This is a genomic window from Lentzea sp. NPDC060358, assembly GCF_042725365.1.
GTDB lineage: Bacteria > Actinomycetota > Actinomycetes > Mycobacteriales > Pseudonocardiaceae > Lentzea.
Genome location: NZ_JBHXCW010000019.1, coordinates 1 through 54805, shown reverse-complemented (window position 1 = coordinate 54805; position 54805 = coordinate 1). Strand labels below are relative to the sequence as shown.

At 72.2% G+C, this 54805-nt stretch carries 57 protein-coding genes (1 of these 57 cut by a window edge); 24 read left to right on the top strand and 33 right to left on the bottom strand.

The genetic code is table 11. The annotated features are described in order from the left end of the window. Nucleotides 1-15: the 3' end of a Na+/H+ antiporter gene (locus ACFWGZ_RS06650; protein ID WP_382450474.1), read on the top strand. Its footprint begins 1569 nt before the window's first position; the window shows 15 of its 1584 coding nt (coding positions 1570-1584); the start codon falls outside the window, past its left edge; the stop codon is at nt 13-15. Nucleotide 16: 1 nt separating this feature from the next. On the opposite strand, the gene ACFWGZ_RS06645 is transcribed toward ACFWGZ_RS06650, so the two are convergent. Continuing rightward, nucleotides 17-529 carry a hypothetical protein gene (locus ACFWGZ_RS06645; RefSeq protein WP_382450473.1) on the bottom strand — a complete coding sequence of 171 codons (513 nt, stop codon included), beginning with the start codon at nt 527-529 and terminating at the stop codon, nt 17-19. Between the two features lie 146 nt (nt 530-675). On the opposite strand from ACFWGZ_RS06645, the gene ACFWGZ_RS06640 reads away from it, so the two are divergent. The 3 genes from ACFWGZ_RS06640 to ACFWGZ_RS06630 all read left to right on the top strand — a co-directional run bounded on the left by ACFWGZ_RS06640 (nt 676) and on the right by ACFWGZ_RS06630 (nt 2801). Then, nucleotides 676-1359 (top strand): uridine kinase, encoded by a 684-nt coding sequence (locus ACFWGZ_RS06640; protein WP_382450472.1) that lies wholly within the window; start codon nt 676-678, stop codon nt 1357-1359. 16 nt (nt 1360-1375) lie between these two features. Next, nucleotides 1376-1966, top strand: coding sequence for a TetR/AcrR family transcriptional regulator (locus tag ACFWGZ_RS06635; protein ID WP_382450471.1), 591 nt, complete (start codon nt 1376-1378; stop codon nt 1964-1966). A gap of 100 nt (nt 1967-2066) precedes the next feature. Continuing rightward, a complete protein-coding gene (locus ACFWGZ_RS06630) occupies nt 2067-2801 on the top strand; it encodes an SDR family NAD(P)-dependent oxidoreductase (RefSeq protein WP_382450470.1) in 735 nt (244 codons plus the stop codon). 12 nt (nt 2802-2813) lie between these two features. Here the strand turns inward: ACFWGZ_RS06630 and ACFWGZ_RS06625 are convergent, their stop codons facing one another. Genes ACFWGZ_RS06625 through ACFWGZ_RS06615 form a run of 3 tightly spaced genes read right to left on the bottom strand, consistent with a single transcriptional unit; the run spans nt 2814 to nt 5441 of the window. Continuing rightward, nucleotides 2814-4385, bottom strand: a complete 1572-nt coding sequence (locus tag ACFWGZ_RS06625; protein WP_382450469.1) for a hypothetical protein — start codon at nt 4383-4385, stop codon at nt 2814-2816. A gap of 59 nt (nt 4386-4444) precedes the next feature. Then, a complete protein-coding gene (locus tag ACFWGZ_RS06620) occupies nt 4445-4618 on the bottom strand; it encodes a DUF397 domain-containing protein (protein WP_382450468.1) in 174 nt (57 codons plus the stop codon). Next, nucleotides 4593-5441 (bottom strand): helix-turn-helix domain-containing protein, encoded by an 849-nt coding sequence (locus tag ACFWGZ_RS06615; protein WP_382450467.1) that lies wholly within the window; start codon nt 5439-5441, stop codon nt 4593-4595. Before ACFWGZ_RS06615 ends, ACFWGZ_RS06620 begins: the two co-directional genes overlap by 26 nt. Nucleotides 5442-5571: 130 nt before the next feature. On the opposite strand from ACFWGZ_RS06615, the gene ACFWGZ_RS06610 reads away from it, so the two are divergent. Genes ACFWGZ_RS06610 through ACFWGZ_RS06585 form a run of 6 tightly spaced genes read left to right on the top strand, consistent with a single transcriptional unit; the run spans nt 5572 to nt 10983 of the window. Beyond that, nucleotides 5572-6696 carry an efflux RND transporter periplasmic adaptor subunit gene (locus ACFWGZ_RS06610; RefSeq protein ID WP_382450466.1) on the top strand — a complete coding sequence of 375 codons (1125 nt, stop codon included), beginning with the start codon at nt 5572-5574 and terminating at the stop codon, nt 6694-6696. Then, entirely contained in the window at nt 6693-7373 is a 681-nt protein-coding gene (locus ACFWGZ_RS06605; RefSeq protein WP_382450465.1) for an ABC transporter ATP-binding protein, read from the top strand. Before ACFWGZ_RS06610 ends, ACFWGZ_RS06605 begins: the two co-directional genes overlap by 4 nt. Beyond that, nucleotides 7370-8560, top strand: a complete 1191-nt coding sequence (locus ACFWGZ_RS06600) for an ABC transporter permease (protein WP_382450464.1) — start codon at nt 7370-7372, stop codon at nt 8558-8560. Before ACFWGZ_RS06605 ends, ACFWGZ_RS06600 begins: the two co-directional genes overlap by 4 nt. A 10-nt stretch (nt 8561-8570) precedes the next feature. Continuing rightward, nucleotides 8571-9062, top strand: coding sequence for a hypothetical protein (locus ACFWGZ_RS06595; RefSeq protein ID WP_382450463.1), 492 nt, complete (start codon nt 8571-8573; stop codon nt 9060-9062). Continuing rightward, complete coding sequence (locus ACFWGZ_RS06590) at nt 9059-9736, top strand: response regulator transcription factor (protein ID WP_382450462.1); 678 nt, start codon at nt 9059-9061, stop codon at nt 9734-9736. The genes ACFWGZ_RS06595 and ACFWGZ_RS06590 overlap by 4 nt, the downstream gene beginning before the upstream one ends. After that, a complete protein-coding gene (locus ACFWGZ_RS06585; RefSeq protein WP_382450461.1) occupies nt 9733-10983 on the top strand; it encodes a sensor histidine kinase in 1251 nt (416 codons plus the stop codon). Before ACFWGZ_RS06590 ends, ACFWGZ_RS06585 begins: the two co-directional genes overlap by 4 nt. Before the next feature lie 151 nt (nt 10984-11134). Here ACFWGZ_RS06585 and ACFWGZ_RS06580 read toward each other — a convergent pair whose 3' ends face one another. Both ACFWGZ_RS06580 and ACFWGZ_RS06575 read right to left on the bottom strand, forming a co-directional pair. After that, nucleotides 11135-11881 carry a class I SAM-dependent methyltransferase gene (locus ACFWGZ_RS06580; protein ID WP_382450460.1) on the bottom strand — a complete coding sequence of 249 codons (747 nt, stop codon included), beginning with the start codon at nt 11879-11881 and terminating at the stop codon, nt 11135-11137. Between the two features lie 90 nt (nt 11882-11971). Beyond that, a complete protein-coding gene (locus tag ACFWGZ_RS06575) occupies nt 11972-12550 on the bottom strand; it encodes a helix-turn-helix domain-containing protein (RefSeq protein ID WP_382450459.1) in 579 nt (192 codons plus the stop codon). A 48-nt stretch (nt 12551-12598) separates the two neighbouring features. On the opposite strand from ACFWGZ_RS06575, the gene ACFWGZ_RS06570 reads away from it, so the two are divergent. Further along, nucleotides 12599-13483, top strand: coding sequence for an NAD(P)/FAD-dependent oxidoreductase (locus tag ACFWGZ_RS06570; RefSeq protein ID WP_382450458.1), 885 nt, complete (start codon nt 12599-12601; stop codon nt 13481-13483). Between the two features lie 36 nt (nt 13484-13519). Here the strand turns inward: ACFWGZ_RS06570 and ACFWGZ_RS06565 are convergent, their stop codons facing one another. Then, the gene (locus tag ACFWGZ_RS06565) at nt 13520-14608 is read right to left on the bottom strand and encodes an FAD-dependent oxidoreductase (RefSeq protein ID WP_382450457.1); all 1089 of its coding nucleotides are present in this window, start codon (nt 14606-14608) and stop codon (nt 13520-13522) included. Nucleotides 14609-14742: 134 nt separating this feature from the next. On the opposite strand from ACFWGZ_RS06565, the gene ACFWGZ_RS06560 reads away from it, so the two are divergent. Beyond that, entirely contained in the window at nt 14743-15333 is a 591-nt protein-coding gene (locus tag ACFWGZ_RS06560) for a bifunctional 4-hydroxy-2-oxoglutarate aldolase/2-dehydro-3-deoxy-phosphogluconate aldolase (protein ID WP_382450456.1), read from the top strand. Here ACFWGZ_RS06560 and ACFWGZ_RS06555 read toward each other — a convergent pair. Together ACFWGZ_RS06555 and ACFWGZ_RS06550 are read right to left on the bottom strand one after the other, a co-directional pair. Then, complete coding sequence (locus tag ACFWGZ_RS06555) at nt 15311-17830, bottom strand: DUF6493 family protein (RefSeq protein ID WP_382450455.1); 2520 nt, start codon at nt 17828-17830, stop codon at nt 15311-15313. The two genes, ACFWGZ_RS06560 and ACFWGZ_RS06555, sit on opposite strands and share 23 nt — an antisense overlap. After that, complete coding sequence (locus ACFWGZ_RS06550; RefSeq protein WP_382450454.1) at nt 17827-19107, bottom strand: SWIM zinc finger family protein; 1281 nt, start codon at nt 19105-19107, stop codon at nt 17827-17829. Before ACFWGZ_RS06550 ends, ACFWGZ_RS06555 begins: the two co-directional genes overlap by 4 nt. A gap of 118 nt (nt 19108-19225) precedes the next feature. On the opposite strand from ACFWGZ_RS06550, the gene ACFWGZ_RS06545 reads away from it, so the two are divergent. Next, entirely contained in the window at nt 19226-20647 is a 1422-nt protein-coding gene (locus tag ACFWGZ_RS06545) for an FAD-dependent monooxygenase (RefSeq protein WP_382450453.1), read from the top strand. Here ACFWGZ_RS06545 and lysA read toward each other — a convergent pair. The 7 genes from lysA to kdpF all read right to left on the bottom strand — a co-directional run bounded on the left by lysA (nt 20638) and on the right by kdpF (nt 29420). Continuing rightward, on the bottom strand, nt 20638-21948 hold the full coding sequence (lysA, locus tag ACFWGZ_RS06540; RefSeq protein ID WP_382450452.1) for a diaminopimelate decarboxylase: 1311 nt from the start codon (nt 21946-21948) through the stop codon (nt 20638-20640). The two genes, ACFWGZ_RS06545 and lysA, sit on opposite strands and share 10 nt — an antisense overlap. A 115-nt stretch (nt 21949-22063) precedes the next feature. Next, a complete protein-coding gene (locus ACFWGZ_RS06535) occupies nt 22064-22741 on the bottom strand; it encodes a response regulator (RefSeq protein WP_382450451.1) in 678 nt (225 codons plus the stop codon). Then, complete coding sequence (locus ACFWGZ_RS06530; RefSeq protein WP_382450450.1) at nt 22738-25245, bottom strand: DUF4118 domain-containing protein; 2508 nt, start codon at nt 25243-25245, stop codon at nt 22738-22740. Before ACFWGZ_RS06530 ends, ACFWGZ_RS06535 begins: the two co-directional genes overlap by 4 nt. Continuing rightward, nucleotides 25220-25750, bottom strand: coding sequence for a potassium-transporting ATPase subunit C (locus ACFWGZ_RS06525; RefSeq protein WP_382450449.1), 531 nt, complete (start codon nt 25748-25750; stop codon nt 25220-25222). The genes ACFWGZ_RS06530 and ACFWGZ_RS06525 overlap by 26 nt, the downstream gene beginning before the upstream one ends. A 3-nt stretch (nt 25751-25753) precedes the next feature. Further along, the gene (gene kdpB, locus ACFWGZ_RS06520) at nt 25754-27703 is read right to left on the bottom strand and encodes a potassium-transporting ATPase subunit KdpB (protein WP_382450448.1); all 1950 of its coding nucleotides are present in this window, start codon (nt 27701-27703) and stop codon (nt 25754-25756) included. Beyond that, the gene (gene kdpA / locus ACFWGZ_RS06515; protein WP_382450447.1) at nt 27700-29322 is read right to left on the bottom strand and encodes a potassium-transporting ATPase subunit KdpA; all 1623 of its coding nucleotides are present in this window, start codon (nt 29320-29322) and stop codon (nt 27700-27702) included. Before kdpA ends, kdpB begins: the two co-directional genes overlap by 4 nt. Further along, nucleotides 29322-29420, bottom strand: a complete 99-nt coding sequence (gene kdpF / locus ACFWGZ_RS06510) for a K(+)-transporting ATPase subunit F (protein ID WP_330854977.1) — start codon at nt 29418-29420, stop codon at nt 29322-29324. The genes kdpA and kdpF overlap by 1 nt, the downstream gene beginning before the upstream one ends. A gap of 320 nt (nt 29421-29740) precedes the next feature. On the opposite strand from kdpF, the gene ACFWGZ_RS06505 reads away from it, so the two are divergent. Continuing rightward, entirely contained in the window at nt 29741-31234 is a 1494-nt protein-coding gene (locus ACFWGZ_RS06505) for a hypothetical protein (protein ID WP_382450446.1), read from the top strand. Here ACFWGZ_RS06505 and ACFWGZ_RS06500 read toward each other — a convergent pair. Then, nucleotides 31231-32331 (bottom strand): winged helix DNA-binding domain-containing protein, encoded by a 1101-nt coding sequence (locus ACFWGZ_RS06500; RefSeq protein ID WP_382450445.1) that lies wholly within the window; start codon nt 32329-32331, stop codon nt 31231-31233. The genes ACFWGZ_RS06505 and ACFWGZ_RS06500 overlap by 4 nt on opposite strands. 15 nt (nt 32332-32346) lie before the next feature. After that, nucleotides 32347-34323, bottom strand: coding sequence for an MMPL family transporter (locus ACFWGZ_RS06495; protein WP_382450444.1), 1977 nt, complete (start codon nt 34321-34323; stop codon nt 32347-32349). A 54-nt stretch (nt 34324-34377) separates the two neighbouring features. Here ACFWGZ_RS06495 and ACFWGZ_RS06490 point away from each other — a divergent pair, with 54 nt between their 5' ends. Further along, nucleotides 34378-34821, top strand: coding sequence for a MarR family winged helix-turn-helix transcriptional regulator (locus tag ACFWGZ_RS06490; RefSeq protein WP_382450443.1), 444 nt, complete (start codon nt 34378-34380; stop codon nt 34819-34821). Here the strand turns inward: ACFWGZ_RS06490 and ACFWGZ_RS06485 are convergent. After that, nucleotides 34814-35404, bottom strand: coding sequence for a maleylpyruvate isomerase family mycothiol-dependent enzyme (locus ACFWGZ_RS06485; protein WP_382450442.1), 591 nt, complete (start codon nt 35402-35404; stop codon nt 34814-34816). The genes ACFWGZ_RS06490 and ACFWGZ_RS06485 overlap by 8 nt on opposite strands. A 54-nt stretch (nt 35405-35458) precedes the next feature. Between ACFWGZ_RS06485 and ACFWGZ_RS06480 the strand changes: the two genes are divergently transcribed. The 4 genes from ACFWGZ_RS06480 (at nt 35459) to ACFWGZ_RS06465 (ending at nt 38872) form a co-directional block, all read left to right on the top strand. Further along, a complete protein-coding gene (locus ACFWGZ_RS06480; protein WP_382450441.1) occupies nt 35459-36394 on the top strand; it encodes an RNA polymerase subunit sigma-70 in 936 nt (311 codons plus the stop codon). A gap of 25 nt (nt 36395-36419) precedes the next feature. Then, a complete protein-coding gene (locus tag ACFWGZ_RS06475; protein WP_382450440.1) occupies nt 36420-36773 on the top strand; it encodes a VOC family protein in 354 nt (117 codons plus the stop codon). 632 nt (nt 36774-37405) lie between these two features. Then, on the top strand, nt 37406-37972 hold the full coding sequence (locus tag ACFWGZ_RS06470; RefSeq protein WP_382450439.1) for a GNAT family N-acetyltransferase: 567 nt from the start codon (nt 37406-37408) through the stop codon (nt 37970-37972). 51 nt (nt 37973-38023) lie between these two features. Further along, nucleotides 38024-38872 carry an alpha/beta fold hydrolase gene (locus ACFWGZ_RS06465; RefSeq protein ID WP_382450438.1) on the top strand — a complete coding sequence of 283 codons (849 nt, stop codon included), beginning with the start codon at nt 38024-38026 and terminating at the stop codon, nt 38870-38872. Here the strand turns inward: ACFWGZ_RS06465 and ACFWGZ_RS06460 are convergent. The 6 genes from ACFWGZ_RS06460 to ACFWGZ_RS06435 form a co-directional block, all read right to left on the bottom strand. Then, the gene (locus ACFWGZ_RS06460; protein WP_382450437.1) at nt 38822-39367 is read right to left on the bottom strand and encodes a hypothetical protein; all 546 of its coding nucleotides are present in this window, start codon (nt 39365-39367) and stop codon (nt 38822-38824) included. The two genes, ACFWGZ_RS06465 and ACFWGZ_RS06460, sit on opposite strands and share 51 nt — an antisense overlap. 119 nt (nt 39368-39486) lie before the next feature. Beyond that, nucleotides 39487-40137 carry a response regulator gene (locus ACFWGZ_RS06455; RefSeq protein WP_382450436.1) on the bottom strand — a complete coding sequence of 217 codons (651 nt, stop codon included), beginning with the start codon at nt 40135-40137 and terminating at the stop codon, nt 39487-39489. Beyond that, nucleotides 40134-41390, bottom strand: a complete 1257-nt coding sequence (locus tag ACFWGZ_RS06450; protein WP_382450435.1) for a sensor histidine kinase — start codon at nt 41388-41390, stop codon at nt 40134-40136. The genes ACFWGZ_RS06455 and ACFWGZ_RS06450 overlap by 4 nt, the downstream gene beginning before the upstream one ends. Before the next feature lie 624 nt (nt 41391-42014). Next, entirely contained in the window at nt 42015-42437 is a 423-nt protein-coding gene (locus ACFWGZ_RS06445) for a VOC family protein (RefSeq protein ID WP_382450434.1), read from the bottom strand. 9 nt (nt 42438-42446) lie between these two features. Continuing rightward, a complete protein-coding gene (locus ACFWGZ_RS06440; RefSeq protein ID WP_382450433.1) occupies nt 42447-42881 on the bottom strand; it encodes a helix-turn-helix transcriptional regulator in 435 nt (144 codons plus the stop codon). Between the two features lie 42 nt (nt 42882-42923). Next, nucleotides 42924-45173: a glycosyl hydrolase family 18 protein gene (locus tag ACFWGZ_RS06435; protein WP_382450432.1), complete on the bottom strand. Its 2250-nt coding sequence runs from the start codon at nt 45171-45173 to the stop codon at nt 42924-42926. 181 nt (nt 45174-45354) lie between these two features. On the opposite strand from ACFWGZ_RS06435, the gene ACFWGZ_RS06430 reads away from it, so the two are divergent. After that, entirely contained in the window at nt 45355-45801 is a 447-nt protein-coding gene (locus tag ACFWGZ_RS06430; RefSeq protein ID WP_382450431.1) for a hypothetical protein, read from the top strand. 4 nt (nt 45802-45805) lie between these two features. Here ACFWGZ_RS06430 and ACFWGZ_RS06425 read toward each other — a convergent pair whose 3' ends face one another. Further along, a complete protein-coding gene (locus ACFWGZ_RS06425; RefSeq protein ID WP_382450430.1) occupies nt 45806-46258 on the bottom strand; it encodes a DUF4396 domain-containing protein in 453 nt (150 codons plus the stop codon). Nucleotides 46259-46335: 77 nt separating this feature from the next. Here ACFWGZ_RS06425 and ACFWGZ_RS06420 point away from each other — a divergent pair, with 77 nt between their 5' ends. Beyond that, a complete protein-coding gene (locus ACFWGZ_RS06420; RefSeq protein ID WP_382450429.1) occupies nt 46336-47064 on the top strand; it encodes a glycosyltransferase family 2 protein in 729 nt (242 codons plus the stop codon). Between the two features lie 4 nt (nt 47065-47068). Continuing rightward, nucleotides 47069-47632 carry a dihydrofolate reductase family protein gene (locus ACFWGZ_RS06415; RefSeq protein WP_382450428.1) on the top strand — a complete coding sequence of 188 codons (564 nt, stop codon included), beginning with the start codon at nt 47069-47071 and terminating at the stop codon, nt 47630-47632. Here the strand turns inward: ACFWGZ_RS06415 and ACFWGZ_RS06410 are convergent. From ACFWGZ_RS06410 to ACFWGZ_RS06395, 4 genes are read right to left on the bottom strand one after another with little or no spacing between them, the layout of a single operon-like run. Further along, nucleotides 47629-48624: a YdcF family protein gene (locus tag ACFWGZ_RS06410; protein WP_382450427.1), complete on the bottom strand. Its 996-nt coding sequence runs from the start codon at nt 48622-48624 to the stop codon at nt 47629-47631. The two genes, ACFWGZ_RS06415 and ACFWGZ_RS06410, sit on opposite strands and share 4 nt — an antisense overlap. Nucleotides 48625-48646: 22 nt before the next feature. After that, nucleotides 48647-48853, bottom strand: coding sequence for a hypothetical protein (locus ACFWGZ_RS06405; RefSeq protein WP_382450426.1), 207 nt, complete (start codon nt 48851-48853; stop codon nt 48647-48649). Nucleotides 48854-48869: 16 nt separating this feature from the next. After that, the gene (locus ACFWGZ_RS06400) at nt 48870-49022 is read right to left on the bottom strand and encodes a hypothetical protein (RefSeq protein WP_382450425.1); all 153 of its coding nucleotides are present in this window, start codon (nt 49020-49022) and stop codon (nt 48870-48872) included. A gap of 24 nt (nt 49023-49046) precedes the next feature. Further along, the gene (locus ACFWGZ_RS06395; protein ID WP_382450424.1) at nt 49047-49781 is read right to left on the bottom strand and encodes a phosphotransferase; all 735 of its coding nucleotides are present in this window, start codon (nt 49779-49781) and stop codon (nt 49047-49049) included. A gap of 65 nt (nt 49782-49846) precedes the next feature. On the opposite strand from ACFWGZ_RS06395, the gene ACFWGZ_RS06390 reads away from it, so the two are divergent. Both ACFWGZ_RS06390 and ACFWGZ_RS06385 read left to right on the top strand, forming a co-directional pair. After that, nucleotides 49847-50608: an IclR family transcriptional regulator gene (locus tag ACFWGZ_RS06390; protein ID WP_382450423.1), complete on the top strand. Its 762-nt coding sequence runs from the start codon at nt 49847-49849 to the stop codon at nt 50606-50608. A gap of 29 nt (nt 50609-50637) precedes the next feature. Then, nucleotides 50638-52083: an aldehyde dehydrogenase family protein gene (locus ACFWGZ_RS06385; RefSeq protein WP_382450422.1), complete on the top strand. Its 1446-nt coding sequence runs from the start codon at nt 50638-50640 to the stop codon at nt 52081-52083. Here the strand turns inward: ACFWGZ_RS06385 and ACFWGZ_RS06380 are convergent. The 3 genes from ACFWGZ_RS06380 to ACFWGZ_RS06370 are packed head-to-tail and all read right to left on the bottom strand — an operon-like array spanning nt 52080 to nt 54774. Next, the gene (locus ACFWGZ_RS06380) at nt 52080-52715 is read right to left on the bottom strand and encodes a response regulator (protein ID WP_382450421.1); all 636 of its coding nucleotides are present in this window, start codon (nt 52713-52715) and stop codon (nt 52080-52082) included. The two genes, ACFWGZ_RS06385 and ACFWGZ_RS06380, sit on opposite strands and share 4 nt — an antisense overlap. Further along, nucleotides 52712-53566, bottom strand: coding sequence for a sensor histidine kinase (locus ACFWGZ_RS06375; RefSeq protein WP_382450420.1), 855 nt, complete (start codon nt 53564-53566; stop codon nt 52712-52714). The genes ACFWGZ_RS06380 and ACFWGZ_RS06375 overlap by 4 nt, the downstream gene beginning before the upstream one ends. Continuing rightward, nucleotides 53563-54774 carry a serine hydrolase domain-containing protein gene (locus ACFWGZ_RS06370; RefSeq protein ID WP_382450419.1) on the bottom strand — a complete coding sequence of 404 codons (1212 nt, stop codon included), beginning with the start codon at nt 54772-54774 and terminating at the stop codon, nt 53563-53565. Before ACFWGZ_RS06370 ends, ACFWGZ_RS06375 begins: the two co-directional genes overlap by 4 nt. Between the last annotated feature and the right edge of the window lie 31 nt (nt 54775-54805).

Genomic DNA, 54805 nt, shown 5'->3' with positions numbered 1-54805 from the left:
GTGGATGAGGACTGAGCTACGGCTTGCGCAGCTTGACCGTGATTCGCCCGGATTGCGGCTGGTCCGGGAGCGCGGAACACAGTTGGCCAATTCCCGGGGCCCGGCTTCCTTCAGTCTCGCACCCGATCCTTTGCCGTTTCAAGCCGTCCTCTTCACCACGCGTCCCGTGGCCGAGCGGGTTCTTCCCCTCGGCCACGGGAACCGCCTGCCCGGTTCCGACGACATCTCGATCTGTCGGTTGTGCCGCCACCTCGCGTACCGCTGTTCTGCGGACTGGCAAGGGCATTCGCCGGGGCGCCACTGCCGTTCCACCAGGCGCGAGCAGGACCGATGCCCACGTGGGAACCGCCATCACCAGTGCGCCGACCACGAGTGCGTAGGCGGCTACGACCGGCGTCAGAGCGCTTGCGCCGAACGGCCACCACTTGTTGTCCGAGGCCGGCGCCAGGTAGCCGACCAGACCGGCAATCACAACAATGACCCCGGACACGTACACACCGGCTTTGACAAGAGTGAGCTCGGACGACACGAACACCCCGTTCCCGACAACCCCGCAAACCCGGGCCGAGAACGACTCTAGCCCGAAAAAACACCTCCGGGACAAACAATTCGATATTCCATTTCGCGCCGCAAAACAATGAAAAACCAACCAAGCCCTGACATAGAGTCGCACCCATGACGACTCCACGGGACCTGGTGCTGGGCGAGATCGCCGACCACCTCGCCTCCGCGACCCCGGGCCACCCGCTGCGCGTGGCGGTCGACGGCATCACGGCGTCCGGCAAGACGACGATGGCCCGTGAGCTCACCTCGGCCATCGCCGGCAGAGGCCGCCCGGCGACCCACCTGTCGATGGACGGCTTCCACCACCCCAGGGCGGTCAGGCACCGGCAGGGCCGGGACTCCGCGGACGGCTACTACGCCGACGCCTACGACTTCGCGTCGTTCCGCCGCCTGGTGCTCGACCCGCTCGGCCCCGGCGGGAGCCGCCTCTACCGCCGCCGGATCATCGACCTGCGCGCCGACGCCCCGGTCGACGAACCGCCCGCTCTGGCGCCGGACGACCTAGTGCTGGTCGTCGACGGCAGTTTCCTGCAGCGGGAGCTGGAGTGGGACGAGGTGGTCTTCGTCGACACGCCGTTCGAGGTGGCGCGCGACCGCGGCACGCGCAGGGACGCGGAGCTGCTCGGCGGGCCGGAGCGGGCCGGGCGGGCGTTCGACCTGCGCTACCACGCCGCGAGCCGGCGCTACCTCGACGAGGTCGGGCCGGCGGCGCGGGCGTCGGTCGTGGTGGACAACGCCGACGTGGCGAACCCCGTGCTCAGGCGGCTCGGCTCACTGGACCGACCAGTCCAGTAAGGATATCCTCGGCCCCATGCCGCGACCACGCCAGTTCGACGAGGAGCGCGTGCTCTCGGCCGTGCAGACCGCGTTCTGGGACAAGGGGTACGCGGGCACGTCGCTCGACGACCTCATGACGGCCAGCGGTCTCGGCAAGGGCAGCCTGTACGGGGCGTTCGGCGACAAGCAGCGGCTGTTCCTGCGGGTGCTGCGCGAGTACGACGAGGCCAACGACCGCATGCTGCGCGAGTGGCTGGACAAGGCCGACCGCGGCATCGACGTCGTCCGCGCCTTCGTGAGCGGGCCGTTCCGCGACCCGGGCGGCGAGCAGGCGCGCCGCGGGTGCCTGCTCGCGAACACCGCGATGGAGCTGTCCGCGAGCACCGCCGAGGTGGCCGCGGAGGCGCGCCGCAGCTACACCGCGACCTCCGCCGTGCTGGCCGACGCGATCAGGCGGGCGCAGCGCGAGGGCGACGCCGCCGCCCGCCTCGACCCGGAGGTCACGGCCCAGGCCGTGCTCGCCGGGCAGCTCGGGCTCGTCGTGCTCGGCCGGATCGGGCAGGACCCGGCCGCACTGGAGGTCATCGCCGAGGCACTGCTGACCGGACTGCTGCCCGCCGCCTGATCACCCCTGGTGACGCACGACACGACCCTAGTTCTTGACCAAGAGGTCCATATTCGGCAGATTATGGACCGTACGGTCAACAACTGACGGAGGACGGGTCATGAAGGTGCTGGACGGCAAGGTCGCGGTCGTGACCGGCGGCAACTCGGGCATCGGGCTGGCGATCGCGCGGGCCTTCCGCGCCGAGGGCGCGCGGGTGTTCGTGACCGGGCGGCGGCAGGCGCAGCTCGACGAGGTCGAGGCCGAGCTCGGGCCGGAGGTGACCGGGATCCGCGCCGACGTGGGCAGGCTCGACGAGCTCGACCGGCTCTACGCCGTGGTCGCCGAGCAGGCCGGCCGGATCGACGTGCTGGTGGCCAACGCGGGCATCGGGAGCGTCGCCCCGCTGGGCGAGATCACCGAGGAGCAGTTCGACGCCCTGTTCACCACGAACGTCAAGGGCTCGCTGTTCACCGTGCAGAAGGCGTTGCCGCTGCTCGCACCGGGCGCGTCGATCATCCTCACCGGGTCGACGGCGGCCCTGCGGCCCGAGCCGTTCATGCCCGCCTACGGCGCGACGAAGGCCGCGATCCGCAACCTCGTCCGCGGGTTCGCCCACGAGGCCGGCAAGCGCCGGTACCGGATCAACGTGCTCTCCCCCGGCGCCACCCGCACGCAGAAGCTGCTCGACCTGCTCCCGTCCGACGCGCTCGCGGGCGCCGACGCGACGATCCCGCTCGGCCGCCTGGCGGAGCCGGAGGAGATCGCGGCGGCGGCCGTGTTCCTCGCCTCGGACGCCTCCAGCTACGTCAACGGCTCCGACCTCGCGGTGGACGGCGGCTACGCCCAGGTCTGAGGTGGTCCGGGCTCAGCTGACCAGCGACAGCCCGCGGCGGACGGGTTCGACGGCCCGGACCTCGGCCGAGGGGATCTCGACCTCCTCGCCGCCGATCTCGCGGGTGATCCAGGCACCGGACTCGACCATGACCTTCAACGTCCGGGTGTCCATCGCGGTGATGCGGCCGTAGTACCACTCGTCGGTGGCGAGCGAGCCCATCCGGTCGCCGAGGCGCTTCTTGATCTCCAGGACGCGCTGGTACAGCGTGGAGACGAGCGCGGCGCGGTCGTACGGGCCCTGCAGGCCCTCGCGGATGCGGTCCTCGATGCCGCGCGGGGTGCCCTCGGAGTCGGGCATCAGCATGGTGGTCCAGGCGCGGGACTTCTCGCGGTACTGCAACTGCTGCATGATCCCCTCGTGCTGCGCGAAGTCGGCGGCGCGGAAAGCCTGGCCGCGCCAGCGCTTCTGCAGGTTCACCGCCAGCGACAGCGCGCTCTTCAGCCCGGTGTTGAGGCCGCGGCCGGGCCAGAAGTGCAGCGAGTTGGCCGCGTCGCCGAGCAGGAACCCGAACGTCGACGGCGCGAGCTGCGCGGTGAACTTCGACATCTGCTGCATGCCGAGCGTGAACGAGTTGATCGCGACCACGTCGGCCACGCCGACGCCGAAGAACCGCAGGCCGTCGAGGATCCGCGGCCACAGGAAGGACAGGCGGTCGACGGACGGCTTGAACACCGCGCGGTGCCGGTCGCAGACGAAGCGGCCGTTGTCGGGACGCATCGCGCAACCGAACTTGCCGATGCACGACACCGGCCCGCTCTCGCCGAGCGCCACGATCTCCGAGGCCTCCTCGGCGGTGAGGCGCATGTTGATGAAGCCGCCGCCGAGCGAGTTGAAGAGGAACCTGTTCTGCCCCACGGTCAGCGGCACGGTGTGCTCGTCGGGCACCTTGGCCGTGACGCGGATGCCGAGCACGCGCTCGTCGAGCGGCGAACCGTCCACGGAGAACAGTTCCCGGCTCGGCGTGCCGAAGTGGTCCTTCAGCGAGTCGCGGGTGGCGGACCGGGCGCCGTCGGCGATGGCGAGGACGTGCAGACCGTCCCAGCGCGCGGGCTTCTCGTAGGCGGCGGGCACGACCTCGATGCCGTAGACGTCCTGCGCCATGTCGAGCAGGCAGTCCTCGATCCAGCGGATCTTGATGTTGCGCGGGCGCCCCTTGGAGGCGGGCGAGTCCGGCCCCAGCGGCCACATCTCGGAGAACCTGCCGGGCGTGAACAGCCGCTGCTGCACCGCCTGCGGCAGCGCCGCCCACACGTTGGACTGCAGCGTCACGACCTGCTCGCGCCGGGTGTTGCCCTCGGCGGTGCCGCGCCACACGACGCGGTCGCCCTGGCGCGTCCACCGGCGGTCGTGCACGCGGATCGCGACCTGGTCCCCCAGCAACGACTTCAGCGTGCACGCGTAGGCGAGACCGACCGGCCCGCCGCCGGCGACGTCCACCCGCAGCTGCTCGCCCCGGCGCAACGGCACGATCTTGCTGCCCTGCTTGGGCAGCATCACCGTCGGGCCACAGCGGCCGATCAGCACCGTCTTCTCGTCAGCCATGACCCGTCCCCCTCGTTCCCGTTCGTTCGGCGGGTACACGTGGGGGAACGGGCGGCGGTTCAACGGTCCGCGAGGAAATTTTCCCAGGCGTCCGGCGAGAAGGTCAGCACACCGCCGGAGGGGTTCTTGGAGTCGCGGACGAGGGCATCACGAGACAGGGAGACCTCGACGCAGTTGTCGTCCTCGGTCGCGCCGCTGTAGCTGCTCTTACGCCATGCTCGTTCCTGCGTCATCGAGGTCCTCTCGCGATAGGCCGGCGTACTCGACCAGCTTGCTCCGAGAGTGTCCCTCATCCCAAGCGACCTCAGCCAAACGGTCGAACAGCAGCCGGGTCCGCGCGATCGCACCCGGGTCCTGCACGAACACCTTCGCCAGGTCGGTGGAGGTGAACGCGATCGGCATCGCCTTCTCGTACTCCCACAACACGCAGCTCGTCGCCACGAGCGGCGCATCGGCCGGCACGATGCGGATCCTGAACTGCCGGAAGAGCAGTCGCGCGTACTGGTCCGCCATCAGCCGGTCGTCGCCGGCCCGAGTCCTCAGCGCGTTCTCGTGCACGTAGAACAGGCAGTCCGGCCGGTCGTGCCGCCGCAGGATCGCCTGCCGGTCCATCCGCAACTGCACCACCGCCGGAATCCGCTCCTGCGCGACGTACCCGCCCATCCGGTACAGCCCCTCGGCGTACTCCGGAGTCTGCGCGAGGCCCGGCATCGCCTGCGTGTCGTAGCTCGTGATCGCTACCGCTGTCGACTCCGCCATCGCGAGCGTGCGCAGGTTGTCCGACACCTGCACGATGTACTCCTCGAACGCGTACCGGTAGCGCCGCTTGAAGTCCTCGAAGAAGTCGATGTCCTTGCCGCACATGGACAGGTACTGCACGAGGTCGATCTCGCTGGCGCGGTACTTGCCGGTCTCGATCGTCGAGAGCTTGCTCGGGTCCCAGCCGAGCCGCACGGACAGCGCGGCGCCCGTCAGTCCCGTGCAGGTCTCGCGCAGCCGGCGCAGCTCGTCGCCCAGGTCCCGGCTGTAGGCGGTGGAGGGGGTGGTCGTGGCCATCCCCCGACGCTAGGGCTTGCCGAAAAAGCAAAAGGTGCACAACCGGGTGAAATCCGGGCGCTCTGATCTTCAGCCGGCTCCCAGGAAACTCGCAGCCGGGCCACAGACTCGCGGACGACGATCCCGGTCCATGACTCGACGTCGCAGAGCCCTGGTGATCAACGGGCTGCTGGTGGTGGTGCTCCTCGGCGCCGGCGTGGCCGGCTACCTGGTGTTCTTCGGCTCGTCCGGCAACGCCCAGCCCACCGCGGCCCGCACGGCCGCCGCCGCCACCCGCGACGTCAGCGAGGTGGTCACGGCGTCCGGGACGGTGCAGAGCTCGTTCAGCGCCGCGGCGTCCTTCGGGGCGAGCGGCACGGTGACCGAGATCGACGTGAAGGTCGGCGACACCGTCACGAAGGGCCAGCCGCTCGCGCGGCTCGACCCGGCGCAGGCGCAGCTGCAGGTCGACATCGCGCAGGGCAACCTCGACGCGGCCCTCGCCAAGGGCACCGGCACCACGGCGCTGCTCACGGCCTACCGGCAGGCGCAGCTCGCGCTCCAGCAGGCGCAGGACACCCTGAGCGCCACCACGCTCACCGCTCCCGGCGACGGCACGATCACGTCGATCACCGGGTCGGTCGGCCAGAAGGTCGGGTCCGGCGGCACCTCCGCGAACACGGGTTCGTCGAGCACGACCACGACGGCGGCGTCCGGGTTCGTGGTTGTCACCGACCTGAAGAACCTGGTGCTGAAGGCCAACGTCTCGGAGTCCGACGTCAGCAAGCTCAAGGGCGACCAGGCCGCGACCGTCACGGTCAACGCGATGCAGTCCACGCCGATCCAGGCCAAGGTCGCGCAGGTCGACCTCACGCCCACGACGGCGAACAACGTCGTCCAGTACGGCGTGACGCTGGCGCTGACCCAGCCGCCGGAGGGGTTGCGGCCCGGCCAGTCCGCGAGCGTCGAGATCACCGTCGCCGCGGCCACCGGCGTGCTCGCCGTGCCCGCCGCGGCCGTGCAGACCGTCGGCGGCACGAGTTCCGTGCAGGTGCTCGAGAACGGCGCGGAGACGCGCAAGACCGTCGAGGTCGGGGTGCGCGGCGACCAGTACGTGGAGATCAGGTCCGGGCTGAGCGCCGGGCAGGAGGTCGTGCTGCCGCCGGTGACGACCTCGACGAACCAGAACCAGAACCGGCAGCAGGGCGGGACCTTCCCGGGCACCGGGGGCGGCCAGCGCAACAACGGCGGCGGGTTCACCGGGACCGGACGATGAGCCCTGTCATCGAGGTCCGCGACCTCCGCAAGACCTACGGGTCCGGCGACACCGCCGTGCACGCGCTGCGCGGACTCGACCTGACCGTCGCGAAGGGCGAGTACATCGCGATCATGGGCGCGTCGGGCTCCGGCAAGTCGACGCTGCTCAACATCCTCGGCTGCCTCGACGTGCCGTCGTCGGGCAAGTACCTGCTGGACGGCATCGACACGGGCGAGTTCGACGAGGAGCAGCTCTCGTTGCTGCGCAACAGGAAGATCGGTTTCGTCTTCCAGTCCTTCAACCTGGTGCCGCGCACTACGGCACTCGCCAACGTCGAACTCCCGCTGGTGTACGCGGGAGTTCGACGTGCACGGCGTCGCGAGCGCGCGCTGGCCGCGCTCGACCTCGTCGGTCTCGGGGACCGCACGCACCACCGGCCCAACGAGCTGTCGGGCGGCCAGCAGCAACGCGTCGCGATCGCGCGGGCGCTGGTCACCTCGCCCGCGATCGTGCTGGCGGACGAGCCGACGGGCAACCTCGACACCGACTCGAGCCGTGAGGTCATGGGCATCCTGGACCGGCTCAGCGCGAGCGGGCGCACCGTCGTGCTGATCACCCACGAGGACGAGGTCGCCGCCCACGCCATGCGGACCGTGCGCGTGGTGGACGGGAAGGTCGCGGGGGTGCTGGTGTGAGGTTCTTCGAGATCGCCGCCTTCGCCGTGCGCGGCCTGACGGCGAACAAGATGCGGTCGGGGCTCACCACGCTCGGCATCCTGATCGGGGTCGCGTCGGTGATCCTGCTGATCGCGGTGGGCAACGGCGCGTCGAGCGCGGTGCAGCAGAGCATCGCGGGGCTCGGCACGAACATCCTGACGATCAGCCCGCAGCGCGCCCAGCCCGGCACCACCACCAGGCCGCTGACCACGGCCGACGCGGCGGCGCTGACCGGTCCCGACTCCCCCGCCGTCAGGTACGCCTCCCCGGTGGTCTCCGCGCAGGCCACCGCCGGGTACGGCGACACCACGCACGACATCGGCCAGTTCATCGGGTCGGACCCGCACTACTTCGACACCACGAACAGCGCGGTCGCGCAGGGGAACCTGTTCTCCGACGACGACGTCCAGCAGGCGCGCAAGGTCGTGGTGATCGGCTCGACCGTCGCCGCCGCGCTCTTCCCCGGCACCGACCCGGTCGGGAAGTCCGTGCTGGTCAACAACATCCCGTTCACCGTCCTGGGGGTGCTGGCGGCCAAGGGGTCCAGCGGGCTGCAGGACGCCGACGACCTGGCGGTGGCGCCGCTGACGACGACGCAGAACGCGCTGACCGGCTACGGCGGCCTCACCCAGATCGTCGTGCAGGCGCGGTCCGCGGACGCGTTGCCGGACGCGCAGGCCCAGGTCACGACCGTCCTCGACGGCCGGCACAGGGTCACGGGCACCGCCGACTACCGCATCCTCAGCCAGGACCAGCTGCTCACCGCGCGGACCGCGACGACCGAGACGTTCACGGTGCTGCTCGCGTCGGTGGCGGCGATCTCGTTGCTGGTGGGCGGGATCGGCATCACGAACATCATGCTGGTGACCGTCACCGAGCGGATCCGCGAGATCGGCATCCGCAAGGCCGTCGGCGCGCCGCGGTCGTCGATCCTCGGCCAGTTCCTGATCGAGGCCACGCTGCTGAGCCTGTTCGGCGGGGCGCTGGGCGTCGCCGCCGGGATGATCGGCAGCCGCTTCACCATCGCCGGCATCCAGCCGGTGGTCGTGCCGTCGTCGGTGCTGCTCGCGTTCGCGGTGTCCGCGCTGATCGGCCTGTTCTTCGGCAGCTACCCGGCTTCCCGCGCGGCGAGGCTGCGCCCCATCGAAGCCCTCAGGCACGAATAGGAGTGCTGTGGTGTCCAATCCTCTCGACCAGCCGCTCGAGAACGACCTCCCCGCCGAACTGGCGGAGCGCAAGGCGGGTTTCGGCAGGACCACGATCGTCCTCGGGGTGGCGGTGCTCGCCGTCGTCGCGTTCGTCGGCGGGGTGGTCGTGCAGAGGTCCTTCGGTTCCACGCAGGCCCCGGCCCGCCAGAACGCGGCCGGGCGCCAGTTCCCCGGCGGCACCGGCACCCCTCCCTCGGGCGCGCAGCAGCGGCCCAACGGCGGGTTCGGCCGGGGCACCGCCGGCACGATCGACCACGTGGACGGCACGACCGTCTACGTGAAGACGCAGAACGGCCAGGTCGTGAAGGTGTCCACTTCGGACTCCACGAAGGTGGACATCACCTCCGAGGGCAAGCTGTCCGACCTGAAGGCGGGCCAGCAGGTCGTCGTGCAGGGCCAGGCCGGTTCCGACGGCACCGTGACCGGGCAGACCATCACGCAGCGCCCGGCCACGGGATGACCGGGCGGGGACGGCTGCTCGTCGTCGAGGACGAGCCGAGCATCCGCGAGCTGCTGTGCGCGAGCCTGCGGTTCGCGGGGTTCGCCGTGTCGAGTGCGGCGACCGGGTCCGAGGCGCTCGACGCGGCCCGCACCGGCGCCCCGGACCTGGTGCTGCTGGACGTGATGCTGCCCGACCGCGACGGGTTCGAGGTGGTGCGGCGGCTGCGGTCGGCGGGCGTGCGGGTGCCGGTGCTGTACCTGACGGCGCGCGACGGCGCGGACGACCGCGTCACCGGCCTGACGATCGGCGGCGACGGGTACATCACCAAGCCGTTCAGCCTGGAGGAGGTCATCGCCCGCGTGACCGCCGTGCTGCGCCGCACCCGGCCGGGCGAGGAGGAGCAGCTCACGTGCGGCGACCTGTCGCTGGACGTGGAGAGCCACGTCGTGCGGCGCGGGACGCGGGTCGTCGAGCTGTCGCCGACGGAGTTTCGGCTGCTGCACTGCCTGCTGCGCCACAGCGGGCGCGTGCTGTCGAAGGCGCAGATCCTCGACCAGGTGTGGTCGCACGACTTCGAGGGCGACGCCGCCGTGGTCGAGTCGTACATCTCCTACCTGCGGCGCAAGGTCGACACCGGTGAGCGGCGGCTGATCTGCACCGTCCGCGGGATCGGGTACATGATCCGCCCATGACGTTGCGCGTGCGGCTGGTGGTCGTGCTTGTGGCCCTCGCGGCCGCGGGCCTCGCCGGCACGTGGCTGATCGGGTCGAAGGTGATGGAGGACTACCTCCTGCACCAGCTCGACGCCCGGCTCGACCGCGCGGTGTCGCTGCCGCGCTCGCTGCCGTTGCGCGACAACATGGTGCTGCGCGACCGAAGCGGCGTCCTGGCGGGCACGCCGCTGCCGGGGCTGCCGCCGTTCGGGACGATGACCCCCGGCGAGCACGTGAGCATCGGCTCCTCGCGGGTCGTGATGCGCGAACTGGACGGCGACGAGCTGATCGCGGCACTCGACCGCTCCGACGTCGACCGCGCCGTGGACGACCTGCGGCTCGCGTTCCTGCTGATCGGCCTCGGCGCGCTGGTCCTCGTGGGCATGGCCGGTTACGCGCTGGTCCGCGCGTCCACGCGGGCGCTGGAGGAGGTCGAGCAGGTCGCCGGGGAGATCGCTGCTGGCGACCTGTCGCGCCGGGTGCCGGTGCGGCGGCCCGGTTCCGAGGTGGGCAGGCTGGCGTCGGCGCTGAACACGATGCTCGGCCAGATCGAGCAGTCGTTCGCGGCACGGGTGCGTTCGGAGGGCAGGCTGCGCCAGTTCGTAGCCGACGCCTCGCACGAGCTGCGCACCCCGCTGACGTCGATCCGCGGCTACGCCGAGCTGTACCGGCAGGGCGCGGCGACCGACGCCGCCGAGGTGCTGAAGCGCATCGAGGACCACGCGTCGCGGATGGGCCTGCTGGTCGACGACCTGCTCCAGCTGGCACGGCTGGACTCCGAGCAGCCGCTCACTCTGTCCACAGTGGACCTGGTCGTGCCGGTGAGCGACGCCGTCGTCGAGGCGCGGCTGCGCGATCCCGCCCGCGTCGTGTCGGTGGAGCTGCCGGCCGGACCGGTCGTGGTGCGGGCGGACGAGGCGCGGGTGCGGCGGGTGCTGACCAACCTGCTGGACAACGCGCTGATCCACACCCCGGCCGGGTCGCCGGTCGAGGTCCGGCTGCGGGAGGACGGGTTCTCGGTGGCGGACCACGGGCCCGGTCTCGCCGCGGACCAGGCCGCACGGGTCTTCGAGCGGTTCTACCGCGCCGATCCCGCCCGCGGGCCCGGCGGGACGGGGCTGGGCCTCGCGATCGTGGCGGCGCTCGTCGCGGCGCACGGGTGGCGGGTGGAGGTGGACACCGCGCCGGGCGAGGGCGCGGTGTTCCGGGTGCTGCTGGGGCCGTGACCGGGCCGGGCGACGCCGGCGCTTCAGGCAGCGCGGCGGGAAGTCGGTCCACCGCGCGGCCGGTTCCCGGGTGCGTCACCGTCGCGCGCGCCGGGCAGGACACCGCGCCACACCTCGATCCTCTCCACGGGTCCGTTCCACCTCCGGCTGGTCACTTCCGCGCCGCCCAGACGGTGCGTTCGGTGCGCAGCGCGAGGTCGTCGCGGCGCAGGGCCTCCTCCACCGCCGCGGGCTCGAGCCGGCGGCGCAGAACCGCGCGGGCGTAGCGTTCCACGGCCGGTGACCGTTCGACGTGGACGGTGACGGTCCGCTCACCCTCGACGGTGAAGCCCGCCCTGCGCAGCACCGGGCCCCAGTCCGCGCCGCGGTGCGGCACGCGCTCGTCGTGCTCGACCCGGCTCTCCGGGAAGAACCGCGGCATGCCGGCCATCTCCACGACCGCGAGCACGCCGCCGGGCGCGAGCGCGTCGTGCGCCTGGCGCAGGGTCCGGTCCGGGTCGGCCATGTGGTGCAGCGAGCCCGAGGCCCACAGCAGGTCGGGGGCGCCGAGGTCCGGCCACTCGGCGTCGAGGTCGGCCTGGACGGTGTGGACGGCGGCGCCCCGGGCGCAGGCCCGGTCGCGCAGGCGCCGCAGGTGCTCCACCGACGAGTCGACGGCGGTGACCCGCGCCTCGGGGAAGCGCGCCAGCAGGGCGAACGTGCCCGCGCCCGTGCCGGCGCCCAGGTCGACGACGTGGCGGGGATCGGCCGTGGGCAGCCAGTCGATGATGGCCGCGGTGTGCTCGGTGAGCAGCTCCGCGTCGAGGTCGAGGATCTCGGCCTGGTCCGCGTCGTGCCCGTGGCCGTGTTCGTGGCCGTGGCCGTGGCCGTGACCGTGGCCATGTCCGTGTTCGTTCATGCGGCGAACGTAGGTCCGTCGTGCGTCAGGTGCACGGTCACTTGCGCATTCGGCAAGACACCGGGCTCCGGTGCTGCCGCCCGCGCAAGATCAGCCGGTCTTGGCCGCTTTGCCGGCGTTGTGGCCGCGCCGCGCCTCCCGGTCGAAGATGCCGAGGATCTCGCACGGCCCGCCCGCCGTGCCGATCGCGTGCGGCAGCATCGTCGGGAACTCCGCCGCCTGGTTCGTCTCCACCCGCAGCCGCCGGTTGCCCAGCAGCAGGACGGCCGTCCCCGACAGCACCACCAGCCACTCGCGGCCGGAGTGCGCGCGCAGCGCCGCGGGGTTGTCCGGCGGCGGGGTCGTCATCCGCTGGCGCATGACCGTCATGCCGGGCTCGGCCCTGATCGGCCAGCGCAGGACGGCGTGACCGCTGTCGATCATCGGGCTGACGACCACGTCGTCGGTGTCGGTCTCGACGAGCTGGTCGAGCGTGGTGTCCAGGGCTCGCGCCAGGGTGACGAGCTGGTCCAGCGCCAGCCGCCGCTGACCGTTCTCGATGCGGCTGAGCGACGACGGGCTCAGCCGCGCACGGGTCGCGAGCTCGTCCAGCGACCAGCCCTGCGCCACCCGCAGCGCGCGGATCCGCTTGCGCACGAGGCCGTCCAGATCGCCGTTTTCTTGCGTCATGCGCACGATCGTATGCCCATGACGCAAGACATGCCTACCGTCGCAGCCATGGACGAACTCCTGGACGCCGTGGTCGTCGGCGGTGGCGCCGCCGGCCTGAACGGCGCGGTCATGCTGGCCCGTTCCCGCCGCTCGGTCGTCGTGGTCGACGGCGGGGCGCCCCGCAACGCCCCGGCCGGCGGCGTGCACGGGCTCCTCGGCCTCGACGGCATCCCGCCCGCTGAGCTGCTGGCCCGCGGCCGTGACGAGGTCCGCCGGTACGGCGGGCGGATCGTGCACGGCGAGGTGACCGGCGCCGAGCCGGCCGGCGACGTCTTCGCCCTCACCCTGTCCGACGGCACCGCACTGCGGGCCAAGCGCGTGCTGGTCGCCACCGGACTGCGCGACGTGCTGCCGGACGTGGAGGGGCTGGCCGGGCACTGGGGGCGCGGCGTCGTGCACTGCCCGTACTGCCACGGCTGGGAGGTGCGCGACGAACCCGTCGGCGTGCTCGGCTCCCCCCACCACGCCCTGCTGTTCCGGCAGCTGACCGACGACCTCGTGTTCTTCGCCCACGGCACCGAACTCGACGACGACACCCGCGCGAAGTTCGCCGGACGCGGCATCCGGGTCGTCGAGACGCCGGTCGCGGCGGTCGAGTCCGCCGGGGACGCGATCACCGGCGTGCGGCTGGCCGGCGGCGAGGTCGTGCCCCGCCGGGTGATCGCCGTCGCCACCACGATGATCGCCCGCACCGAGGGCGTCGAGGGCCTGGGACTGCCGCTGGAGGACGTGCCGCACGGCCGGAGGTTCGTGAGCGGCCCGGCGGGCACGACGCCGGTGAAGGGCGTGTGGGTCGCGGGCAACGCCACCGACCTCACCGCCCAGGTCGGCGCGTCCGCCGCGGCCGGTGCGCTGGCCGGCGCCCGCATCAACGCGGACCTCCTCGCGTGACCAGCACCACCGGCGCTGACGGCCGTCCCCGGGTGCTCAGGCGTCGTGGAGCATGGCGAGCAGCTTCTGCGGGGCGCCGCCCTCGCCGAACAGGCTCTCCAGCATCCGGTCGGAGTCCTCGGTGGCCGCCACTGCGCGCACGACCATGGCCTCCTCGTACTCGGTCAGCGCCTCCTCGACGTCGGCGTGGGTCGCGAGGGCACGGGCGAGCTCGGCGCCGTCGAGCATGGCGAGGTTGGCGCCCTCCCCGTTGGGCGCGGACAGGTGCGCGGCGTCGCCGACGAGCGTCACGCCGGGCACCCGCTCCCAGCGCAGCCCGGTGGGCAGCGCGTGGTGCGGGCGCAGCAGCGGCACCGTGTCGGTCTCGGTGATCAGCGCGGTCAGCTCCGGCGCCCAGCCCTCGAACTCGGCCGCGACGCGCAGCGGGTCGGTGACGTCGAAGCCGTCGAACCATTCGAGCGGGCGGCTGAACTCGACGTAGGCGTGCAGCGTGTCGCCGGCCTCGCGGTGCCCGAAGATCCCCTTGCCCTGGCCGGGCGAGAACATCGACCCACCGCCGACGGCCTTCGCGGCGGCCGGGTGCCGCGTGTCGGCCTCGTGGAGGTAGGTCTCGACGAACGCCATGCCGGTGTACTCGGGCCGGGCGCCGGTGAGCACGGGCCGCACCCGCGACCACGCCCCGTCCGCGCCGACCAGCAGCTCGGCCTCGACGGTGGAGCCGTCGGCGAAGCAGACCGTCCGGCCGTCGACCGCCGTGACCTTGGCGCCCCACCGGACCGTGCCCGCGGGCAGCGAGTCGAGCAGGATCTGCCGCAGGTCGGCGCGCTGGATCTCGGGCCGCCCGCCGGTGCCGTCGTCGGCCTTGTCGAGCAGGACGGTGCCGTCGTTGTCGAGCACCCGCAACGCCTCGCGCCCCTGGAGCACCCGCGCGCGGAACTCGTCCACGAGCCCGGCGGCCTCGATCGCGAGCTGGCCGTTGTAGTCGTGGATGTCGAGCATGCCGCCCTGCGAGCGCGCCGTCGGCGACTCCTCCGCCTCGTAGACCGTGGACGGGATGCCGTGGACGTGCAGCACGCGGGCGAGCGTGAGGCCGCCGAGGCCGGCGCCGATGATCGTGACGTGCATGGGTGGGACTCCCCTGGGGTGATCGTGCCGCCTCCCTGACGGCACGGCCCACCCTCGTCGCCGCCACTGGCACCGGCCGCACACGTCGCTGGCAGCCGCTGGCAGCACCTGTCAGGCGTCGTAGGGTGGCGGGCGTGAGCTACCGCTACGAGATCATCAGGGCCGTCGTGCGGCAGGGCGTCATCGCGATCATCCGCACCGCCGACACCGCCTCCGCCGTCGAGGCCGCCGTCCCGTTGCTGACCGCCGGACTCACCTCGCTCGAACTGCCGCTGACCAACCCCGGCGCGCTCGACGCGATCCGGCGGCTGCGCGCGGACCACCCGCACGCCGTCATCGGCGCGGGGTCGGTGCTCGACGAGGCCTCCGCGGTGGCCGCCGTGCGCGCCGGGGCCCAGTTCCTGGTGGCGCCCAACCTGAACACCTCGGTCATCCGGGCCGGGCACCGCCACGGCGCCGCCGTGCTGCCGGGCGCCGGGAGCGTCTCCGAGGTCGTCCAGGCCCTCGAAGCGGGCGCGGACGCGGTGAAGGTGTTCCCCGCGCCGACGCCGCGGTGGGTGCGCGACGTGCTGGCCGTGCTGCCGCACGCGCCGCTGGTGCCGACCGGCGGTGTGGCGCCGGCCGACGTGCCCGCGTGGCTGGAGGCGGGCGCCGTGGCGTGCGGGGTCGGCTCCGCTCTCGCCCGCACGCCGGTCGAGGAGGTCACGGCACTGCTGCGGGCCTGACCGCGAGCGCTTCCGCCAGCCGCTTCGCCTGCACCGCGGTGCGGCTCGACCCCTTGCGCGCCGCCACCCCGGCCAGGCCGCCGACCTCGCCACCGGGCTCGACCTGCTGCGCCAGCTCCACGGCGAGCTCGACCACGTCGGCGACCCGGTTGTGCCCCCACAGCTGCGGCAACGCGGCCGCGACCGCCTCCCACACCTGCCGCGGGGCGCCGGCGCGGGCCGTGTCGCGCAGGCCGGGGACGACGCGGTTCAGCGCCAGGCCGCCGCCGGCGAGCGCGCGGCCGAGCAGGTCGCCCAGCAGGCGGCCGTCCAGCTGGTCGCGGGACGCCAGGGCGAGCAGCGCGTCCACGGCGTGGGCGCGGTTGACGGTCAGTTCGGCGCCGAGGCCGTAGCAGAGGGCGAGGTGCAGGGCCGGGCCCGCGGGTCCGTCCGCCGCGGCGAGCAGCGGCAGCAGCGGGCCGTCGTCGCCCTTCGACGCGGTGCGGCCGCGGAAGTGCGGCACCAGGTGGGCGGCGACGACCTCCCGCTGCGCGGGCAGCACGAACGGCCACCACTCGATCATCGGCCCCCACCCGTCGAACGTGTGCAGGCGTTCCTGGGGTTCTTCGAGGCCGGGGACGACGACCGCGAGCAGGCCGGTGTCGCTGATGTCCTGCTGGGTGCGCCAGTACTTCGGGTAGTGGTAGGTCCGCTCCTCGACGGTGATCACCGGGTCGGTCCGGGTGCCGAGCCACACCCGCACCTTCGCCGCCGCGGCGCCCGCCACCTCGGCGAAGTCGGCGGGCGTGGCGGTGCGGGGCAGGCGGTGGCAGGCCTGGTCGAGGTCGCGCCGCCACGGTTCCCAGCCCTCGGCCTCGGCCCGCGCCAGGCGTTGGGCGAGCACGGCCGGGTCGATCAGCCCGGACCCCAGGGTGGGGGTGCACACCAGGGCGGGCCGCGGCGCGTACCGGAGGCCCTTCTCGATCTCGTGCAGGCGTTCGGCGAGCTGGTCGGCGAGACCGCCGTTGTCCGCCCTCTTCAGCTGGGCGCGCCACTCGCGGGCGAAGTCGAGCGCCGCGGAGAACCTCCCCGGTGTCTCGGGGGGCGCGGCCACGGCGGCCAGGACGGCCGTGAACTCGGTGTGGGCGTTGCGCTTCGCGTGGCCGGGGTGGCGGTCGTACGCGCTGCGGTCGAGGATCCACGAGTGCTTCTCGTAGACGGGTCGCATCGCCTTGGTGAGCGCGTCGCGGTCCTGCCAGGCGAACCGCACGAGCGCCTCGACGACGCGTTCGGCCGCGACCCCGCCGATCTGGCCGGCGGTGCGCCCGTAGAGCCCCAGCACCTCGCGCGTCAGGTCGCCGAGCGACGCGATCGGCTCGGGCCACGGGCCCGGTGTGACCGGGGTGAGCGTGACGGCTTCCTCCTGCGCCGCAACGGCTCCGAGCCGCGCGGCGAGGTCGGCGGGGAGCTGCCGCGCGCACTCCAGCAGCTCGGCGCGGGTGTCGTCGCCGATCTTCGCGAGGTGCTTGGCGACGAGGGCGACCGCCTGGCCGCGCAGGTCGTCCGACTCGTGCGCGAACAGCTCCGCGGCGATCAGCACCACCTCGTCCGGTGCGGTCCGCGCGTGCTTGCCCAGCCACGCCAGCTGTGTGCGGACGAGCTTCTTCTCGGTGCGCCCGAACACCCACCGGCTCGCGTCGCCGAGCAGGCCGAAGTCGAGCCGGCCCGCCTCGTCGAGCCGCCGCAGCCGTTCCTGGGCGAGCGCGGCGACGGTGGAGCGCGAGTCCGGCAGCATCGCCACGTAGTCGCGGACGTGCACGGCGCTCTCGTCGAGCGTCACGTCGAGAGCGTCGTGCAGCGCGAGGAAGCCCTGCATCTCCGTGACGCCGCCGCCCTGCTGCAGCCGCGCGAGACAGCCGTCGAGCAGCACCTGCCGGTCGCCCCTCTCGCTCAGCAACGCGAGCCAGTCCCGGTCGGCCGCGAACGACTGCCCGGCGCCCGCGACCTCCAGCATCCGCGGGATCAGCACGTCGAAACTCGGACGCCACCGCTCGTGCCCGCCGAAGGCCATCAGGTGCGCCAGGAACCCGTCGGAGTCCGGCGGGTCGTCGCCGCAGAACGCCACGACCACCCCGAGCACGTCGCTGCGGGACAGGTCGCGGACCGACATCTTCGCGGCCAGCCGCGCGGCGAGGTCCGGCAGCCACGGCGGGTTCCGGCGCCGCAGCACGTCGAGCAGCACCGGCCCGGGGTTGAGCGGGCTGCGCTCGTCCCACCAGACCCGGTAGCGCATCAGCCACGGCGTGAGCGTCGCGGCGCTCGGCAGCACCCCGGCGCCCGCGATGGCGAGCGCCTCGAAGTGCTCCCAGCTCCGGGGGCCCGCGCGGTGCTCCTTCTCGAACGCGACGAGCTCCTTCGAGCACGCCGCGCGGTCGCCGGGGGCGAGGCTCCCGAGCACCTCGCCGAGCGCGAGCAGCTGGCGCGACTCGATCAGCGCCCGGATCCTGTCGAAGCTCACGCCTTGCCTCTCACCATGTCCGCGGCCAGCACGTGCTTGCACTTGCCGCGCCCGCCCCGGTACTCCGTCCACCACTGACAGGTGCACGCCTCACCGTTCACGCGGTGGCCGCCGACCACCGCGGTCCCGCCGTCCCACCGCACGGCGTCCTGCTCGACGAGCGCCTTCGCGTTGCGCAGCCGGGGGTTCATGGCCTGCACGTCCGCGCCGTCGTAGGGCAGCTCGCGGTGGAAGTAGGACGCCTCGGCGAGGTCGTAGCCGACCCGGCCGGCGGTGCCGAGCTGCGCCAGCGCGTCCTTCACCCGCTGCACCGCGAGCCCGGAGCGGCCGGCGAGGTCCGCGACGTCCACCCGCGGTTCGAAGTCGAGCAGCGCGCCGACGAGCTCGGCGTCGGTGTCCGCGTCGCCCGCGGCGAGGCCGTCCAGGACGGCGCCCTCGCCGGACAGGCCGCGGTTCACCTCGGGCGACAGGACGAGCGTGAGGCGGTGCGCGCCGAGGTCGACCTCCCAGCCGCTCGCGACGGGCAGGCCGGCCGACGGCGGGCCGTAGACGCGGACGGCCTTCGCGAAGCGCAGCAACGGGATCAGCGCCTCCAGCCGGTTCGGGCCGGCGAGGCACACGGCCGTGCCCGACGCGGACCCGCTGAGCCGCAACGACTTCCCGGCCGGTACCGCCCACACCGCAGCGCGTCCCTTCGGGAGGGTGCGCAGGAACCGCTGGGCGTCGGCCGGCGACAGCTCGGCCCGCAGGTCGAACCGCGAGGTGAGCACCTGCGTCTCGGCGAACCCGCGCAGCCAGCGCGGCGGCAGCGGCACCTTCTTCTCGACGACCGCGCCGTCGAGCGTGCCGACCTCGACCTGGTCCGGCCCGACGGTCAGGTGCAGCGGGTCGCCCTTCGTCACGCGGGCCAGCGCGCGCCGCAGCGGCTCGTTGACGTCCACGTTGGTCGTGCCGCGGTCGTGCACCTCGCCGTCGAGCGCTCCACCGAGGACGTCGAGGCGGGCGTAGACACCGCAGCAGCCCGAGAACGACTCGAAGCGCAACCGGTCGCCGTTGCACGTGACGACCGGGTCGCGCAGGCGTTCGGGGGTGGGCTGGAAGTACCGGGTGCCGGCGATCTTCGCGATGGCGAGCAACGACGACGCGGCCACCTGCGAGTCGGTGAGGAACCCGGTGAAGAAGCGCGGGTTCGGCGCCCGGCCGCCGGAGGTCTGCAGCCCCAGGGCGCGCCGCGTCTCGTCCAGCCGGGAGTCGGCGACGTAGGCGTACGAGTGCATCCGCGCACTCTAGAGAACACACGTTCGACAGAGGGCCGGAACGGGCGAATATCGTTTGCGGCCCGCCACCCGGACTCGCAGAATCGGCGGCCTCCCAGGCGACGGAAACGGGTGGCACTTGTTCGACGTGATCATCGCGGGGTGCGGGCCCGCCGGGGCCGTGCTGGCGGCCGAGCTGCGGCTGCACGACGTGCGGGTGCTGGTCCTGGAGAAGGACGCCGAGCAGGCGCCGTCGTTCGTCCGGGTCGTGAGCCTGCACGCCCGCAGCCTGGAGCTGATGGCGATGCGCGGCCTGCTGGACCGGCTGCTCGCCCGGGGCCGGCAGCGCCCGGTCGGCGGCAGCTTCGCGGGCATCCCGAAACCCACGCCGCAGGGCCTCGACTCCGACTTCGACACGCTGCTCGGCATTCGCCAGCCGGACGTGAACCAGGTCCTCGAGGACCACGCGGTCGCGCTGGGCGCGGAGGTCCGGCGGGGCCGCGCGGTCACCGGCGTCAGCCAGGACCAGGACGGCGTCACGGTCGAGGTGGCGGGCGGCGAGCGACTGCGAGCGCGCTACCTCGTGGCGTGCGACGGGGCGCGCAGCACGGTGCGCAAGCTGCTCGGCGTCGGTTTCCCCGGCGAACCGTCGCGGCACGACACGCTCATGGGCGAGATGGAAGTCGGTGTGCCGCAGGAGGACATCGCCGCCGGGGTGGCCGAGGCCCGGCGGACCCACCGCATGTTCCAGCTGGGACCGTCCGGCGAGGGCCGCTACCGCGTCGTGGTGCCGTGCGCGGAGGTCAGCGAGAACCGGTCGGCCACGCTCGACGACTTCCGGCGGGAGCTGCGCGCGGTCGCCGGCACCGACTTCGGCGTCCACTCGCCGCGCTGGCTGTCCCGCTTCGGCGACGCCACCCGGCTTCTCGAGCACTACCGCGAGGGCCGGGTGCTGTTCGCCGGCGACGCCGCGCACATCCACCCTCCCGCCGGTGGCCAGGGCCTCAACCTGGGCGTGCAGGACGCGGTCAACCTGGGCTGGAAGCTCGCCGGGCAGGTCCGCGGCTGGGCGCCGGAGTCGTTGCTCGGCACCTACCACCGCGAACGCCGCCCGGTCGCCGCGGCCGTGCTCGACAACACCCGCGCGCAGGTGCACCTGATGTCCGGCGGTCCGGGCGCGCGGGCCGTGCTCGGGCTCGTCACCGAGCTGATGGACCTGAACGAGGTCAACCGGCTCCTGATCGAGAAGATCGCCGCGCTCGACGTCCGCTACGACTTCGGCGAGGGCCACGACCTGCTCGGCCGGCGGCTGCGCGACGTCGCGCTGACCGGCGGCCGCCTGTACGACCGGATGCGCGGCGGCCGCGGGCTCGTCCTCGACCGCACCGGGCGGCTGCGCGCGGACGGCTGGTCCGGCCGCGTCGACCTGGTCGCCGATCCCGGTGCGGCCCTGGACGTCCCGGCCGTCCTGCTGCGCCCCGACGGGCACGTGGCCTGGGCCGGCGACCGGCAGGACGACCTGGACGAGCACCTCGCCCGCTGGTTCGGCGCTCAGGGGTAGCGGCGCAGCAGGTCCTCCTCGGTCTCGCGGCGCACCACCGGCCGCGCCACGCCGTCGCGCACGGCGACGACCGGCGGGCGGCAGACCTGGTTGTAGTTCGACGCCAGCGCGTGGTGGTAGGCGCCGGTGACGGGCACGGCGAGCAGGTCGCCCGCGTGGACGTCGGCGGGCAGCGGCACGTTCTCCGCCAGCACGTCCCCGGCCTCGCAGTGCCGGCCGACGACCGTCACCGGCTTCGTCGGGCCACCCCGGCCGACGAGCCGCACGGCGTACCGGGCGCCGTACAGCGAAGGCCGCGGGTTGTCGCTCATCCCGCCGTCCACGGCCACGAACGTCCGGGTGCCCTCCTTCACGGCGCACACCCGGTACAGCGTCACGCCGGCGTTGGCGACGATCGCCCGCCCCGGCTCCACCAGCAGCCGCGGCACGGGCACCCGCCGCAGCGCGCACTCGCGGTGCAGCGTGCCGCGCACCCGGTGCGCGAAGCCGAAGAGGTCGAACGACGACTCGCCGGGCAGGTACGGCGCGCGGAACCCGCCGCCGAGGTCGAGCTGCCCGACCGGGACGCCGCACGACGCGATCAGGCCGACCATGCGCCGTGCGGCCTCCTCGTAGGACGCGACGTGGCGGACCTGCGAGCCGATGTGGCAGTGCAGTCCCACGAGCCGCAGCGAGGGCTGGCCGGCGACCCGCAGGACCGCGTCGAGCGCGGCGCCGGAAGCCAGTGAGAACCCGAACTTCTGGTCCTCCACGCCGGTCGCGATCGCCGCGTGGGTGTGCGCGTCGACGCCCGGCGTCACGCGGATCATCACTTCCTGGCCGTGCCGGGCGAGCGCGCCGAGCTGGCCGATCTCGTCGACCGAGTCGACGACGATCCTCGACACCCCGTGCTGCAGCGCGGCTTTGAGGTCTTCCGCCGTCTTCACGTTGCCGTGCATGACGATCCGCGACGCGGGGAAGCCCGCGGCCCTGGCCAGCGCGAGCTCCCCGGCGGAGGAGACGTCGAGCGACAGGCCCTCCTGCGCCATCCACCGGTAGACCTCGGGGCAGGGCAGAGACTTCCCGGCGAACACGACCTCGGCGTCCGGCAGGGCCGCGCGGAACTCCCGGGCCCGTGCCCGGACCGAGAGCTCGTCGAGCACCTGGCAGGGCGTGCCGAACTGGGCCGCGAGCCGCGTCGCGGGCACTCCACCGAGCACGAGGTCCGAGCCGGCGAGAAGGGTCCCGTCCGGCCAGAGACCCGGTTCCAGCGCCGGCGCGGTGGAACATCCGGTGCTGGGCAACAACTCCGCGAGCGTCATGCGTCCAGCACACGCCGCGCGGGCCGCTCGCGCGAGACCCCGGACGGGACCCTGACACGGCCGCCCGCCTCCTTGACGCGATCCTGACGACGGCGGTAACCCGCGTCACGGCCGCTCACAGCTCGAACCGGTAGCCCATGCCGGGTTCGGTGACCAGGTGCCGCGGGTGCGCCGGGTCGTCCTCCAGCTTGCGCCGCAGCTGCGCGAAGTACACCCGCAGGTACTGCGACTCGTTGACGTGCTTGGGACCCCACACCTCCTGCAGGAGCTGCCGCTGCGACACGAGCCGGCCGGGGTTGCGCGCGAGGACCTCGACCAGTCCCCACTCCGTCGGTGTCAGGTGCACCTCGCGGCCGCCGCGCCGCACCTTCTTCGCCGCCAGGTCCACGACGAACGACGCGGTCTCGACGACCGGGTCGCCGGCCTCCCGCGCCGCGGTCCTGCGCACCGCGGCGCGCAGCCGGGCCAGCAGCTCGTCCATCCCGAACGGCTTGGTCACGTAGTCGTCCGCGCCCGCGTCCAGGGCCTCGACCTTGGCGCGGGAGTCGGTGCGCGCGGACAGCACGATGATCGGCACGGCCGTCCAGCCGCGCAGCCCGGCGATCACGTCCACGCCGTCGAGGTCGGGCAGGCCGAGGTCGAGCACGACGACGTCCGGTCTGCCCTCCGCCGCGACGCCGAGCGCGGACCTGCCGTCGCAGGCCGTCAGCACGTCGTAGCCGCGGGCGCTGAGGTTGATCCTCAGCGCGCGCACGATCTGCGGCTCGTCGTCCACCACCAGTACCGAGGTCATGGCCCCTCCTCGTGGACGGGCAGGGAGATGACCACGGTCAGCCCGCCACCCGGTGTGTCCTCCGCGCTGATCTCGCCGCCCATCGCGGCGGTGAAGCCCCTGGCGACGCTCAGGCCCAGCCCGACGCCGGGGCCGGAGCGGTCGCCGAGGCGCTGGAAGGGCGCGAACACCCTGTCCCCCGCGTTCTTCGGCAGCCCGGGGCCGTGGTCGACGACCCGGAGCTCGACGACCGCCCCGTGCCGGCTCGCCCTGATCGCCACCGGCGAGGGGCTGCCGTGGCGCAGGGCGTTGTCGACGACGTTCGCGACGACCCGCTCCAGCAGCCCGAGGTCCGCGCGCACGTGCGGCAGGTCCTCCGCCACCTGCACCGCGACCTCTCCCCCGAGTCCGGCGAGCGCCTTCGCGACGACCTCGTAGTAGCCGACCGGCCGCAGCACCGGTTCGACCGACCCGGTGGCGAGCCGGGAGGAGTCGAGCAGGTTGTCCACGAGGCCGGTCAGCCGGTCCGCGGACTCCTCCACGGTCGCCATCAGCTCACCGACGTCCTCTGTGGACAGTGGCAGGGACGGGTCGCGCAGGCTGCCGATGGCCGCCTTGATCGACGTGAGCGGGGTGCGGAGGTCGTGGCCGACCGCCGACAGCAACGCCGTGCGCAGCTCCGAGGTCTCGACCTTGCGGTGCGCGTCCCTCGTCTCGTCGGTCATCCGCTGCTGCCGCAGGGCCATCAGCGCCTGCCCGGCGGCCGCCTCCAGCACGCGCTGGTCGCTCGCGGGCAGCACGCGGCCGCGCAGCGCCAGGTGGACGTCGGAGGTGACCGGCACGTCGGCGTCGGCCTCGTCCGGTTCGTCGCACGGCCGCGGCCCGACGCACGCGACCCGTTCCCAGGCACCGGACCGGCGTTCGAGCAGCGCCACGGAGTCGAGGCCGAAGTTCTCCCGGATCTTCTCCAGCAGCCGCGCGAGCGGGTACGGCGACGTCAGCACGGTCCGCGAGTAGGAGGCGAGCAGCGCGGCCTCGGTCCGCGCCCGCGCGCCCTGTTCCGCGAGCCGGGCGGCCCGGTCGACGGTCAGCGCGACGACGGTCGCGACGATCACCATGGCGGCCAGCGTGATCACGTTCTCCGGTGTCCGCACCTGGAGGCTGTAGTAGGGCTCGGTGAAGAAGAAGTTCAGCAGCCCGGCGCCGAGGACCGCGCAGGACAGCGCGGGACCCAGTCCGCCCGCGATCGCCACCACGCACGTCACCAGCAGGAACGCCACCAGGTCGGTGGAGAAGTCGAGCTCGGCGCGCCACAGCATGCCGAGGCCGGTGACGGCGGCCGGCAGCACCAGCGCGAGGGCCCAGCCGAAGAGCCTGCGCCGCAACGGCAACGGCTCGTCGACCTTCCACCGCAGCCCGCGCCGTGACTCGTCGTGGGTGACCATGTGCACGTCGATCGCGCCGGACTCCTGCACGACCGCGGCACCGATGCCCTCGTCGAACGCGCGCGCCACCCGCGACCGGCGCGAGGTGCCGAGCACGAGCTGGGTGGCGTTGACGCCGCGGGCGAACTCCAGCAGCGCCGTCGGCACGTCGTCGCCGACCACCGAGTGGAACGTCGCGCCGACGTCCTCGGTGATCCGGCGGGACCGGGCGACGTGCTCGGGAGTGGCGCCGGACAGGCCGTCGCCGCGCAGGACGTGCACGACGAGCAGTTCGGCGCCCGCCCTGGTCGCGATCCGGCGGGCGCGGCGGATCAGCGTCTCGCTCTCCCGGCCGCCGGTGATGGCGGCGACGACGCGTTCCCTGGTCTCCCAGGTGTCGGTGATGTCCTTCTCGCTGCGGTAGCGCTGCAACGCCACGTCGACCTGGTCCGCGACCCACAGCAGGGCGAGCTCGCGCAACGCCGTGAGGTTGCCGAGCCGGAAGTAGTTGCCCAGCGCGGCGTCGATGCGGTGCGCCGGGTACACGTTGCCGTGCGCGAGCCTCCTGCGCAGCGCCTCGGGTGTGAGGTCGACGAGCTCGACCTGTTCGGCGCGGCGGACCACCTCGTCCGGCACGGTCTCCCGCTGCCGCACGCCGGTGATCCGCTCGACGACGTCGTTCAGCGACTCGAGGTGCTGGACGTTGACGGTGGACAGGACGTCGATGCCCGCGTCGAGCAGTTCCTCGACGTCCTGCCACCGCTTCTCGTTGCGCGAGCCGGGCGCGTTGGTGTGCGCGAGCTCGTCGACGACGGCGACCTCGGGCGCGCGGGCGAGGACCGCGTCGACGTCCATCTCCTCGACGGCGAGCCCGCGGTGGCCGACCTGCTTGCGGGGCAGGACCTCCAGGCCGCGCAGGAGGGTCGCGGTCTTCTCCCGGCCGTGGGTCTCGACGAGGCCGACGACGACCTCCGTGCCGCGCTCCCGGCGCCGGTGGGCCTCGCCGAGCATGGCGAAGGTCTTGCCGACGCCGGGAGCGGCACCGAGGTAGATCCTCAGCTCTCCCCGGCGGCCGTCAGCGGGTCGCGCTGTCGAGGGCACGGTTGAGCGCGGTCACGTTGACGGTGGTGGTGAAGGTGCCGCCGGTGGCGTCCGCGACCAGTTCCCGCACCTTCCCGACGGGCAGGCCGGTCGCGCGCGCCACCCGCGGGACCTGGATCTGCGCGTAAGCCGGGCTGATGTCCGGGTCGAGGCCCGAGGCCGACGCCGTGACGGCGTCCTGCGGCACCTGGTCCTCCGGCACGCCCTCGCGTTGCGCGACGGCGGTCCGGCGTTCGTCGACGACCTTGGTGTAGTCCTCGTTCAACTCGCCCTTGTTCGACCCTCCGGACGCGGGCAACGTGGCGGCGGACGGGCGCGGCACGAAGTACCGGTCGCCTTCCCGTGCCACGGCGACGAGTGTGGTGTCGGTGGCCTCGGCGTGGGCGTGCAGGCCGGGAAGGCGCGACACGCCCCACACGGCCAGCGGGTACAGCACGCCGAGGAGCACGGTGAGCGCGAGCAGGATGCGAAGTCCCGCCCACGACTGCTTGAGGAAGGTGGTCATGGTTCAGCCGATCCCGGGGACGAGTCGTACGAGCAGGTCGATCAGCCAGATCCCGGCGAACGGCGTGACGACGCCGCCGAGGCCGTAGATCAGCAGGTTGCGCCGCAGCAGCGCCGAAGCGCTGGACGGCCGGTACCGCACTCCCCGCAGCGCCAGCGGGATCAGCGCCACGATCACCAGGGCGTTGAAGATCACCGCCGACAGGATCGCGGACTGCGGTGTCGCGAGGCGCATGATGTTGAGCTTGTCGAGCGCCGGGTAGATCGCCGCGAACATGGCGGGCAGGATCGCGAAGTACTTCGCGAGGTCGTTCGCCACGGAGAACGTCGTCAGCGCGCCGCGGGTGATCAGCAGCTGCTTGCCGATCTCCACGATCTCGATGAGCTTCGTCGGGTCCGAGTCGAGGTCGACCATGTTGCCGGCCTCCTTCGCGGCCGACGTGCCGGTGTTCATGGCGACGCCGACGTCGGCCTGGGCGAGCGCGGGCGCGTCGTTGGTGCCGTCGCCGGTCATCGCGACGAGCCGCCCGCCCTCCTGTTCCTGCCGGATCAGGGCCATCTTGTCCTCGGGCTTGGCCTCGGCGAGGAAGTCGTCGACGCCCGCCTCGTCCGCGATGGCCTTGGCGGTCAGCGGGTTGTCGCCGGTGACCATGACCGTGCGGATGCCCATCGCGCGCAGCTCGGCGAAGCGTTCCCTCATGCCGGGCTTGACGACGTCGGAGAGCCGGATGATGCCGAGCACCCGGCCGTTCTCGGCCACGACGAGCGGGGTGCCGCCCCGGGCGCTGATCTCGTCGACGACCTCGCGAGCGGTGTCGGTGAGCTCGAACGCGGACGCGGCGCCCTTGCGGATGCTGCGGCCGCCGAGGTCGATGCCGGACATCCTGGTCTGCGCGGTGAACGGCACGAACTCGCCGGTCTTCTCGTGCTCGCTCGCCGGCTGCCCGCCCGCGAGCTCGAGGATGCTGCGGCCCTCGGGGGTGTCGTCGGCGAGGCTCGCGAGCCGCGCGGCGGCCACCAGCGTCTCGTGGTCGGTCGGCCCGACCGGGATGAACTCGGTGGCGCGCCGGTTGCCCCAGGTGATCGTGCCGGTCTTGTCGAGCAGCAGCGTGTCGACGTCGCCCGCGGCCTCGACCGCCTTGCCGGAGGTCGCCAGCACGTTGCGCTGCACCAGCCGGTCCATGCCCGCGATGCCGATGGCGGACAGCAGCGCGCCGATCGTCGTGGGGATCAGGCACACCAGCAGCGCGGTCAGCACGACGACGGACTGCTCGCCGCCGGAGTAGATCGCGAACGGCTGCAGCGCCACCACGGCGAGCAGGAAGATGATCGTGAGCGTCGACAGCAGGATCGTCAGCGCGATCTCGTTCGGCGTCTTCTGCCGTTCGGCGCCCTCGACGAGCGCGATCATCCGGTCCACGAAGGACTCGCCGGGCTTGGTGGTGATCTTGACGACGATCCGGTCGGACAGCACGGTCGTACCGCCGGTGACCGCGCACCGGTCGCCGCCCGACTCGCGGATGACGGGCGCGGACTCGCCGGTGATGGCGGACTCGTCGACGGTGGCGATGCCCTCGACGACGTCGCCGTCGCCGGGGACGACCTCGCCCGCCTCGACGACGACCAGGTCGCCGACCTTGAGCTCGGTGCCGGGAACGGTGTCCCCGTTCAGCAGCCGCGCGACGGCGTCCTTCTTGGTCTTGCGCAGCGAGTCGGCCTGCGCCTTGCCGCGTCCTTCGGCGACGGCCTCGGCGAGGTTCGCGAACAGCACGGTGAACCACAGCCACAGCGCCACCGCGACGGTGAACACGCTCGGGTCGATCACGGCGAACGCGGTGACGAGCAGGGAGCCTGCCCAGACGACGAACATGACGGGGCTGCGCAGCTGGTGGCGCGGGTGGAGCTTCCTCAGGGCCTCGGGAAGTGCGGCCGCGAGACCGGGTTTCGGGGTCACTGCAGTGCCTCCGCGATGGGACCGAGAGCGAGTGCGGGAACGAACGTGAGCGCGGCCACCAGCACGATCGAGCCGGTGAGCAGCGTGGCGAAGAGCGGGCCGGTGGTGGGCAGGGTGCCCGCGGTGACCGGGACCTTCTTCTGCCCGGCGAGCGATCCGGCCAGCGCGAGGACCGCGATGATGGGCAGGAACCGGCCGAACAGCATGCACAGGCCGAGCGAGGACTGGAACCAGTCGCTGGTGACGGTGATGCCGGCGAACGCGCTGCCGTTGTTGTTCGACGCCGACGCGTAGGCGTAGAGGATCTCGGAGAGCCCGTGCGCGCCGGGGTTGTTGAGCGCCGCCTGCGTTCCGGGCAGGACCGCCGCGATGCCGGCGCCGATCAACAGCACGGTCGGCATGGCGAGGATCGACACCGCCGCGGCCGTGACCTCCTTGCGCCCCAGCTTCTTGCCGAGGTACTCGGGGGTGCGGCCGACCATCAGGCCGGCGAGGAACATCGCGATGATCGCCATGACGAGGATGCTGTAGAGCCCGGTGCCGACGCCGCCCGGCGTCATCTCGCCGAACAGCATGTTGAGCAGCGTCGCGCCGCCGCCGAGGCCGGTGTAGCTGTCGTGCATCGAGTTGACGGCGCCGGTGGACGTGCCGGTGGTGGCGTCGGCGAAGATCGCGCTGCCGGCGATGCCGAACCGCAGCTCCTTGCCCTCCAGCGGCCGCAGCCCGGTCGCCTCGGCCGCCCAGATGACGCCGAGCACGGCCGTCCAGATGACGCCCATGACGCCGAGCAGGACGTAGCCCTGCTTCCGGTCGCCGACGAGCCGGCCGAACGTGCGGGTGAGCGACACCGGGATCACCAGGATCAGGAAGATCTCGATGAGGTTGGTCCACTCGCTCGGGTTCTCGAACGGGTGGGCGGAGTTGGCGTTGAGGACGCCGCCGCCGTTGGTGCCGAGCTCCTTGATGACCTCCTGGCTGGCGACGGGGGCGGTGGCGACCGTCTGCCCGTCGACGTCCACTCCGGACTTGAGGCTCATCGTGACGCCGAAGGCGATCAGCACGATCGCGCCGAGGAACGCGATGGGCAGCAGGATCCGGACGGTGCCGCGGACGAGGTCGACCCAGAAGTTGCCGAGCCGGTCGGTGCGGCTGCGCACGAACCCGCGCACGAGCGCGATCGCGACGGCGAGCCCGACGGCCGCCGACACGAAGTTCTGCACGGTCAGGCCGATCATCTGGACCGCGTGGCCCATGACCGCCTCCGGCACGTACGACTGCCAGTTCGTGTTGGCCACGAAGCTGATGGCGGTGTTGAACGCCATGCCCGGCCCGACGTCGCCGCGGCCGAAGTCGAACGGCAGCACGGACTGGACGCGCTGGAGCACGTACAGCAGCACGATGCCGACGAACGAGAAGCCCAGCACGCCGTAGGCGTAGGTGCTCCACTTCTGCCCGGCGTCGGGGTCGATGCGCCCCAGCCGGTACACGGCCTTCTCGACGCGGAGGTGCCGCTCGGCCTGGAAGACCCGGGCCATGTGATCGCCGAGGGGCCGGTACACGACCGCCAGGGCCGCGAACAGGATGCCGACCTGCACCAGGCCGGCCACGAGAGGGGACATCAGAACTTCTCCGGCCTGACGAGGGCGACGAACAGGTAGACGATCAGGGCGAGGGCGAGCACGCCCGCCACGGCGTTGGCCGCGAGTCCCGTGCTCACAACTTCTCCAGTCCGCGCACCGTGAGGCCGAGCACGACGAAACTCCCGATCAGCAGCAACGCGTAGGCCAGGTCGGCCATGACGCCGCTCCCTTCCACAACTTGGTCTTGATGACGCCCGGAAGCGTGCACCAGGGAAATGCCTGATCAGGGGATGCCTGACAGCGTCCTTACGGCGTCAGGGGCGGCTTTTACGCGTTCTTGAGGCCGGGGAGACCCAGGTCTCCCCCGTTGGGGCTGACCGCGGTCACGGTCGGTGAGAACGCCGGGTGGTGGCGAAACCGGTCCCCGAGGTGCGGCCGGCGTGCTATCCAGTCGTCCGTGATCGAACGAGTCCGTGTCGAGGACACGCACCACCGCAGGGGCAAGGACGCCTGGCCGGACCCGTGGAAGGTCATGCGGGTGCACTTCCCCGTCGTAGAACGGCTGCGCGACACCCCGCGGTCGTCGTGGCGGACGCCGGACGAGCTGCCCGCCTCCCTGGTGCACCTGGCCGAGTCGTTCCACGACGCCGGGTGGGACGACCTTGCCATGCGCGCCTACCACGAGGCGGTCGAGCTGCGCCGGGAGGCGGGCGATCCCGCGGACCTGCGCCGGGCGCTGACCGCGTCGCGGTCGCTGCTGGTGGACCTGGGGCGCTACGAGGAGGCGCTGCCCCTGGCGCGGGAGGAGCTCCGGCTGGCCGCGGAGCTGGCCGTGCCCGGCGAGTACAGCACCGAGGTCGCCCACTCGGCCCGGTTCTGGGTGCTGCACGTGCTGGGTGAGCTGGGCAGGCACGAGGAGTCGGCCCGGGTCGCCGGGGAGGCCGTCGCCGCGCTGCGCGCCCAGGAGCCGGTGCGCGGCGGTCCCCCGCCGGGCCACGGCCTCGCGCACGCCCTGCGCGAGTTCGCCACGCGGCTCGCGCGGATCGGTGAGTTCGGCCGGGCGGCCGGGGCGCTCACCGAGGCCGCGGAGTTCTGGCGGCACGCGAGGGGCGAGGCCATCCGCTGCTACACCGCTCTGCACGAGCTCAGCGCCGTGCAGCTCCGCCTCGGCCGCTTCGCCGAGTCGCGCGCGTCGGAGGCCGAAGCCGTCGCCGTCCTCCGCGCCCGCGCCAGGAACGACGAGTTCCGCGCCCACCTGGCGGCCGCCCTGCACAACCAGGGCATCCGCCTGCACGACCTCGGGCTCTACGAGGAGGCGGCGGGCGCGGCCCGCACGTCGGTGGCCCGCTACCGCTCGCTCCTCGCGAAGGCCGGGAGCCCGGCCGCGGTGGTGCGGCTGGAGCTGCGCCTCGCGCTCGCGCTGGCCGGTCTGGGCGGCGCGCTGCACGACGTCGGCGACCTCGACGGGTCGCTGGCCTCCAGCGACGAGGCCATCGCGCTCGCGTCCCGGCACGACGACCGCGACCAGCTGGCCCGTGCGTGGACGAACAGGGCGAGCCTGCTGCTCTCGCGGCGGTCCTACCGGGAGGCCGCGGACGCCGCCGCGCGGGGAGTCGAGCTCTACCGGGTGGCGAGCGGCAAGGCCATGGCGCGCAACACCTTCGCCGTGGCCTCAGCCCACGTGGGCGACCACGGGGCCGCGCTGGAGGCGTCGCTGCGGTCGGTCGCCGAGTACCGCGAGTGGCATTCCGGGGAGCCGCGGGAGCACGCCCATCTGCTCGCCGACGCGCTGACGGACCACGCCGTGGTCCGGGACCTGCGCGGCGAGCGCGCGGAGGCCGCGGCCGCCATCACCGAGTCCCTGGCGCTGCACGAGGACCTGGCGGCCGCCCATCCCGCCCGGTTCCGGCGGGAGCTGGACCGTGCCCGCGAGGTCGCCGCCCGGCTCTAGACGACCCGGACGTCGTGGGCGGGAAGGGAGTTCCACCAGCGCGCGTACCGCCGGTAGACCTGCGGCTCGCGGTCGCCGAGGAACTTCTTCAGCGCCGCCGCCTCCTCCTCGAGACCGGCCCACTGGTCGTCGGTGAGGGCGTGGAACGAGGTGAGTTCGACGCCGGCCTCGACCGGGCGCCACACCCCGGCCACGTGCCCGTCGACGAGCAGGGTGGGCAGGGTGTCGCCGTTGGCGCGGATGACCGCTTTCCGGTACTGCTCGGGGAGGACGCGGCTGCGGTCGGCGTAGGCGAGCAGGATGCTGTCCCACATGGCCATCAGCCGTGGCGGGGCGGGGGTGTCCTCGTCGGGGAGCGTCCCTTGTGGAACGTCGTAGTGCTCGCCGTCCCGCACGAGGTCGAGCAGTGCCAGCGCTTCCCGGATGGTGGTGCGCGGCAGCATCGTGAACTGGTTCATGTCGGGGACGGTCGCGGGCCCGAACCCGGTGAGGTAGCGGCGCAGCAGTTCGGCCACCGCGGCCTTCTGCTCGCGCGGCCCGGCCGGCACGGACCGGTAGGACGGCCGCAGCCCGAACGACCACGGCCCGCCCGTCGGCGCGTGCACGAGCCCGCCGTAGGTGCGCAGCGCCCACCACACGCCGGGTTCGCCGACGTCGCCGACGTGGGTGTGCAGGAGTTCCTCGATCTCGGCCTTCTGGCGGGGCTGCGCGGTGAACTCCCGCAGGTGCTCCAGCAGCGCGTCGGCCTGCTCAACCGTGATGTCCATGCCGCGGAACCGCTTGTCGTGCAGCCGTGACGCCCGCAGCACGGGCAGCATGGCGTGGTGGAACACCTCGTGGTCGGCGGCGGTGACGGCGTGCAGGGTGATCCGCATGAGCGACGCCTTGCGGACCTCGCCGCTCGCGAACGCCGCGTCGAGGCCGGCCGGGTCGAAGTCCTCGACCCGGTTCCACAGCGCGACGTAGGGCGAGGCGGGTTCCTGCGCCTGGATCGCGACGACCTTCTCCACCGCCGTCACCGGCCCGGCGGGCTCACGCTCCAGCAGCATCTGCCGGTGGAGCGTGGCGCGGTTGAGCCGGCGGGCGGTGGGGGTCATGCGGGTGATCCTCGCTCACCGCAGCTTCGAGGGCCACCAGATCCGGCCGCCGATGTCGACCGACAGCGCCGGCACGAGCAGCGACCGCACCAGCAGCGTGTCGAGCAGCACGCCGAACGCGACGATGAACGCGATCTGGGTGAGGAACAGGATCGGCAGCACCGCGAGGGCCGCGAACGTCGCCGCCAGCACGACGCCCGCCGAGGTGATCACGCCGCCGGTGAGGCTGAGCCCGCGGATGGTGCCCTCGACGGTGCCGAGCTCGTGGGTCTCCTCGCGGACGCGGGTCATCAGGAAGATGTTGTAGTCGATGCCCAGTGCCACCAGGAAGACGAACCCGAAGAGCGGCACCACCGGGTCCGCGCCGGGGAAGCCGAAGACGTGGTTGAACACCAGCGCCGAGACTCCCATGGTGGCGGCGAACGACAGCACCACCGTCGCGATCAGCAGCAACGGCGCCAGCAGCGACCGCAGCAGCAGCGCCAGCACGAGGAAGATCACGACCAGCACGATCGGGATGATCAGCAGCCGGTCGTGCTCGGACGTCGTCCTGGTGTCGAGCAGCGTCGCGGTGGGCCCGCCGACCTTCGTGCCGTCGATGCCGTCCACGGCCGCGCGGAGGCGTTCGACGGTCGCGACGGCGGCGTCGGAGTCGGGCGCGTCCGTCAGCGTGGCCTCGATCGCGACCAGGCCGTCGGCGGTTCCGCTGGGGCGCACGTTCGCGACACCGTCCACCTTGGACTTGTCCAGCACCTCGGCGGTCTTGCCCTCCGGTGCGATGATGACCGTCGGGGAACCGGTGCCGCCGGGGAAGTGCCGCGACAGCACCTCCTGTCCCGCGACGGACTCGACGGGCGTCAGGAACACGTCGGACTGGGCGGTTCCGGAGGCCTTGAGCTGCGGCAGGAACGCGGCGCCGACGAGCAGCACGAGCGTCGTGACGATCCAGATGGCGCGGGGCTTGCCGCGCACGAACGCCGCGACCCGGCCCCAGAGCCCGCTCGTCTCGGGGTGCGGTGAGCCGAACTTCGGCGCGAACGGCCAGAACGCGGCCCGTCCCAGCAGGGCGAGGGTGGCGGGCAGGAACGTCATGGTCGTGAGCAGCGCGGCGCCGATGCCGATGGCCGCGACCGGCCCGAGGCCCTTGTTGGAGTCGAGATCGCTGAACAGCAGGCACAGCACGCCGAGGATGACCGTGCCGGCGGACGCGGCGATGGGTTCGATCGTGCCGCGCCAGGCCGCGCGGATCGCCGCGAACCTGTCCTGCGTGTCGCGCAGTTCCTCGCGGAACCGCGACACCAGCAGCAACGCGTAGTCCGTGGCCGCGCCGAACACGAGGATCGACAGGATGCCCTGGCTTTGGCCGTTGAGCGCCAGCACGTCGTTCTTGGCCAGCAGGTACACGGCGAAGCTGGCGAGGCCGAGCGCGAACACCGCGGACACGAGCACCACGACCGGCAGCAGCGGGCTGCGGTAGACGACGAGCAGGATCAGCGCGACCACCGCTCCCGCGACGATCAGCAGCAGCCCGTCGATGCCGCCGAACGCCTCGACGAGGTCGGCGACCTGCGCGGCCGGCCCGGTGACCAGCACCGTGAGCCCTTCGGGGGCGCCGCGGGTGCCGTCGCGGAGCTCGAAGACCGAGTCCTTGACGTCCTTGGCGGGGTCGAGGAGCACGACGACCTGCGCGGCCTTGTCGTCGTTCGGCGACGGGATGACCGGGGATGCCTCGAAGCCCTCGACCTCGTCGGCGAGGTACTTCCTGTCCTCCTCGGTCAGCCCGCTCTGCCGTTCCACGACGACGATCGCCGGGATCTTGTTGTCGCGCTGGAACTTCTTCTGCAGCTCGGCGACCTGGGTGGACTCGGCGGAGTTGGGCAGGAACGCGCTGCTGTCGTTCTCCGCCACCTCGGACAGCTTGCCCGCGTACGGTCCGGTGAAGCCACCCAGGGCCAGCCAGACGACGAGCAGGACCCCGGCCAGGACTCGCATCAGTGATTCCTTCGATCGTCGAACGTTTCGATGGCCGAACTGTAAGCTGGGTTGGTGAGCGACGCAACCGACCACGACCTGAGCATGCTGTTGCGCGGGTTGGTGATGGAGTCGAACCGGTTCCTGGAGATCTTCAGCGCGGCCCACGCCCTGCACCCGACGGACATGACGGCGCTGAACCTGATCATGACGACCCCGCTGACCCCCGGCGGGCTGGCCAAGGCGCTGAACCTGAGCGCCTCGGCCACCACGTCGGTGCTGGACCGCCTGGAGAGAGCGGGTCACGTGGTCCGCGAACGCGACCCGGAGGACCGCCGCCGCGTCGAGCTGCGCGTCCTGTCCGACGCCCAGGCCCTGGCGGCGGAGTTCTTCGCCCCGCTCGCCCGCGGCTACGCGGCCGCCTGGGACGGCATGAGCGCGGAGGAACGCCGGGTGGTCGCCCGGTTCCTGACCGCGACGCTCGAGGCGACGGCGCAGGTGCGGTCGTCGGTCAGCTGACCCGGTGCGGGGGCAGGGTCCGGCCGCAGATCAGCAGCAGCAGGTCCTGGGCGAGCCCCCGCACGGGCCGGCCCTCGCCGAAGGTCCAGTCGAGGTCGGTGGCCTCGAGCCGCTTGCCGTCGAGGTCGGCCCCGAAGTGGCGGACGTTGCGCGACCGCATGCCGTCGAGCACCAGCCTCAGCCGGTCGTGCGGCACCCGCCGGTCCAGTCCGAGCGCGACGGTGATGTCGAGCCCGTGGATGACGTCGTGCGACAGGGCCCCCAGCAGCCCGCCACCGGGCGGTGCCCACGGGTGCCCGGCGTTGGCCTCGACCACGCCCGCCAGCTCGTCCGCGGACAGCGCCGCGGCGTCCTCGCGCGCCATGCGGTCGGCGGCGCGGTGGAACCGGCCCCCGGACTTGAGCGTCTCGAACAGCACCCGCGAGCCCTTGGACCGGAACGGCAGCGTGGTGTGGGCGACGACGTGCTTGACCGTCCATCCGGCACAGAGGCTGGGCGAGTCCCATTGTTCCCGGGTGAGCCCGCGCAGGACCGCAGCCTGCTCACGTCGTTCCGCTGCGATGGCGGCGCGAATGTCAGTCATGCACGGTGTACGGAGCCGCGCGCGAAAACCAATCGGTCCGCGTAGGGTCGGCGCGTGATCGAGGCGCTGGAGCCGTTCCGCGTGGAGCTGACCGGCTACTGCTACCGCATGCTCGGCTCGGGCTTCGAAGCCGAGGACGCCGTGCAGGAAACGCTCGTGCGCGCGTGGAAGGCCTACGCCACCTACGACGCACAACGCGCCTCGCTGCGGACCTGGCTCTACCGCATAGCCACGAACATCTGCATCGACATGCTGCGCAGCTCCCAGCGCCGAGCCCTGGCCGTGGACCTGCGCGAGCCGGGCGGCCCCCTGGACACACCCCTGCACGAACGCGTCTTCGTGCAGCCGGTCCCGGACGCCCTGGTCCTGCCGGAAGACCAGGCGGTCCTGCGCGACACGGTGCGCCTGGCGTTCGTGGCGGCCCTGCAACTGCTCCCCCCGCGCCAGCGCGCGGTCCTTGTCCTGCGCGACGTCCTGGCCTGGCAGGCCTCCGAGGTGGCCGCCCTCCTGTCCGTCTCGGTCCCGGCCGTGACGAGCGCCCTGCAACGAGCCAGGGCCACCCTGAAGGTCACCGACCCCGGCACTCCCCTGCACCCCGAAGACCCGGCACAACGAGCACTGCTGAACCGCTACTGCGACGCCTTCGAACGACACGACGTGGAAGCCCTGGTGGCCCTGCTGCACGAGGACGCGACGATGTCGATGCCTCCTTTCGCCTGGTGGCTGCGCGGCCGCCCGCAGGTCGCCGAGGCCCTGCGCGACCCGGCGGCGTCGTGCGCGGGCGCGTGGCTGGTCCCGGTCGCCGCCAACGGCTCCCCCGCGTACTGGCAGATGCGCCCGGGCCTGGCCGAACCGTTCGGCCTGGTGTTCCTGGACGTGCGCGACGGCCTGGTGACCGGCATCGTCACCTACCTGGGCGTCTCGGCCCTGCTGCCCCTGTTCGGGTGCACACCGGACAGTTCCGCCGGGCCGGCCCGTACCTCCTCCTAGTCGGTCTGCCGAGGAGGGGTTTGTCATGGCCATTCAGCCGATCATCGTCACGCCTGGTCTCGACCGGGTCCAGGCGTTCTACGCGGACGTGTTCGGTGCGGTCGAGGTGTCGCGGTACCCGGAGTCCGGGGAGGTGTTCTACACGATGCTGCGCATCGGCGACGCCCTGCTGGGCCTGGTGTCCGAGTCCGCCGACCTCTCGGCCGCCCCGCGGATCACGCTGAGCATCGACGTGGAGGACGTCGACGCGTTGCTGCCGCTGGTGCCGGCTGCCGGTGGGCGGGTGCGGGGGCCGGCCAACGACATGCCGTGGGGGCAGCGGGTGGCCCACGTCTTCGATCCGGACGGGAACCCGGTGAACCTGACCCAGTCTCTCTAGCCGTGTCTCCTGGGGTCGCTCTTGGGGTTCCCCTTTCGGTCAAGATCTCGAGTTGTCCACAGGGTTGTAGCGCTGTGACCTGCGGGTTCTCGGGGCGCGGTAGCCTGTGGATAGCCGGGGAACCGAAACCGCGATTTCTTCGTTCCGCAAGGCAAGGAAACGCGGGGCCGGATCGCTCGGGTTCGGGGAGGGCCGGATTCGGACTTGGACCGGTGGTGGGAGGGGCCCCGGATCAGGGGGTGGATACCGGACCAGGTCCGCGAGTGTGGACGGAGTCGGTCCGGCGCCGGCCCGGTCTGGACCAGGCCGGGTTTGAGTTCGACCGCATCGCGCCCGTGGGGCGCGGTGCGGGCCGGGCTCGGTGCCGATCAAGTCAAGCCAGGTCCGAGTCGGGAGCGCTGAGACGGAGCCGAGCCGTTCGCGCGAGACTGGACCACGCCAGGACGTGCTGTGACAGGCGCAAGAGTGCCGAACCAACCGCAGCCACAGCCCGCCCAAGTTCGACCAGCCCCAGCACTCGACCAGCCCCCAGCACTCGTCCAGCGCTCACCCACGATGCATGAGGCCGGCATCCGCTTGGGGATGCGCGGGAAACCCGGTGAGACCACCCCGGCAGCCTTACGCTAGGCGGCATGATCCGGATCGTGGCGTCGGACGAGGTGCCCTGGGGAGACGTCGAGGCCATCTTCGACGGCTCCGAACCCGGCAAATGCCATTGCCAGCGCTACAAGGTCAAGGGCTGGATGTGGCGTGACTCCACCCAGGACCAGCGCTACGCCGCTCACGAGGAGCAGTCCGCCCGGGGCAGCGGCCTCGTGGCCTACGTGGACGACCAGCCCGCAGGCTGGGTCGCCGTCGAGCCCCGCTGCAACTACGCCAAACTCCTCGACCTGCCCATCCCTTGGAAGGGCCGCACCGAGGACAAGGACGACGACGGCGTCTGGGCCGTGACGTGCTTCGTGGTGCGCAAAGGGTTCCGCCGCCAAGGCCTCACCTACGAACTCGCCGCGGCCTCCGTCGACCACGCGCGCAAGAACGGCGCACGCGCCGTTGAGGCATACCCGATGTTCGCCGCACCCGGCCAGAACGTCACGTGGGGCGAGATGCACGTCGGCGCGCGGCAGGTGTTCGAGGAGGCCGGGTTCGCGGAGGTCACGCACCCGACCAAACGCCGTTTCGTGATGAGGGTGGACTTCTGATGCCAGGCCGGATCCTGACGCGGGCGGGACGCTGATGCGGGCGGGACGCTGATGCGGTTCGACGAGATCGTCATCCGGACCGAACGGCTCGACTTCCCGGCGTTGGCCGCGGGCGACGGACCCGTCGTCGTGTGCTGGCACGGCTTCCCGGACCACCCGCAGTCGTTCGGACCGCTCGCCGAACGTCTCGTCGCCGCCGGGCGCCGCGTGGTCGCGCCGTTCCTTCGCGGGCACCACCCATCCACTGTGGACAGCCTGAGGTTCGGCGACGGACTCACGCTCGCCGCCGATGCCGCGGCGGTCAACGCGGCGTTGTCGGACGAGCCCGTGGACGTGATCGGGCACGACATCGGCGCCGGAGTGGCGGGGAGGCTCGCGGCGATCCGGCCCGACCTGGTGCGCAGAGTGATCACGATGTCCGTGCCGCCGCCGGCCGCGTTGCGCACGATCTTCGACGATCCCGCGCAGCAGCAACGGTTCTTCTACCTGTTCCTGTTCCAGGTGCCGGGTGTGGGCGAGGCGCTGCTGAACGACACGTTGATCGACTACCTGTGGCGCACGTGGTCGCCGGGACTCGAGGTGCCGCGCTACGTCCAGGAGCTGTACGCGGATCCGGCCGTGCGGACCAACTCGCTCAAGCTGTACCGGGCGAACTTCGACCGGTCACTGCACGACCCGGCGCTCGCCGAGCTCGGCGCGGTGTCGGAGATGCCGGCGTCGATCCCCATGCTGGTGCTCGCGGGCGCCGACGACGGGTGCATCCCGCCCACCGCGTACGCCGACGCCGCCACGGGGCTCGCCGCCGGTTCGCGGGTCGAGGTCGTGCCGGGCGCGGGGCACTTCCTCCAGCTAGACCGCCCCGACGAGGTCGCGGCGCTGGCGCTCGACTGGCTGCGCTGACCTGCGGATTCGTCCCCACGGCTTGAACACCGAGAGGAAGTAGGCGAACAGCAGCAGCGTCGGCGCGACGATGACCGGGCCCATCAGGTTGCCGGGGAGAACCGCGGTGGGGTCACCTGCCATCATCCGTTCGCCGATCCGCGCCGCCTCGGCCATGCCCGGCCGCAGCGCGAACGCGATCAGCAGCGACATGCCGACGTTCACGACCAGCTTGACCGCGACCCACCAGTGCTTCACGAGCCCGTACTTGCTGAACACACCGAGCACGATGCCGGAGAACATGCAGGCGACGCTGGCCACGAACATGGGCCAGATCGCGAAGATGTCGACCGCTCGGATCGCGATGCCAGCGGTCGTGACGTCCGAAGTGGACAACGCGACGACGACCAGGATGCCCAAGCCTAGGTCGATGCCGAGCCACGCCGCCGCCGTGAGGACGTGCGCGAGCAGAACCGCTTTGCGGGCACGGCCGCCGAGCTTGCGGGTGGTGGTCATCGCGGTGTGCTCCTTCTCTCGTGGTGTCGCGTCCTACTCTCGCGACCACGAGCGCGCGCATCATCCGCTCACGTTCTGATCTCGCGTACGTCAGATTGCGTAGGCGTCCGGCCGAGGGCTCACCCTCCGGGCGTGACGATCCCTTGTTCGTACGCGAACACCACGGCGTGTGTGCGGTCGCGCAATCCGAGCTTGGTCAACACGCGCGAGACGTGCGTCTTGACCGTGGTTTCCCCTAGGAACAATGCGGCGGCGATCTCGGCGTTGGACGCGCCCTTGGCGAGTTCGACCAGCACCTCGAACTCGCGGTCGGTGAGCTCGGGAGGCCGCGTCCGCTCGCGGGCGCCGGTGCCGCTGAACCGGGCGATCACCCGCCGGGTCACCTCGGGCGAGAGCAGGGCGTCGCCGCGCGCCACCACCCGGACGGACTCGACGAGGTCCTCGGGCGACGCGTTCTTCAGCAGGAACCCGCTCGCGCCCGCCTGCAACGCCTCGAACAGGTAGTCCTCGCGGTCGAACGTCGTGAGGATGACGACGCGGGTGCTGTGCCCGGCGGACAGGATCCGACGGGTGGCCTCGAGGCCGTCCATGCGCGGCATCTGCACGTCCATCAGCACGACGTCGGGCTGCAGCGACGTCACCAGCTCGACGGCTTCGGCGCCGTCACCCGCCTCCCCGACGACCTCGATTCCCGGTTCGGTGCCGAGGATGACGCGGAAGCCGGCGCGGACCAGGTCCTGGTCGTCGGCCAGCACAACTCGCAAACTCACGCCGTCTCCTCCGTAGGAAGCGATGCACGGACGAGATAGCCCGCCTTGCGCCGTGGCCCCGCCTCCAGCGAACCGCCGTGCACGGCCAGACGTTCGCGCATGCCGACAAGCCCGAACCCAGAACCGTTGGACGCCGTGTTCCCACGCCCGTCGTCGGCGACTTCCACTTCCAACGCGCTTTCCAGGAAACGCATCCGCACGTCGACATGGCGCGCATCGGCGTGTTTGACGACGTTCGTGAGTGCTTCCTGCACGACCCGATACGCAGACAACGCCACAGCGGAAGGCACGTCGCGTGGGTCCCCATAGACACCATGAGAGACCTCGAGCCCGGCAGCGCGTGCGTTGTCGAGCAGTTCCGGCAGGTCGTCGAGGCCAGGGGCCGCCTTCGAATCAGTCTCGGCATCGGCTCGTAGGACGCCGAGCAGTCCGCGCAACTCGTTGATAGCGGTGCGCGCGGTCTGCTCCACGGTCTGGAGTGCGCCGCGCGCCATGACGGGATCCGAGTCGAGAACCCTCCTCGCGGCGCCGGCTTGGATGCCCATCACCGACACGTGGTGCGCGACGACGTCGTGCAGGTCACGGGCGATGCGCATGCGTTCGGCCGCGATGGCGCCGCGGGTGTTCTGCTCCTGCGACCGCCGCAACTCCTCGGCCTTGAACTCGAGCTGCGCCTGCCGCCGGGCGGCCGTCCACGCCATTTCGCCCACCACGTAGGCGAAGAGGAAGAAGAAGACGTTGAACTCGAGTCCGTAGAGGACGCTGGCGAGCATCGGGTCCATCGGCCCCGCGGCGTTCTTGAAGTGCACCTCGGGCCCGATGATCGCGCGCACGAGGTGGAAGCCGAGCCAGAGGAACATCCAGACGATCACGCCGATGCGCGACCAGCGCGCGAGGACCCGGTTCCGCTCCCACGCGCCCACGGTGAAGATCGCGAGGAACAACACGGCCGACGGCACGAGGTTGTCGCCGGTCTGCCGCCACTGCGCACCGATGAACAGCACCGAGACCACGATCATGACGGCCAGCGGGTAGCGCCGGCGCACGACGAGCGGCACCGACAGGGCGAGCACCCAGGCGAGCTGTTCGCGCAGGCTGGGTGCGCTGCCGAAGGTGAAGGCGCCCATGCTGTTGATCAGCACGGTGATCTCGGCCGCGCACAGCAGCACGATGACGGCCACGATGATGTCGCGCCGCCGCTGGGCGGGCGTGGGGCCGGGCCGCCGCCACTCGTTCCACACGGGCTCCTGCACGCGGTCACGGTACCTGGCGGGGGTTTTGCGCCGTGATCAACGCGGCTCGGTCGGAGGGGATGCGGTCGGGTGGCCGGCCCGGGGGTCTCGAAGCGGGTCGGCCTGGGTGGGTGGCTTGGCCGGGGTTGAACGGCTCGGCCCGGCGGGCCGGGCTCAACGGGCCGGGCTCGGCGGGCGGGCTGGACGGCCGGGTGGGCTGGACGGGCGAGGCAGGCTCGGCGGGGGCCGGGCTGGGCACGCGGACCTTCGCGGCGAACCGAGGGCTCAAGGATTGGCGGAGGGTCCTGGCCGCACCAGGCAATCCCCGTGAGGATCAACCGATAGCCCAGCCAACCCCTGGAAACCGAGGGATGCCCGAACACCAGCCGACCAGCGAACTCGCTGGCCCACCGACCCAAGCGCAGCGGCGACCCAACAGAGTCGAAGGCGGGGTCGAAAGCGGACCGACCAGAGCGCTGCCCACCGCTCCCCCGCGCGATTCCTCCTGACGCAACGCGCGAACCCGGGTTTTGGTTCCCGCTCTGTCCACAGGCTAGCCGAAACCAGAAACCCGCAGCTCACAGCACCAACCAGCCTGTGGACAACTCGCGATCAAGACAGACCCCGAACCCCGAGAAACCCCGATCACAGCTGGTTGATGCGCACCAGATTCCCGGCCGGGTCGCGGAACGAGCAGTCCCGCACCCCCCAAGGCTGGTCCTCCGGTTCCTGCAGCACCTCCCCCACCCCCGAAGCCTCGACCCAGGCCCGCGCCCGGTCGAACGTGCCCTGCAGGTCGCGCGAGGCCAGCGACAGGGCGGTGTAGACGCCCTTCGCCATGAGGACGGCGATGGTGCGGCGTTCCTCGTCGCTGACGCCGGGGTCGGCGGCGGGTGGGTGCAGGACGATGCTCGTGTCCGGCTGGTCCGGGGGGCCCACGGTGATCCAGCGCATGGTGCCCTTGCCGACGTCCTGGCGCACCTCGAAGCCCAGGGCGTCGCGGAAGAAGGCCAGGGACTTCTCGGGGTCGTCCGCGGGGAGGAAGGCGGCGGCGATGATGACTGACATGCGGTCAACCTAATCGGAGTGGCCGGGGGCCGCTTCTCGATTCCTGATCGGCCTCATCACGGCTTTGGCCAGGCAGTTCGGGATGCCCTGGCCGTCGGTGGCGGCGACCTTGCGGTACTGGCTGGGGGACATGCCGACCAGTTCGGAGAAGCGGGTGCTGAAGGTGCCGAGGGAGGTGCAGCCGACTTCGAAGCACACGTCGGTGACGGACAGGTCGCCGCGGCGGAGCAGGGTCATGGCCCGCTCCACGCGGCGGGTCATCAGGTAGCTGTACGGGGACTCGCCGAAGGCCGCGCGGAAGGCGCGGGAGAGGTGGCCCGCGGACAGGTGGACGCCTCGGGCGAGGGCCGCCACGTCCAGCGGGTCGCGGTACTCGCGGTCGATCCTGTCGCGGACCTTGCGGAGCAGGAGGAGCTCCTGCAGGCGCGGGTCTGGGGCGGTCACGAGGACAGCGTAAGGCCCGCGCCTGACAGATCGCTGACGAGCTCAGCAGGCGCCCTGGTCCCTCCAGACGCCCCACTCGCCGGTGGTGCCGGGTTCCTCGTTCTGCGTCCACCACTGGGCGCGCCACTTGCGGCCCTTGTGCGCCACGTCGTTGCCGCCGTTGTAGACCTTCGAGCTCTCCCACGCCGGCAGCGCGCACACTGGAGAGGACGTCGTAGTAGTAGTGGTCGTGGAGGTCGGCGGGGTGCTGCCGCCCACGCGCGGGTGGTCGGCGGAGATCGCGTAGGACTGGCCGCCGAAGGTGAACACGAAGTTCGACGGTGTCGCGATCGGCAGCTGGTAGCTGACGGTCAGCTCGATCGAGGCGCCCGGGGCGAGCGACTGCCACGACGGGAGCGTCAGCTCCGCCTTCTGGAAGTCGCCGCGCAGGCCGCCGGCGTTGGGGCCGCTGTGGCCCTTCGAGGTGACGCGCAGGCGGAAGCCTGACTGGTCGGCCATGCTGCCGGGGGAACTGGTGCCGTAGTCGAACGCGATCTTCGTGCCGCCGGGGATCGTGACGGACGAGCGGTTCGTGAACTTGATCTTCGGGGTGATCGGGTAGTTGTTGTCCCCCAGGGCGAAGCCGTGCACGTCCACGTCGACCGCGAGCGACTGCGTCTGCTGGGTGGAGGCCTTCTCGGCACCGTAGGGCGCTGCGCCCCGAAGACCCGAGTCGATGGTCGTCAGCAGGGTGTCGCCCATGAAGTACTCGTTCTTGGCCGTGTCGAAGCGGTAGTCGCCGGCGAGCTCCCAGATCATGATGCCGCCGAGGCCCTTGTCCCGCACGTACTTCGCCTTCTCGGCGATCGACTGCTCGGTCTCGGTGGAGAGGAACACCTTCTTGTCGTCGTTCCACAGCCACGGCGACTTCAGGGTCGAGTCGTAGTGCGGGGCGTAGGTGCCGGTGAGGCGGTCCGAAGGGTCGTTCACGGGGTCGAGGCCGTACTGCGAACCATACGAACCCGTGATCTTGGCTTCGAGGTTCTTCGTGTGCCACAACGGGTTCACGCCGGACGGGACTTCGGCGCCGCCCGCGGTGACGTCGTGCCACAGGTTGTCGATGCCGGCCGCGCCGTTGCCGCAGGGGGTGGTGGAGCCGACCGAGGTGCCGGTGCCGGGCGGGCACTGCGACTGGTTCGGCAGGGCCGCCTTGCCCCACAGGCCGTGGGTGCCGCCGGTGACGCCCTGCCAGCCGCGCGAGTAGAACGGGACGCCGATGTTGATGCGTCCGGCCTGCATGGCGCCGCGGTAGTAGTGGTAGGCCCAGTCGGTGTTGAGGTAGCCCATTCCCTCGTACTGCGGGGCGGTGTAGACGCCGCCGGCGGAGAGTTCGCCGTCCTTGCCGTCGTCGTAGAGGGCGGCGTTCGGGCCGACGAAGTGGTTCCACGAGCCGTGCAGGTCGTAGCTCATGACGTTGAGGTAGTCGAGGTACTTGACGACCTGGTAGGACTCCTGGCCGCGCAGCAGCCAGCCGGAGGCGGGGACGGCGGCGGTGAGCAGGTAGTGCCTGCCGTCGGCGGCGCCGGCGCGGTCGAGCTTCTCCCGCAGGGTCTTCATGATCGCCTGGTAGCCGGCCCACAGGGTGCCGCGGTGGGCGTTGGAGATCCAGAAGTCGTCGGGGTTGCCGGCGTGGTTGTTCGAGGTCGCGTACTCGTAGTCGATGTCGGCGCCGTTGAAGCCGTAGGTGCGCAGGAACGTGACGACGGAGTCGGCGAAAGTGTCGATGGCGGCCTGGTTCTGGCCGAGCTTGTAGAAGCCGCCGGAGGCGTTGCGGGTGCCGTCGGCGTTGAGGAAGCCGCCGGTCTCCGCCCAGCCGCCGACCGAGATCAGCGTCTTGACGTCCGGGTGCTGCTTCTTGAACTTGGTGAGCTGGTTGAAGTGTCCCTGGTAGGGCACGGACGGGTCCATCTCGGCTCCGGCGACACCGGGCCACTGCATGCCGGTCGAGGCGTTCGCGGGTCCCGGGTCGCCGACGGAGATCTTGTTCTGGGCGTCGATGTGCGCGAACGCGTAGTTCACGTGCGTGACCTTGGACCACGGGATGTCCTTGGCGAGGTAGCCGGGCTGGCCGTTCTTGCCGGTGCGCCAGCTGGTGAAGTACCCGATGACGCGGCGGGACTTGCCGGCACCCAGGTTCTCGCGGCCGGCGGTGTCGTAGACCGTGCAGTACGGCGATTCGACGCCCGGTGTCGTGTAGAGCCCGTCCGGCCGGCAGTCCTCGTGGGCCGCGGCCGCGGTGGGCGCGTTCGTCACAGCGATCAGGGTCCCGGCTAGCAGGGCTAGTACCGGGACCGCTCTCGTGAGCAGTCGCAAGGGGAAGACCTCCTGGCTAGGGCGGCGGCCCTGCCGGGAACCGTAAAATGGTCCAGACCTTTACGTCAACGGGCTGATCACTGTCATACGTTGTCAGTGAATCGGTTTAGCGTCCGGTTCCATGAGTGAGAACGACTTCGACTTCCTCCACGGCCGGTGGCGCGTGGCCAACCGCAAGATCGCCGACATCCCCGGCCGCGGCACCGACTGGGTCGAGTTCGGCTCCGAGGCCGAGGCGCGGCCGGTACTCGGCGGCGGGGCCAACGTCGACACGATCCGCGCCGCCGGCTGGGAGGGCTTCACGCTGCGGCAGTACGACCCCGCCGACGGCGTGTGGCGGATCTGGTGGGCGTCGAGCCGCGCGCCCGGCCGGCTCGACCCACCGCTCGAGGGCCGGTTCGACGGCGGGCACGGCGTGTTCTTCGGCGACGACGTGGTGGGCGGGCACGAGGTGCGGCTCCGGTTCGACTGGACCGCGGGCGAGGAACCGGTGTGGCAGCAGGCCTTCTCCTACGACGGCGGCGAGACGTGGGAGACGAACTGGGTCATGCGCTTCACCCGCGTCTGAGTGCTCAGTGGTGGTTCTGGTGGACCACGGCGTGGCCCTTGCCGCGCGCGATCATCCAGCGGTTCACCGGCACCGTCACGACGAACGCGACGGCCAGGGAGAACGCGAGCGCCGCCCAGAACAGCCAGGTCGCGAGGCCCGCCTCCATCGCGCCGGGCACGAGCAGCATCACGGCGTTGTCGACGACCTCCATCACCGCGATCGACACGGTGTCGGCGGCGAGCGCGACGCCGACGGCCGCCTTGAGCGCGAGGCCCGAGCGCAGCACCGGGCGGATCGTGAGCGAGTAGCCGAACACGAACGCGAGCACGACGGCCAGCGCAATCGTGGCGAGGGTGCCCCAGCCCAGCGCCGTGCCGATCACCATGCCGAGCACCTCGCCGATCGCGCAGCCGGTGAGGCAGTGCAGGGTCGCGGAGACCGCCTGGCGGGTGAGGCTAGCGGGAGCGTGGTCCATGTCGTCCTCCTCCGGAGTCGAGCCCGACGATACCCCCAGGGGGTATCTGCGGCAACTCCGGTGCCATGATGGCGATCATGACGCTCACCTTCGCGGTCGTCCCCACCCACGACCGCCCGGCCGAGCTGCGGCAGACCCTCGCGACGCTCGGCCTGCCGCCGGACCGCGTCCTGGTCGTCGACAACGCGAGCACCCCGCCCGTCGCGGACGTCCCGGCGCACGTGGTCCGCGACGAGGAGCAGCCGCCGAACATCTACCGGCTGTGGAACCGGGGCCTCGACTGGGCGCACGAGCGGGCGCGGGGCGAGGAGTACGCGGTGGCGGTGCTCAACGACGACCTGGTGCTGCCGGGAGGTTTCCTGGAGGCGATGACGGCGGCGCTCACCCGCTACGGTGCCACGATCGCCTACCCGGACCGCTCCGGCGACAACGAGGACTGGCACAACACCGAGCAGGGACCGGTCCTCAAACCTCACCGCATGACGGGCTACGCGTTCGTCGTCGACGGCCGGTCCGGGCTGCGGGCCGACGAGCGGTTCCGCTGGTGGTACGGCGACGACGACCTGGAGTGGCGGGCCCAGGCGCTCGGCGGCACCGTCCGGGTCGGCGGTGTGACCGTGGAACACCTGCACAGCAACGCCTCCACCTACGCGAGCCCGGTCCTGCACGCCCAGACCGAGGTGGACGCGCGGGCGTTCATCGCCAAGTGGGGGCGGCCGTCCTGGATCTTCCCCGCGGGCGAGCAGCCGATGAGTTCCGTGCGGCGCGCCGGTCCACCTGCCGCAGACGGCTCGACGGAAGGATGACGCGATGCGGACACTGGTGTACGGCATGAACCTGAGCGTGGACGGCTTCGTCGCCGCGGAGGACGGCGACCTCGGCTGGAGCGCGCCGAGCGACGAGCTGTTCGAGTGGTGGCTCGCGCGGGAGCAGGCAGTCGAGCTGTTCCTCTACGGGCGCGGGCTGTGGGAGACGATGGGCTCCCACTGGCCGACCGCCGACGAACTGCCGGGCGCCACCGCGGCGGAGATCGCGTTCGCGCGCAACTGGCGGGACACGCCGAAGGTGCTGTTCACCTCGACGGCGACGACCGAGACCCGCTGGAACACCCGCGTGGTGACCGGTGACGTGGTCGCCGAGATCACCCGGCTCAAGGCCGGTGAGGGCGGGCCGATGCGGATCGGCGGGGCGACGGTCGCGGCGGCGGCACTGAGGGCCGGGCTCGTCGACGAGTTCGAGATCGTCACCCACCCGGTGCTGGTGGGCGGCGGCAAGCCGTTCTTCACCGCCCTGGACGGCCAGGTGCGGCTGGACCTGGTGGAGACGCGGACGTTCCCCGGCGGCACCGTCCTGACGAGGTACGTGCGGCGCTAGCCGATCTGCGTGAGCGCGAGCCCGCCCGCCATCAGGACCAGGCACGCCAGCCCGTGCACCACGGGGTTGCGGACGAGCAGCGCCACGAACTCCCGCAGGAACGCGCTCGGCACGAAGTACCAGGCCGTGGGGGCGCCGATCACCTGCAGCCGCAGGCCCTGGTTGCGCGACAGCACGGCGGTGCGGAACACGTGGTAGTTGTTCGTGACGGCGACGACGCGGCCGGTGTGGCCGCGTTCGGACAGCAACGCCTTGCTGTAGCTGAGGTTCTCGTCGGTCGTGGTGGCCTGGTCCTCCATCACGACGTCGTCGGCGGAGATGCCGCGCTCGACGAGGTACTCGCGCATCGCGAACGCCTCGGACACCTCCTCGTCGGCGCCCTTGCCGCCCGTCACGACGATCACCGGGGACCGGCCGGCGGCGCGGTCGCGGTGGTAGAGCCGCATCGCCCGGTCGAGCCGGTTCGCGAGCAGCTTGGGTACGCGGGAACCGATCAGCCCTGCGCCGAGCACGATGATGCCGTCGAACCCGCTGCGGCGGCCGGTGCGGCCGTAGACCACCGAGTACAGCAGCAGGCTCACGAACAGGAACGCGATGTAGGCCGACACGAGGAACAGGCCGATGGCGCTGCCGCGGACCCAGTCGTTCGGCTGCAGGATGCCCCAGCCGAAGTAGGCCATCTCCCCCAGCAGGGCCAGACCCGCGAGCAACGACAGCAGGTTGCCCAGCGACCGGCCCTCGCGGCGCACCATCACCAGGCCGTTGGCCAGCAGCGCGAGCGGGAGCAGCAGCAGGCCGACGACGGCCAGCAGGAACCCGAACGCGAGCGGCAGGCTCAGCACCGGGTTGTCCCGCCCGACGTCCGCGAGCAGCAGCAACAGCATCACCAGGGCGATGCCGAGCCAGATGGCGTTGCTCAGCCTGCGCCGGTCGCGCACCATCCCGAGCACGAAGAAGGAAGCGGGGATGAGGAACAGCAGCGCGGCGAGCACCGCGCAAGAGTAATACCGGTGATCACTCCGTGCTCTCGGGCTCCCGCGCCGGCTGACCGGGTTCCGGCTGGGTGGATGCCGGCTGGGCGGGTTTCGGGCGCGGCCTCAAACGCACCGCGCCCGTCGTGAGATCGAGCGGTCCGGTCTCCTCGAAGTCCTCACCGGTGCCGGCGTCCGTCGCCTCGCGACGGACCTTCGGCCCGGGGAACAACTCTCCCAACTGTCCCATGCCCGCGAGGTTACCCTCAGAACAGGGCGATGAGCAGGACGATCAGGACGATCGCGATGGCCACGATGATCCACTTGGATCCTGCGGGCCTGCGGTAGTGGCTGCGGACCGTGGTCGTGCGGAAGAAGCTGTACGGCGCGCTGCGGCGGTGCCGGCGAACCCAGGGCATCTCGTCCTCCTGACGGTGGGCTTGTCAGATCGGGGATACCCAGCTCCGCAGGCGTTCGTGTACTCCAGCCAGACCAATTTCGGTGATCCGCGGGTCGCCGATGTCGTTCCCGTACAGCACTTCGTGCCACGGGCCCAGCCGGTGCCAGACCGACGCCCGTTCCCGCAGCTCCGCGGTGACGCCGTAGGTGCGGGCGAGCGCGGCGGCGAACTCCGGGGGCGTCGAGTGCAGCGCCCAGGCGAGGTCGAGGGCCGCGTCTCCGATGTGGACGTCGCCGAAGTCGATCACCCCGGTCAGAACGCCGTCACGGCCGAGGACGTGTTCTGGGCCGAGGTCGCCGTGCACGAGCGTGTCCGCGGGCAGGTCGCCCAGGCGCGCGAGCAGCTCCTCCCCTCCCGGCACCCGCACCTCCGCGCGGAAGCGCTCCACCGGCAGCACCAGCGGCCCGACGCCGAGGCGGGCGGCCTCGTCCACAGAGGACGCGTGCAGCGCGAGCAGGAATTCGCCCAGCTGCACGCCCATCGCCGCCGTGAGGTCCGCGACCTGCTCGCCGGGCACCAGCCGGTGCCGGACCACGACCGGGTCCGCCGACACCACCTCCGGCACCGGGACGGGCAGCGGCAGCCGCGGCGCGAGCCACGGCATCACCGCGGTCTCGCGCACGAGCTGCGGCCCGATCTCCGCGCGGCGCGGCCGGCGCTGCACCCACCCGTCGACCAGGACGGCGGTGCTGTCCCAGCCCTCACCCAGATACGTCACCCGCCCAGTGTGGCCTTCCCGCCCACGTCCTTCCCGGCCGGATTCCCCGCGGGCAGAATTCGCGGATGGCCGCTTCCGTGTCCGCCAAGCTGCTGTCGCTGCTCGGCACGTTCGACGCCCGCCACCGCCGGCAGACGCTCAGCGGCATCGCGCGGCGCGGCGGCCTGCCGATCAGCACCGCGCACCGGCTGCTCGCCGAACTGGAGCAGTGGGGCGCGGTGCGGCGGCTGGAGACCGGCGAGTACGTGATCGGCCGGCGGATCTGGCGGCTCGGGCTGCTCGCCGCGGGCGAGGTCGACCTGAGCCGGGTCGCGGAGCCGTTCCTGCACGACCTGCACGCCGCCACGCGCGCGGTGGTGCACCTGGCCGTGCGGGAGGGCGCCGAGGTCCTGTACCTGGACCGGGTGTCCGGGCACGCGTCGGTGCCGATCGTGAGCACCACCGGCAGCCGGTTGCCGCTGCACTCGACCGGCGTCGGGAAGGTGCTGCTCGCGCACGCGCCCGCGGAGGTGCAGGAGGAGGTGATCGCGCACGGGCTGACCCGGATCACCGCTTACACGGTCACCGAACCGGGGCGGATGCGGGCGCAGCTGCACCGGATCCGGCGCGACGGCTACGCGCAGACGTTCGAGGAGATGACGCTCGGCGCGTGCAGCGTCGCGGTACCGGTCGACGTGGACGGGCACGTGATCGCCGCGCTCGGCATCGTCGTGCCGGACCTGCGCACCGTGCGGGCCAGGCTGGTCGCCGCCCTCCAGGTGGCGGCACGCGGCATCGGCCGGACGCTGGAGCCGGGTTTCCACCCACCGGAAGACAGTCTTGGATGATCCACGCCTTGCCGGTTGAATCTTCAACCGTGGCAGGCGAAACCCGGCAGCTCCTCATCGGCGGCGACAGCGTTCCGGCGCTCGACGGCCGCACCACCGACGACCTCAACCCGTTCACGGGCGAGGTCCACGCCGTCGTCGCCGCCGGCGGCAAGGCGGACGTGACGCGTGCCGTCGACGCGGCGCAGGCAGCTTTCCCCACGTGGGCGGCGACCTCCCCGTCCGCGCGGCGCCGGATCCTGCTCAAGGCCGCCGACCTGCTCGAGTCGCGGACACCGGACGTCGTCGCGGTCATGGCCGCCGAGGTCGGCGGTGTGGGCGGCTGGGCCGGGTTCAACGCGATGCTCGCCGCGAACATCCTGCGCGAGGCCGCCGCCGCGGTGTCCCAGCCCGTCGGCGAGGTGCTGACCACCGACACGCCCGGTCAGCTGTCGCTCGCCCTGCGGGAACCGCTCGGCGTCGTCGCGGCGTTCGCGCCGTGGAACGCCCCGGTCATCCTGAGCACGCGGGCCGTCGCGGCGCCGCTGGCCGCCGGGAACACCGTGGTGCTCAAGCCCAGCGAGGACGCGCCGATCGCGGCCGGGCTGTTCATCGCCGAGGTCCTGCACGAGGCCGGGCTGCCCGCGGGGGCGCTCAACGTCGTCACGAACGCGCCCGAGGACGCCGCCGAGGTCGCCGAGGCGCTCATCACCGACCCGCGGGTGCGGGCCGTGAACTTCACCGGCTCGACCGAGGTCGGCCGGATCGTCGGGACCCTGGCCGCGCAGCACCTCAAGCCCGCGGTGCTGGAGCTCGGCGGCAAGAACTCGCTGCTGGTCCTCGACGACGCCGACCTCGACCACGCCGTCGACGCGGCCACGTTCGGCGCCTTCCACAACGCGGGCCAGATCTGCATGTCGACCGACCGGGTGCTCGTGCACCGGTCCGTCGCCGAGGAGTTCACCGCGAAGCTCGTCGCCAAGGTCGCCTCGCTGCCGCACGGCGACCCGGCCGACCCCGGCACCGTCATCGGCCCGGTGATCAACCAGCGCGCCGCCGGCCGCGTCGCCGCTCTCGTGGCCGAGGCCGTCGAGCACGGCGCCCGCGTCCGCACCGGCAACGACGGCACCGCGACCGTCCTCGACAACGTGACGCCGCGGATGCGGATCTTCCAGGAGGAGATCTTCGGCCCCGCGGTCGTCGTCGTGCCCGTCGAGGACGACGACGAGGCCGTGGCCATCGCGAACGACACCGAGCACGGCCTCACCGCGGGCATCATGACCGAGGACTCCCGGCGCGGACTCGGTCTGGCGCAACGGATCCAGACCGGCATCGTGCACGTCGGCAACCAGACCGTGGACGACGAGCCGCAGGCGCCGTTCGGCGGGGTGAAGGCGAGCGGGTACGGCCGGTTCGGGGGCCGCTGGGGTGTCGAGGCGTTCTCGGCGACGCGCTGGGTCACGATCGCGGGCGAGCACGGCCACTTCCCCTTCTAGTCCAGTAAGCCCGCCTCGTGGGCGAGGATCGCCGCCTGCACCCGGTTCTCCGTGCCGAGCCGGGTCAGGATGGCGCTCACGTGCCCCTTCACCGTGCCCTCCACGAGGTCCAGGCGGCGGGCGATCCGCGCGTTCGACAGGCCCTCCCCCAGCAGCGCGAGCACGTCCCGTTCCCGCGCGGTCAGCGCCTCGACGCGGGAGCGGGCCTCGCCGGCGCGGCCGCCGCGGAACCGGGTGATCACCCGTGCCGCCACCTTGGGCGCGAGGTAGGCGCCGCCGGAGGCCACCGCGTGCACGCCCGCGATCAGCTCGCGCGGGTCGCCGGACTTGAGCAGGAACCCGCGGGCGCCGCCGTCCAGGGCCTGCTCGAGGTAGCCGTCGTCGTGGAACGTCGTCAGCATCGCGACGCCGAACCCCCGCCGGGCCAGTTCGCGGGCGGCTGCCAGGCCGTCGAGGTGCGGCATGCGGACGTCGAGCACGGCGACGTCCGGCCGGTGCTTCAGCGCGAGGTCCACGGCTTCGCGGCCGTCGGAGGCCTCGGCGACGACCTCGATCCCGGGGTCCGAGCCGAGGATCGCCCGCACCCCGGCGCGGACCATCGCCTCGTCGTCGGCGAGCAGGACGCGGATCACGGCACCCCCGGAAGCGTGGCGACCAGCTCGAACCTGCCGCCGCCGCGGCTGGTCCGCAGCGTACCGCCCGCGAGCCGCACCCGTTCCCGCAGCGCGACGAGTCCCAGCCGGCTGCCGGGACCGCGGCGCACCCCGGCGTCGTTGCCCGCCGTCACCACCGTCGTGCCGTCGCGGCACGTGATCCGCAACGACAGCACGGACGTCGGTGCGTGCTTGGCGGCGTTCGTCAGCGCCTCCTGGACGATCCGGTGCACGGTCGGTTCCACTGTGGACGGAATCTCACCGTCCACGGAGAACTCGACGCGCAGGCCGGCGGCCGTGGCGCGGTCCACGAGCTCGTGCACGCCGGAGACCGGCGGATCGCCGTCGCGCAGCAGGAACACCAGCTCGGCGAGACGGTCCGTGGCCCCCGCTGCCGTGACGCGCAGCTGTGCGGCCGCGGCCCGGTGCTCCTCGGGCAGGGTCAGCTCCAGCGCGCCCGCCTGCACCGCCAGCAGGCTCAGCTCGTGCCCCAGGCTGTCGTGCACCTCGTGGGCGATCCGGGTGCGTTCCCGCAGGTGAGCGGCCTCCACGCCGGCGGCGGCCAGTGCCGCCTGCTGGTGCGCGGCCCGTCCGAGGAACCAGGGCAACGCGACCGCGAGGCCCACCAGCACGGCCCCGGTCAGTCCTCCGAGGACGCCGCCCGGGAGGACCAGCGCGGGCCACGGGGACGCGGTGCGGCGGCCCAGCAGGAACGAGACCGCGAACAACGGGATCCACACCGCCGCCGTCCACGGGGGAACACCGGGGTCCATGAAGCGCGACACGACCACCGCCGCCGCGACGCACCCCGCGAGGGCCGCCGTCCTCACCGCCTCCACCTGACCACCGCCACGCTGATGTTCATCACGCTCGACACGCCCAACCACACCACAAGCGGCAGCGAGTAGTGCGCCAACTGGAAGAACGTGATGTCGCGCCCGCCGCCGTGGAGCAGGCCGAGCACCGCCGGCGACGCCAGCAGCAGGCCCAGCGGCACGATCCTCAGCACCTGCCACGCCCTGGCGAACCTGCGCGGCCTGCGCAGCGCCCGGACGCACAACCCGAGCGACAGCACCGTCAGCGCGGCCAGGACCAGGTCGATCCCCAGCCGGTAGGACGACGGTGGCGGCGGAGCCTTGCCGTCGAGGAGGTCCGCGATGGCGTTCTCCAGCGCGTACGTGCCCTCGTTGCCCAGCGTCACGCCGCTGTTGGACAGGACCGCGATGCCGTACCCGGACCCGGTGAGCAGCTGGCCCGCGGTGCCGGTGAACCAGATCCCGCTGTGCCGCAACCGTCCCTGCGGATCCTCCTGCCAGCCCATCCCGTCCCGGGGCGCCAGCTCCGGCTGCGCGGCCAGCCACTTCGCCATGTCCGCGGCGGTGGTGACGATCCCGTCCGATCCCGCGACGAACCGGTCCGGCTCGGTCAGCGGCACCGAGAACCCGTACGCGTAGCCATGCCCCTTGCGGTAGTCCGGCGGAAGATCGCGCGGTGTCACGGTGATCGCCACGGTCTCGGTCATCCCCAACGGCCCGAAGACGTGCTTGTCCAGGTAGGAGTTGAACTCCTCCCCGGACGCCTCCTCCACGAGGCGCGCGGCCAGGTGGTAGTTCGTGTTGGTGTAGCGGAACCGCCCGTCCGGCCGGGCCTCCCGCAGGACGTCGCGGGCCCGGTCCACGGCCTGCGCCGGCGAGTCCGGCTGGGCGAGGCTCTTCTCCGGCAGCGCGCGGTCGCTGATGCCGGACGTGTGGGCGAGCAGCTGGCGGGGCGTGACGCGGGAGTCGAAGACGGGCCGGTCCAGGTCGATCTCGCCGGCGTCGGCGAGCTGCCGGACCGCCAGCGCCGTGAACGCCTTGCTGACCGACGCGATCGCCATCTTCGTGTGCTCGGTGACCGGCGCACCGGACGAGTCGTGGCCGAACCCCCGCACCGCCACCACCTCGTCCCCGCGGGTGATCGCGACGGCCACGCCCGGATAGGAGGCGTCGGCCGTGAAGGACGACACGAGGAGCGCGAGCGCGCCCAGCGGAAGGATCATGCCCGGAAAACTAGGCAGCGCGGGCCCGCGG

What these genes read in the sequence shown, in the direction of transcription:
- ACFWGZ_RS06640 (WP_382450472.1), top strand. Translation starts at nt 676, where the DNA reads ATGACGACTCCACGGGACCTGGTGCTGGGCGAGATCGCCGACCACCTC.
- ACFWGZ_RS06635 (WP_382450471.1), top strand. Translation starts at nt 1,376, where the DNA reads ATGCCGCGACCACGCCAGTTCGACGAGGAGCGCGTGCTCTCGGCCGTG.
- ACFWGZ_RS06630 (WP_382450470.1), top strand. Translation starts at nt 2,067, where the DNA reads ATGAAGGTGCTGGACGGCAAGGTCGCGGTCGTGACCGGCGGCAACTCG.
- ACFWGZ_RS06625 (WP_382450469.1), bottom strand. Translation starts at nt 4,385, where the DNA reads ATGGCTGACGAGAAGACGGTGCTGATCGGCCGCTGTGGCCCGACGGTG.
- ACFWGZ_RS06620 (WP_382450468.1), bottom strand. Translation starts at nt 4,618, where the DNA reads ATGACGCAGGAACGAGCATGGCGTAAGAGCAGCTACAGCGGCGCGACC.
- ACFWGZ_RS06615 (WP_382450467.1), bottom strand. Translation starts at nt 5,441, where the DNA reads ATGGCCACGACCACCCCCTCCACCGCCTACAGCCGGGACCTGGGCGAC.
- ACFWGZ_RS06610 (WP_382450466.1), top strand. Translation starts at nt 5,572, where the DNA reads ATGACTCGACGTCGCAGAGCCCTGGTGATCAACGGGCTGCTGGTGGTG.
- ACFWGZ_RS06605 (WP_382450465.1), top strand. Translation starts at nt 6,693, where the DNA reads ATGAGCCCTGTCATCGAGGTCCGCGACCTCCGCAAGACCTACGGGTCC.
- ACFWGZ_RS06590 (WP_382450462.1), top strand. Translation starts at nt 9,059, where the DNA reads ATGACCGGGCGGGGACGGCTGCTCGTCGTCGAGGACGAGCCGAGCATC.
- ACFWGZ_RS06585 (WP_382450461.1), top strand. Translation starts at nt 9,733, where the DNA reads ATGACGTTGCGCGTGCGGCTGGTGGTCGTGCTTGTGGCCCTCGCGGCC.
- ACFWGZ_RS06580 (WP_382450460.1), bottom strand. Translation starts at nt 11,881, where the DNA reads ATGAACGAACACGGACATGGCCACGGTCACGGCCACGGCCACGGCCAC.
- ACFWGZ_RS06575 (WP_382450459.1), bottom strand. Translation starts at nt 12,550, where the DNA reads ATGACGCAAGAAAACGGCGATCTGGACGGCCTCGTGCGCAAGCGGATC.
- ACFWGZ_RS06570 (WP_382450458.1), top strand. Translation starts at nt 12,599, where the DNA reads ATGGACGAACTCCTGGACGCCGTGGTCGTCGGCGGTGGCGCCGCCGGC.
- ACFWGZ_RS06565 (WP_382450457.1), bottom strand. Translation starts at nt 14,608, where the DNA reads ATGCACGTCACGATCATCGGCGCCGGCCTCGGCGGCCTCACGCTCGCC.
- ACFWGZ_RS06550 (WP_382450454.1), bottom strand. Translation starts at nt 19,107, where the DNA reads ATGCACTCGTACGCCTACGTCGCCGACTCCCGGCTGGACGAGACGCGG.
- lysA (WP_382450452.1), bottom strand. Translation starts at nt 21,948, where the DNA reads ATGACGCTCGCGGAGTTGTTGCCCAGCACCGGATGTTCCACCGCGCCG.
- ACFWGZ_RS06535 (WP_382450451.1), bottom strand. Translation starts at nt 22,741, where the DNA reads ATGACCTCGGTACTGGTGGTGGACGACGAGCCGCAGATCGTGCGCGCG.
- ACFWGZ_RS06525 (WP_382450449.1), bottom strand. Translation starts at nt 25,750, where the DNA reads ATGACCACCTTCCTCAAGCAGTCGTGGGCGGGACTTCGCATCCTGCTC.
- kdpA (WP_382450447.1), bottom strand. Translation starts at nt 29,322, where the DNA reads ATGTCCCCTCTCGTGGCCGGCCTGGTGCAGGTCGGCATCCTGTTCGCG.
- ACFWGZ_RS06500 (WP_382450445.1), bottom strand. Translation starts at nt 32,331, where the DNA reads ATGACCCCCACCGCCCGCCGGCTCAACCGCGCCACGCTCCACCGGCAG.
- ACFWGZ_RS06495 (WP_382450444.1), bottom strand. Translation starts at nt 34,323, where the DNA reads ATGCGAGTCCTGGCCGGGGTCCTGCTCGTCGTCTGGCTGGCCCTGGGT.
- ACFWGZ_RS06485 (WP_382450442.1), bottom strand. Translation starts at nt 35,404, where the DNA reads ATGACTGACATTCGCGCCGCCATCGCAGCGGAACGACGTGAGCAGGCT.
- ACFWGZ_RS06475 (WP_382450440.1), top strand. Translation starts at nt 36,420, where the DNA reads ATGGCCATTCAGCCGATCATCGTCACGCCTGGTCTCGACCGGGTCCAG.
- ACFWGZ_RS06470 (WP_382450439.1), top strand. Translation starts at nt 37,406, where the DNA reads ATGATCCGGATCGTGGCGTCGGACGAGGTGCCCTGGGGAGACGTCGAG.
- ACFWGZ_RS06465 (WP_382450438.1), top strand. Translation starts at nt 38,024, where the DNA reads ATGCGGTTCGACGAGATCGTCATCCGGACCGAACGGCTCGACTTCCCG.
- ACFWGZ_RS06460 (WP_382450437.1), bottom strand. Translation starts at nt 39,367, where the DNA reads ATGACCACCACCCGCAAGCTCGGCGGCCGTGCCCGCAAAGCGGTTCTG.
- ACFWGZ_RS06445 (WP_382450434.1), bottom strand. Translation starts at nt 42,437, where the DNA reads ATGTCAGTCATCATCGCCGCCGCCTTCCTCCCCGCGGACGACCCCGAG.
- ACFWGZ_RS06430 (WP_382450431.1), top strand. Translation starts at nt 45,355, where the DNA reads ATGAGTGAGAACGACTTCGACTTCCTCCACGGCCGGTGGCGCGTGGCC.
- ACFWGZ_RS06425 (WP_382450430.1), bottom strand. Translation starts at nt 46,258, where the DNA reads ATGGACCACGCTCCCGCTAGCCTCACCCGCCAGGCGGTCTCCGCGACC.
- ACFWGZ_RS06420 (WP_382450429.1), top strand. Translation starts at nt 46,336, where the DNA reads ATGACGCTCACCTTCGCGGTCGTCCCCACCCACGACCGCCCGGCCGAG.
- ACFWGZ_RS06415 (WP_382450428.1), top strand. Translation starts at nt 47,069, where the DNA reads ATGCGGACACTGGTGTACGGCATGAACCTGAGCGTGGACGGCTTCGTC.
- ACFWGZ_RS06405 (WP_382450426.1), bottom strand. Translation starts at nt 48,853, where the DNA reads ATGGGACAGTTGGGAGAGTTGTTCCCCGGGCCGAAGGTCCGTCGCGAG.
- ACFWGZ_RS06400 (WP_382450425.1), bottom strand. Translation starts at nt 49,022, where the DNA reads ATGCCCTGGGTTCGCCGGCACCGCCGCAGCGCGCCGTACAGCTTCTTC.
- ACFWGZ_RS06390 (WP_382450423.1), top strand. Translation starts at nt 49,847, where the DNA reads ATGGCCGCTTCCGTGTCCGCCAAGCTGCTGTCGCTGCTCGGCACGTTC.
- ACFWGZ_RS06370 (WP_382450419.1), bottom strand. Translation starts at nt 54,774, where the DNA reads ATGATCCTTCCGCTGGGCGCGCTCGCGCTCCTCGTGTCGTCCTTCACG.